Raw genomic sequence first — 57,671 nt, forward strand, 5'->3', positions numbered from 1 at the left:
CCACCGCGGCGAGTCGTCGCGACTGCGACTCGAGCTCGTCGACCGAAGCGAGGAAGGCAGCCGCGTCGCACCCGATCAGATCGGCCGCGAGCAGATCATCGATCGCCGACCGCAACCGCGCCACGGCCGTCTCGGCCGGAATCACGGTCGCTGCTTTCATGAATCGAACGTACGTGCAGGGTCTGACAGTTTCAGACGACGAGCGCCACGTCCCGGTGCGAGTCCGGTCCGACCCCGGGACGCTCGTCGTCCCAGGCCGCGGCGCTGATGCGCCAGCCGGCGTCCGTCCGCACGAACTGCATCGACTTCATGCCCGCCCCCGGGCACGGCGAACCGTTCAGCAGCCCGTCCTTCTCGTAGCGGCCGAACCAGTGCGCGATGTCGCCGAACACGTCGAAGCGACCGGCCACGGCGTGCTCGGAGAAGTCCGTCAGAGACCCGTTGGTCAGCACGTCCCGCCGCGGCGCGATGAAGGACTCGACGTCGTACACCGCCGGCGACGACCCGCAGGTCCGCACGACCACCGCCTGCGGCAGGAGCACCGCGCGCAGGGCGTCCAACCGCCCGTCGACCCCGGAACCCGAGGTGAACGCGGCGAAGAACGTGTGCACGAGAGCGTCGAGCTCGTCGAGATCGGGGTCGGTGTCGCCCGTCCGCCACTCGTCGGACAGCAACCCGTACACCAGCTGCGTCGCCCACTCGCCCTTGTGCCGGACGTTGTCGACCAGCCGTGCCTGGCGCGTGAACCCGAGTCGCTGCAGCAACCGGCAGGACGCGTCGTTGCCCTCGACGACGACCGCCGAGACCCGGTGCAGCTCGAGGGTGTCGAATGCGAGGCGCAGCATCGCCCGCACCGCCTCGGCGGCGTACCCGTGCCCCTGGTGCGAGCGGGAGAACGCGTACCCGACCTCACCCTGCCGGTCGGCGGGACTCGTCCACTTCAGCAGCACCTCACCGATGACCGTGGACGTCTCCCGCAGCTCGACGGCGAGCACCAACCACTCGCCCTCGGCCAGCCGGGCCTGCGCCAGCTTCGTCCGCAGCGCGACCTCGGTGGCCTGCCGGTCACGCACCGGCCACGGGATGTACCGGACCACCTCGGGGTCACCGTGGAATTGCGCGAGATCGCTCAGATCGTCCATCACGTGCGCCCGCAACAGCAGGCGCTCGGTGACGATCGGCAGGTCGAGAAGGGGGGCCATCGCGCCATCCTGCCCGATGGTCAGCGGGTCGGGGCGAGCGTCTTCACGGTGTGCAGACCCGCGGCGGACCCGCGCTTCTTAAGCGACATGACGAACGCGAGGACGGTGGCCACCGCGCGGTACAGGTCCGTCGGGATCTCGTCGCCGACCTTGCAGGAGGCGAACAGCGAGCGCGCGAGGGGCACGTCCGCGATCATGGGGATGCGGTGCTTGTCGGCCAGCTCGCGGATGCGCGCGGCGGTGTGGTCGCCGCCCTTCGCGACGACCCGGGGAGCACCGCGCGACGGCTCGTACTTCAGCGCGACCGCCACGTGGGTCGGGTTCACCAGCACGACGTCGGCGTCGGGGACGTCCGCCATCATGCGGTTGCGGCGCATCGCCATCTGTCGCGACTTGCGGGCGCTGCGGACGTGCGGGTCGCCCTCGTTGCTCTTGTACTCCTCCTTGACCTCCTCCTTCGTCATCTTCAACTGCTTGTCGTTGCGCTTGCGGACGACGACGAAGTCGGCGAGGGCCATGAGCAGGCCGGCCACGGCGGCGAACCGCAGCAGCCGCAGCCCGGCGTCGACGCAGATGTCGACGAGCTGCGCGAGCGGCAGGCTGCCCGAACCCATGATCGTCGGCACGAGGTCCTTGATCGACAACCAGAGAACCAGCCCGAGCGCCACGGACTTCAGCAGCGACTTGGTGAGGTTCCACGCCCCCTGCTTGCCGAACATGCGCTTGATGCCCGACAGCGGGTTCAACCGCTTCGCCTTCGGCTTGAGCAGCCCGGGTGCGAACCACAGCGAACCCTGCGCCGCGACGGACGCGCATCCCACGACGGCGGCGAGCAGCGCGAGCGGCAGCGCGTTCAGGAACGCGGACCTGAAGGCCTCGCCAACGGCGGCCATCGCCCGTCCGATGTCGGGCCGGCGGATCACGTCACCGAGCATCGTCAGGCACACCGACGCCGTGTTCATCAGCGACGAGACGACGTGCGGGATGACGAAGGAAGCGACGAGCAGTCCCAGCCACGCACCGAGTTCGGGGGTGTTGCCGACCTGCCCGTCGTGTCTCGCCTTCTTGCGCCGCTTGGGCGTCGCCTTCTCGGTGCGCTCGCCGCCCGACCCGCTGCCGCTCACGGGGCCGACCCCAGCGAGGCGCTGCCGGTGCTCATGAGGTCATCGCCGACACCAGCCGGGTCGACTTCGTCGCGAGCTCGGCGATGGTCTCGGGCATGAGCATGAACGCCATGCCCGCGAGCAGCAGCGTGAGGCCGATCTTGACGGGGAAGCTCATCGAGAAGGCGTTGAGCTGCGGGGCGATGCGGTTCAGCACGCCGAGCGCGAGGTCGGCGATGAACAGCACGACGATGAGCGGGCCCGCGATCTGCAGCGCCGACACGAACAGCTCGGTCATGCCGCCGGTGACCTGGGACGCCATCGCGTCGAGGTCGAAACCGGCGTCGAGCGGCACCGCGGTGAACGTCCGCAGGAAACCCCGGAAGATCGCGAGGTGCACGTCCGTGGCGAAGATCAGGGTCGTGCACAGCATCGCGTAGAACCGGCCGAGCACCGACGTCATGGTCGTGCTCAACGGGTCGTACGCGGTCGACAACGCGAAGCCGCCGAACAGATCGAGCAGGCTGCCGGCCGCCTCGACCGCCGCGAAGACCAACCGCGTCATGAAGCCGAGCGCCGCGCCCAACACGATCTGGATCACGAGCGCGCAGGCGATGGGGAACGCCTCCTGCTCCGGCAGGTGCCCGCGGACGGTCGGCAGTACCGCGACGGCCAGGGCCACGCTGAGCATGACCTTGACCGTCTTGGGTACGCCGGCCGTGGCGATCGGCGGCGCGACGAGCGACCACGCGAGGATGCGCGCCGCGGCGAGCACCAGCGCGAGCAGCCACGCGCCGTCGACGGACACCTGCATGACGCGTCAGACGTTCGAGAGCATCTGCGGGATGCCGTGGAACAGGTCGGTGGTGAACGTGACCATCGTCGTCAGCATCCAGTGACCGCTGATCAGCAGCGCGATACCGCAACCCACGGCCTTCGGGACGAAGGCGAGCGTGAACTCCTGGATCTGCGTCGCCGACTGGAACAGCGACACGGTGAAGCCGATGACCAACGAGGTGATGAGGACGGGCGCCGAGAGCTTGCCCGCGACCACGAAGACCTGCATGGCGAGGTGGATGACGTCGGAGTCGTTCACGAGGTGTCCTAACCGGTGCGGTAGCTCTGCACGAGCGAGGTGACGACGAGGCCCCACCCGTCGACGAGGACGAAGAGCAGGAGCTTGAAGGGCAGCGACACCGACACCGGCGGGAGCATCATCATGCCGAGCGACATGAGCGACGACGACACGACCAGGTCGATGATCACGAACGGGATGAAGACGACGAAGCCGATGATCATCGCCGAGCGCAGTTCCGAGAGGACGAACGCGGGGATGATGGTCGTGAGGTCGAGGTCCGCCTTGCTCGACGGGTTGGGCAGGTTGCCCGCCCGCAGCATGAGCGCGATCTCCTCGGGCCGGGTGTGCTCGAGCATGAACTGGCGCAGTGGCTTGGTGCCCTCCGCCCACGCGAGGTCGCGGCTCTTCGTGCCGTCCATGTAGGGCTTGATGCCGTTGTCCCACACCTTGGTGAGCACCGGCTGCATCACGAACAGGCTCAGGAACAGCGACAGCCCGGCGAGCACCTGGTTCGGCGGCACCGACTGCAGTCCCAGCGCGTTCCGCGTCAGCGACAGGACGACGAAGATCTTGGTGAAGCTGGTGACGAGCAGCAGCAGCGACGGCGCCACGCCCAGGACGGTGACGAGCAGCAGGATCGAGACCGACTGGCTCGGCTTCTTGCCGTCGACGTCGACGGTCACCGTGCCGTCGGACGAGCCCTTCGGCTTGGCCGGCGACGTCGGCGCCGCGGGCGCCTTCGGCGACGTGGGAGCGGCGGCGACCGGAGCGGCCGACGCGGTCGCGACGGTGGACGAGACGAGCGCCCCGCCGGTCACCAGGCCGATCGCCAGCGCGATCAGCACGGCGACACGGCGGAACGCGGTGCTCACCGCGACGTCAGGTCGCGCAACGACTCCACCGTCTGCCGCCAGGTCTGCGGCGAGAGGGCGGAACCGGCGAGCGGTCCGGTGGTGCGGGCGGCGACGGGCTCGGCAGGAGCGGGGGCGGCAGCCGGCACACGGGTGGCGGGCACCTGCAACCGCTCCGACGGCACGGCCTTGCGAGCCGGCGCCGCGGGCGCGCGGTGGGACGTGCGCTTGCGGGCGGACGGGGTCTCGCCCTTGGCGGCGAGCGACTCGGCCAGGTCGGTCTCGCCGAGCAGGGACACCTGCTGGTCGGCGACCCCGAGCACGAACGCCCGGTCGTTGACCCGGACGACGGCGACGGACGAGGAGCGGCCGAGGCTGGCGCGGTCGATGATCTCGACGACGCGGTCGCCCTTGCCCTTCATGCCCTTGCGGGCGCGACGGGCGATCACCCACATGACACCGAGGACGGCGGCCAGCGAGACCAGCAGGCGTCCGATCATGGCGGCGGTGTCCATGTCAGCGGCTCGGCTCGTCGGTGACGATCTGGGTGATGCGCAGCGCGTAGTTCTCGTCCATCACCACGATCTCGCCGTGGGCGATGAGCCGTCCGTTGACCAGCAGGTCGGCGGCCGCGCCGGCGGCCCGGTCGAGCTCGATGATCGCGCCGTCGTGCAGCGACAGCAGGTCGTTGACCGTCATGCGCGCGCGTCCGAGTTCGACGGTGGCGGACATCTCGACGCCGCGCAGCAGGTCGAGCCGCTCGCCGGCGCCCGCGGTGCGGACGGCGGGCGCCGCCGCCACCGGCGCGGCGGACGCGACGCCCACGGCGATCGCGGCGCGGATCGCCTGACCGTCGTCGAGTCCGACGATCGCCATCTCCTCGGACGCGTTGATGCGGCTCTCGGCCATGCGGGCGTCGATGGTGCGCGCCGGGCCGAGGACGACCGAACCGAGCGCGCCGGCGAGCGTTGCCATGGTGGGGGCGAGCGCGTCGGCGAGGTCGAGCTCGGCACCGTCCGCCTCGACCATCGAGCGGCCGAAGGCCTCCTCGACGAAGAAGGCGAGTTCGCCGGTCACCGTGCCGCCGAGCTCGCACATCACGGCGTAGCTCAACGCCAGGTCGACGGGCTGCGTCACGGGTTCGCCCACGTTGAGGACGGAGCCCGGGGCGACGGCCGACGCGGCGATGCCGGCGACGTCGGACGCGATCCGGCTCGCGGTGTTCGCGGTCTGGGTGATCACTTCGACTCCTTGCGGGGGGTGGCTGCGCCGATGGGGGAGGGGCCCTCGACGACGAGGGCGGCCAGGCGGGTTCCGGACCGCCCGGCGACGGCGCGGGCGTAGGCGACGCCGCCGGCGCGGACGGTGAGCGGGGTTCCGACACGCTGGTCGACGGCGACGACGTCGCCCACCGCGAGTCCGAGGATGCGGTCGGCAGTGAGGCGGACGGGCTCGAACTCGAGCGCGACGTCCAGGGTCACGTCACGGACGCGGGCCCCGAGCTTGGCGGCCATCTCGGCCTGCGCCACCGGGTCGGCCGCGGTCTCGACCGGCGCCTGCGCCTCGAGCACGGGCAGCATCTGCGCGAGCGGCAGGCTGATCAGCAGCGGGCTGGACACCGAGCCGATCTGCAGCGTGAAGTGGGCGACCAGCACCGCGTCCGCCGCGCCGGCGGCCTGCAGGAACTGCGGGTTGTACTCGACCGCGCCGATGCTCGTCTCGAGCGTCACCACCGGGTCGAGGCTGTAGCGCAGCACGCCCACGATCTGGTCGAGGATCGTCGACAGCAGCGGCAGCTCGATGTCGGTGAGCGGACGGGTCGGCTGGTCGCCACCCGGACCGCCGAGCATGTGGTCGATCGCGGCCAGCGCCACCTGCAGCGAGAAGTTGACGGTCATCGCCGCGTTCAGGGGCTGCGCCATGACCGGCACGGTGACCGACGGCGAGTCGAGCTTGGCGACGTAGTCGTCCCAGCTCTCCTGCGCGACCTCGCCGACCTGCACCTGGCAGACCTGGCGCAACCCGCTGGTCAGCAGCGTCGTCAGCCGCCGCGCCAGCGTGTCGAAGGCGAGCTGCAGCACGCGGACGTGCTCGCGGGACACCTTCGTGGGGCGCCGGAAGTCGTACGGTGTCGGCGCCGGGGGCGCCGTCCGCACGGGTTTGCGGGTCGCGAGTTCGATCACCGGGGTGGGGGCCGCGGGGACTGTCACGACACCTCTATCGGCGGCGCGATCGGGTTCCTTAGGGCGCGACGCGACAAACCGACCGCACGGGTGCGGGTCGGGACCTCCGGCCCGGGAGCCGGCTTCGGACGGGCCCCGCCGCGCGGGCGGGGCCGGCCCGGTCTACTGGGTGACGAACTGGGTCAGGTAGACGTCGAACACCTCGTCCTTGTACGCCTTCTTGATCTTCTTCTCGAGGTCGACCATGAGCTTCTTGCGCGCTTCGTTGGAGGCGACCGAGCGCACCGAGCGGTCGGAGAACTGGTCGATGACGAGCTCGGCGGCCTCGCTGGTCTTGAACTCCTCGGCGGTGCCCTTGCCCTTGACGAGCTGCACCGCGATGGCGACCTTCAGGTAGTGGCCGCCGGTGAGGTTGACCGTGGTCGGGTCCAGGGGGACGACCTCGCCGCCGCTGATCGGTTCGGGCTTGGCCGGCGGCGCGAGGAACGTGTACGCCCCGCCGCCGCCCACGGCCAGCAGCGCGACGATCGCGATGATGCCCTTCTTGGACTTCAGGAAGCTCTTCTTGGCGGGTTCGCTCTTGCCGCCCGCGGGGGCGGTCTCGGTGGCGGCGGTCACGGGGTGTCTCCTTGGGCGGGGGCCGGATCGACGGAGGTCCGGCCCGTGGGGTCGTTGGCGTGGGTGCTGAGGACGACGATCTCGACGCGCCGGTTGAGCGTCACCGAGCGCGGGTCGGTCGCCGGGTAGAGCGGACGGGTGTCGGCGTAGCCGACGGCGGTGAGGCGGTCCTGGGACACGCCGTCCTCGGCGAGGTAGCGGACCACGGCCGAGGCGCGGGCCGTCGACAGCTCCCAGCCGCTCGGGTACGGGAAGGTGCTCGCCTTCTGCTGGTTGGTGTGACCGTCCACCTCGATCGAGCGGGGCTGCTTGGCCAGCTCCGGCGCGACGATGCGCAGGATCTTGCGGGCGTCCGGACGGAGGTTCGCGCTGTTGGGCGCGAACACCAGGGCGTTGGTGACGACGGTGATGACGAGCCCGCGGCGGTCGATGGTGAAGCGGACGGCCTTCTCCAGGCCGGCCTTGGTGAGCGCCTTGCGCAGCGAGGACTGCGTCTTCTCGAAGTTCTCCTTCTCGCGCGCGGCGTCGGCCTTGCGGGCGATGGCCTGCAGGTCGGGGTCGGTCTTGCCGCCGGAGGCCTGCGCACCGACCGAGGGGGCGACCGGCATGCCCGGCATGACCATCTGCTGGCCGGAGCCCTCGGCGGAGTTGTCCAGCAGGCCGCTGCCGCCTTTGAGCGGCCCGGGCGAGCCGTCACCGAACACCGCGGCGAGCGACGTCTTGAGCGAGATGAACTTGGACGTGTTCACGACCGAGATCGAGAACAGCACGATGAACAGCACGAGCAGCAGCGTCAGCATGTCGGCGTAGGTGACCAGCCAGCGCTCGGAGCCCTCCTCGCCGCCGTGCTCGCCGTGGGCGCGCTTGCGGCGCACCCGTGCCGACCCGGCGGCGGCCCCGTGGGCGGCGGGCATCAGGCCGCGTCCTGCTTCGGGGGCTCGACGCCGAGCGTCATCATCGCGGTGAGCTTGCGCTCGATGACGCGCGGGTTGTTGCCGGCCTGGATGGCGAGGACGCCCTCGATCGCGACCTCCATCTGCTCGCACTCGGCCTCGCTGAGCCGCTTGAGGCGGTTGGCGAAGGGGAACCAGAACACGTTGGCGGTCATGACGCCCCAGAGCGTCGCGACGAACGCGGACGCGATCTTCTCGCCGAGGGTGGACGGGTCGCTGAGGTCGCCGAGCACGTGCACCAGACCGAGGACGGTGCCGATGATGCCGATCGTCGGGGCGAAGCCGCCCATGTCCTGGAAGATCTTCGCGGCCGCGCCGTCGGAGGCCCGCTTGGCGTCGACCTCGGCACCGAGGATCTCGGCGATCTCGTCGGCGTCCGTGCCGTCGACCGCCATCTCCAGGGCCTTGCGCAGGAAGGGGTCCTCGACCCCTGCGACCTCGGCCTCGAGGGCGAGCAGACCCTCGCGCCGCGCCCGGTCGGCGAGCGAGACGATGGTGGCGACGCTCGCGTCGGGCGCGGGTGTCTTGGCCGTCAGGGCCCGGATGATCGACTTCGGCATCGCCTTGGCGTCGGACATCAGCCCGCCGGCGATGGCGGCACCGGCCGTGCCGAAGAACACGAGGATCATCGGCGGGATCAGGATCATGTCACCGGGGCTGCCGCCCTCCATGATCGTCGAGCCGACGATCGCGACGAGGGCGAGGCCCATCCCGATGAGCGCTGCGGGGTCCATCACGCGTCTCCCGACTCGTCACGGAGCGGGACGACGGTGGCGTCGCCGTGGTTAGTGGTGCCGGCGTTGACGGCGTTGGTGACCAGCTGCGCGGCGGTGCGGCTGCGGGTGGGCCGGGTCGGGGGCGTCAGCTCGCGGGACGCGTTCACGATGTCCGCGCGGTAGCGCCGCACCAGGGTGACCAGCTCGTCCAGGCTCTCGCGGATCACGTACTTGGAGCCGTTGACCAGCGTCACGACGGTGTCGGGGGTGGCTTCGGCGCGCTCGATGAGATCCGGATTCAGCGCGAACGTGGGTCCGCTGAGTCTCGTCAACTGCAACATCGTGTCCGTCCTTGGAATGTCCCGAGGTCGCCGTCCGTGGCTTCCTCGTCCTCACTATCGGCAGGGAATGGTCGGTCTTGACCGGTTCGGCGGCGCCCGTCCCCGGGTTCGGGAGGGCGCCGCCGTCGGCGGTCAGCTCTTCATGTTGACGAGCGTCTGCAGCATCTCGTCGGAGGTGGTGATGACCTTCGAGTTCGCCTGGAAACCGCGCTGGGCGACGATCAGGCCGGTGAGCTCACGGGACAGGTCGACGTTCGACATCTCGACGGCGCCGGACGCGACCGAGCCGAGCCCGCCGGAGCCGGCGGTGCCGACGTTCGGCGTGCCCGACATGTTGGTGGCGACGTACTGGCTGTTGCCGATCTTCTGCAGGCCGTTCGGGTTGGTGAAGTTCGCGAGCGCGATCTGGCCGAGCTCGTCCGTCCCGTCGGTCTTGACGCCGAAGACCTTGCCGGTGGCGTCGATGTTGTACGACACGTAGTCACCCGAGTTGAGGGCCGACAGGTCCAGCGGGGCGCCGTCGGCGCCGCAGGCGATCGAGCCGTCGGCGGTGACCAGGTTGCCGTCCTTGAGCGTGAACGCGCCGTTGCGGCTGAACGTCTGCTGGCCGCTGGGCGACTGCATGACGAAGAAGCCGTCGCCGTTGATGATCAGGTTGCTGCCAACGCCGGTCGACTGCTGCGAGCCCTGCACGAAGTTCAGGTTCGTGCCGACGACCTGCACACCCAGGCCGACCTGGTTGGAGTTGGTGCCGCTCGAGGAGATGGTCTGGCTCAGGGTGTCCTCGAAGAGGGTGGTCGAGGACTTGAAGCCGACCGTGTTGACGTTCGCGATGTTGTTCGCGGTGACGTCGATCATCTGCTGGTGGGCGTTGAGGCCGCTGATGGCGGTGTAGAGGCTGCGGAGCACGGGGGTTTCTCCTTCGGGTGGGTGATGCGGGGGATCAGGGGGTGGTGGCGGTGGTGGTGGTGGGCTGGGTGACGCTGACGACCTTCGCGATGGGGACGGTCGTGGTGCCGACGAGCAACGTCGCCCCGCCGGGGGCGAGGTTGGCGCTACTGACCACGCCCGACGCCGTGGCGCCGTTCGCGTCGGTGTAGGTGATCTGCTTGCCGATCATCGACGTCGCCGACTGGACCTGCTGCGATTGCGCGAGTTCGCTCAATGTCGACGACATCGAGTTCATCGTCTGCACCTGGCTGAGCATCGCCGTCTGGTTCATGAAGGTGGACGTGTCGGTCGGGTTGGTGGGGTCCTGGTACTTCAGCTGCGCGACGAGCAGCTGAAGGAACGCCTGCGGGTCGAGCAGGCTGCCGCCGGGTGCGGTCGGCGTCTGCTGGGTGGGTGTCGTGCCGGGGACGTTGCCGGTGCCGGTGACACCGGTGACGGGACTGGTCATCGGGCGCTCCCGGTGAGGTAGGTGGAGAACTGGTCGTCGGGCCGGTGCTCGCGCCGCGGCTCCGGGTCGGGTCGTTCTTCGCGCTGCTGCCCGCGCGACTGCTGGTCCGCGGACGTGTCCGGCGCGGTCTGCTGCCGGCCGACGACCTCGACGGTGCCGAGGTGCGCCAGGTCGCGGTGCAGCGACGGCAGCGCCGCGGTGACGGCGTCGCGGGCCGCCGGGTCGGCGCAGGCGACGGTGACGTCGAGACGGCCGGCGTGGATCGCGACGCGCACGTGCACCGCGCCGAGCTCGGCCGGGTGCAGTTGCACCTCCAGCGAGCGGACGCCCTCCGGTCCGCGACCCAGGCGGGTGATCGCGGACGCCAGCTCGGGCTGCGGTTGCTCGGCGCGGGCCGCGGCGGACGCCGTCGTCGCGCCGGCGGCCGACATCGCCGGGACCGCGGGGGTGCTCGCGGCGACGGGGACGGTCGCGGCCGGTGTCGGCAGGTACACGACGTCCGTGTCGGCCGGCAGCGCGGACGCGGGCGTCGGTGCGGTGCCGGCGTCGAGGTCGTGCGGACGGCGATCCGCCGGGATGGCCCGGGACGTCGTGCCCGGCAGGAGCACCGTGCCGGACGCCGTGGCCGACGAGGTGTCGACCGTGGTGCCGGTCGGGGTGCCGGTCGTGGTGCCGGTCGTGGTGCCGGTCGCAAGGACGTGGACGGTCGCGGTACGGGGGTCCACGCTGCCTGCGCTCGCCGTGCCGGTGCCGGCGCCGGCGGGCGGGCCGGGAGTGGCGGGGGTGGTCGCGAGAGCCTCGGAGGCGCGCGCGCCCGGGGCCGGTGCGGCCGCGCCGGTGGTGGGGAGTGCAGGGGCGTCCGCGGTCACGGCGCGCGAGGTCGTGGGTGCGGCGGCACCGGGCGCTCCCGCAACTGCCGGACCCGACGACGGGGTGACCGTCGCGGCCGGTGCCGGCAGCGTGCCACCGGTGGCGGCCACCGTCCCGGTGACCTGGGCGGCTGCCCCTGTCGCCGGCGGGATGGGCTGTGTGGTGAGCGGGGCGACGGGCAGCGCCGTGGGGGACTCGGTGGCGAGCGCCGTGGTGGCGAGCGCGGTGTCGACGGCGGCGGGCGACGACCCGCCGGCGTCCGTGGTGCTGTCCGCTGCGTCCGCTCCGTCCGCGCCAGGGGCGTCCGGACGGGTCGCGGTGTCCGTGGCGACGACAGCCGTCACGGCGGGATCCGCGTCCCCGGTCGCGTCCGCGGCGGGCGAAGCCCCGCGACGGGGATCGGCGGCGGTGGGCCGCACCGTCGGCGCGGCGACCGACAACCGTGGGGCGGCCGCGGCGCCGGTGAGATCGGGGCGGACGGCGTCGAGCGGGGAGCTCCCGCGCGGCGACGCGACGGGTCCGGGTGCCGGCGTGACCGACGTCGCCAGGGGCGGCTGCGCGTCGCCCGGGGTGGCGCCGGAGAGCAGGTCGGCGAGCAGGCCCGGGAAGTCGTGGCCGGGTGCGAGGGCCGCGACCGCGTCCGGACGTGCGAGGGCGCTGCCGGGCACGGCGGGGCCCGGGTTCGGCAGGGAGAGCAGCGGGCCGGTCATCCTGTGCCCCCGAAGACGGACATGATGCGGCGCACGTAGTTCTGCGTCTCCTCGTAGGGCGGGATGCCGCCGTACTGCTGCACCGCACCGGCGCCGGCGTTGTAGGCGGCCAGCGCGAGCGGCACGGTGCCGAACTCGTTCAGGTTGCGCGACAGGATCTTGCCCGCGGCCTGGATGGCCTGGTTCGGGTCGAACGCGTTCACGCCCATGCCGGCCGCGGTCGAGGGCATCAGCTGCATGAGGCCCTGGGCACCCGCCGGGCTGACCGCGTTGGGATTTCCACCCGACTCCTGGTTGCAGACGGCGGCGAGCAGACCTGCGGGCAGCCCGTTGGCGCGCTCGGCGGCGGCGAACTGCGTCGCGTACGCCGCGACGGCGGGCGAGACCCCGGCGGGCAGGGTCGCGCCGGTGCCGGCGACCGGCGCGGTACCGGCGACGCCGGCGACACCCGCAGCGCCGTCCGTCCCGACGATGCGGCGGATGCTCGTCGGGGTGTCGTAGAGCGAGGTGACGCGCACGGTCTTGCCGGGTTCGGGCGACTCGACGATCTGGTTGTTGCCGGCGTAGATGGCGACGTGGTGCGCCGGGTCGCCGAAGAACACGAGGTCGCCGGGGCGGGCCTCGGCGAGCGACGCGACGGGAGTGCCGACGTCCTGCTGCTCGGCGGCGGTGCGGGGCAGGTCGATGCCCAGGTCCTTGAACGTGGTCTGCACGAGACCGCTGCAGTCCATGCCGCCCTCGCGCGTCTCGCCACCCCAGACGTACGGGACGCCGAGGTAGGTCTTCGCCTGCGCCACGACCGCGTCACCGGTCGCGGTGCCGCCCGCGGCCGGCTGCGTCGCGGTGGCGGACGCCGCCGCCGAGGCCGACGTCGCGGCGAGCGTGGAGGCGAACGCCGCCGCGCTCGTGCCGGGTGCTGTGGCGGCCGGCGACAGCGCGCGGATGCCGGTCTCGATGCTCTGGATGCGCGCGGTGATCGACATGATCGCGCCGATCTGCGCCGGGGCGGTCACGGCCGGCTCCCGTGCAGGCGCTGGTGGCGGGCGGTCGCGATCTCGTCGAGTTCGCGCTGCGCGGCCCCGGCCCGGGCGACCCGCTCCTGCGTCTCGGCGCGGTCGCGCAGCTCCTCCGCGACCTGGCGGGCGACGGCGGCCTCGGTGAGCTCGCGTTCGCGCTCGACGACCCACGCGTCGGCCTGCGCGGCCTCGCCGACGGCGACGGAGTGGGTGGCGGCGGCAGCCTGCGCGGCCGCCGCCGCGGCGACGAACGCGCCGGCGTCGGCCGCGGCCAGGCGACGGTTCAGGTCGGCGACGCGGTCGGCCTCGGCGCGGGCGCGGTCCTGCGCCCGTGCCTGCGCGCGGCGCGCGAACGCGAGCCGGCGGCTGGCGGTGTCCTCCTGCGACTGCCGGGCACGCACCAGGTGGCTCATCCACTGCGGGCTCACGACGCGTGACCTCCGACGGCGGCGGCGAGCGCGTCCCAGGCGCGGTCCGCCGGGGTGAGGTCGTGCAGGTCCTGCCGCAGCACCGCCTCGATGGCGGGCCACACCCCGAGGGCGCGGTCGGCGTCGGGATTCGTGCCGGCGACGTAGGCGCCGATCTCGACCAGTGGCTTGACGTCGCGGCGGGCCGCGATGAGACGCCGGGCCTCGCGCAGCAGCTCGCGCTGCGGGGCCGTGGTGACGGCACCGGCGACGCGCGACACCGACTGCAGCACGTCGACGGCCGGGAAGTGGCCGGCGTTGGCGAGGCCGCGGTCGAGCACCAGGTGCCCGTCCAGGATCGAGCGGACGGCGTCGGCGACCGGCTCGTTGTGGTCGTCACCGTCGACGAGCACGGTGTACAGCCCGGTGATCGTGCCGACCGTGCCGGCGCCGGCGCGCTCGAGCAGCCGCGGCAGCATCGCGAACACCGAGGGCGGGTAGCCGCGCGTGGTGGGCGGTTCGCCGGCCGAGAGGCCGATCTCGCGCTGCGCGAGAGCGAGCCGGGTGACGCTGTCCATGAGCAGCAGCACGTCCTCGCCGCCGTCGCGGAACCACTCGGCGATCCGGGTCGCGACGAAGGCGGCGCGCAGCCGCACCATCGGCGGCTGGTCCGAGGTCGCCACCACGACGACCGCGTTGCGCAGGCCCTCGGGACCGAGGTCGTCCTCGAGGAACTCGCGCACCTCGCGGCCGCGCTCACCGATGAGGGCCAGCACGGTGACCCCGGCGGACGTGCCGCGGGTGAGCATCGACAGCAGGCTCGACTTGCCGACGCCGCTGCCGGCGAAGATGCCGAGCCGCTGTCCCCGTCCGACGGGGGTGAGCGTGTCGATCGCGCGTACGCCCGTGGGCAGTGCGGTGTCGACGCGGGCGCGGTCCATCGCGCTGGGCGGCGTGCTCTCGAGCCCGACGGTGGCCATGCCCCGCGGCAGGCGCGAGCCGTCCAGGGGCCGGCCCAGCCCGTCGAGCACGCGGCCGAGCAGTTCGGACCCGACCTGCACCGTCATCGGACCGCCGGTCGCGACGACCTCGTCGCCCGCGGCGATGCCGGCGAGCGGGCCGAGGGGCAGGCACGTGGCGAGCCGGCCCTTCGCGGTGAGCTGAACGGCGACGACCTCGGCGGGGATCTCGCCGCCGGCGTCGGTGCGCACGGTGACGAGGTCGCCCACGCGGGCGGCGAGCCCGCCGACGGTGACCGAGAGACCGCGGATCTCCGACACCCGTCCGACGACGACCGGACGGGCCGCGGCGAGCGCCTCGGCGATACCGGCGTCGAGCCGTTGCAGTGCGGCGGTCATCGGCCGAGCACCTCCCGCACGCGGGCGAGGCCGGCGGCGATGCGCGCGTCCACGGTGGTGGCGTCGGCGGTCGCGATCGCGTCGCCGGGTGCGAGGGAGGGGTCGGCGACGAGGCGGACGCCCTCGGGCGGGGTGGTGCCGGCCGCGGTCAGCGCGGCCAGGTCGTCCGGGTACAGCGCGACGGTCACCTCGTCGTGCCCCTCGGGCACGAGCGCGAGCGCGCGGGCGACGGCGGAGCGGCCGCGCTGCGGGTCGTCGGCGACCGACCGTCCGACGATCTGTTCGGCGATGCGGAACGCGGTGTCGAGCACGAGGTGCTCGACGTCGGCGAGCGTGACGGCGGTGCGTCCGGCGAGCTCGCGCTGGGCCTGGTGCACGGCCTGCAGCGCGCGCTCGGCCTCGGCGCGGACGAGCGCGGCGGCCCGCTCGCAACGGGCCTGCTCGGCGGCGGCCTCGGCCTCGGCGCGCAGCCGGGCGACCCCGGCGCCGTGGGCGTAGCCGTCCGCGTAGCCGGCCGAGCGTGCGGCGCGGCGGGCGTCCGCCAGCACCGCCTCGGGCACGGCTGCGGTCGACGAGACGACGAACGACTCGGTGCGTGCCGGGCCCGTGGCCGGCGAGGTGGGGAAGGCGGCCTCGAACGCGGCGCGCGACAGCGCGGGCGCACCGGCGCGCAGTTCGAGGGCCTCCCAGCGCGGCAGCGCGACCTCGGGTGCGGCCTCGACCAGCTCAGGCGACGAAGGCATCCTCGTCCCCCCGTCCGACCGTGATCTCGCCCGACTCCTCGAGCTGCCGGATGACGCGGACGACCGCGGCCTGCGCCTCCTCGACGACGTGGACCCGTGTCGGGCCGAGCACGTCGAGCTCGTCGGACAGGTTCTGCGCCGAGCGCTCGGACATGTTCCGCATGACCTTGTCGCGCACCGGGTCGGAGACGCCCTTGAGCGCGGTGGCGAGCTCGTTGACCGGCACCTGGCGGACGACGAGCTGCACGGCGCGGTCCTCGAGGCCGACGATGTCCTCGAACATGAACATCTGGCCGCGGACGCGGTCGGCGAGGGCGCTGTCGAACTTCTCGAGGCCCTCGATGATGAGCTTCTCGGTGCTGCGGTCGGCGCGGTTGATGATGTCGACCAGCGGGCGCAGACCGCCGACCGTGGACAGGTCCGAGCGCACCCCCATCGACGACAGCCGGCGCTCGAGGCTGGACTCGACCTGGCGGATGAGCTCGGGCGAGGTGCGGTCCATGACGGCGATGCGGTGCGCGACGTCGGCCTGCAGGTCGCGGGTGAGCCCGGCGAGGATCGGCGCCGCGACACCGGCGGGCAGGTGCGCGAGCACGAGCGCGATCGTCTGCGGGTGCTCGTCGGCGAGGAACGACACGATCTGCCGGTGGTCGAGCTTCTGCAGGAACGCGAACGGGCTCGCCACGAAGTTGTGGGCGACGCGGTCGACGATCGCCATGGCGCGCTCGTGGCCGACCGACGCCGTGAGCATGTTCATCGCCGCGTCCATGCCGCCGTGGGACGGCCCGAGGCCGGCCTCGTCGAGCATGGCGGAGAACTCGTCGAGCACGGCGGCGGCCACGGCGGACGACACGTGACCGAGCCGGGCGATCTCGATCGAGAGGCCCTCGAGCTCGGCCTCGGTCAGCTCGGCCAGCACGCGCGCCGACTCGTCCTTGCCGAGCTGCAGCACGAGCACCGCGGCCTTCTGGCGCGGGGTCAGCAGCGCGGCCGGCGACGGCGTCTCCGGCAGCTCCATGTCGGGAGCGACGGGAAAGGCGAGGACGGTCATGTCAGTTCTCCCTTCCGGATCCGGTGGGGCTCAGCCATCCGGACAGCAGGTGGGCGACCTCGCTCGGACGGTTGTCGGCGGCGAGGACGAGTTGGCGGCGGCGTTCGGCGGCGTGCTCGGAGTCCGAGGCGCGGACGGCACGGTCGCGCTGCGGCTCGGGCTCGGGTTCTGGCATGAGCTCGTCGAGCAGCTCCGGGTCGTCGTCGACCGGAGCGGGCACGGGCTTGCGGGCCTTGCGGCGGCGACGCGAGGCGAGCCAGGTGCCGAGGACGATCGCCAGCAACAGCGCGGCGAAGGCGCCCTGCTTGATGAGCGACACCATCTCCTCGTGCGCCTTCTGCTGGGCGGCCGCCGCCGCGGCCGCCTTGGCCGCCTGCGTGGCCGCCGTCGCCGCGGCGGTGTTGAAGGGGAGCGTCTGCAGCGAGAACGAGTCGCCGCGCGCGGCGCTGTAGCCGACGCCGGACTTGACGAGGTTCGTGATCGCGGTGGGGTCGAGGCCCTTCGCGTTGCGGTCGAGCACGACGGCGATGTGCAGGTTCTTCAGACCGCCCGGCGCGGCCTCGGTGGTGTTCGAGATCGTGCCGAGGGCGTTGTTCACGGTCTTCGAGGTGTTGGTGTAGTTGCCCTTGCCGTTCCCCGTGCCGTTCGTGCCGTTGGTGTCGACGGCGGCGCCGCTGCCGAGCGTGCCGCCGGCGCCCGCGCCCGCGCCGGTGTACTTCTCCTTCGTCTCCGACTGCGACACCGGCGGGGTGTTCTTGTCGTAGACGTACTTGTTCGTGCGCGTCGTCGACTTGTCGTAGTCGAGCGTCGAGTTGACCATGACCTTCGCGTGGCCCGGGCCGAGCGAGGTGTCGATCATCGCCTGGATGCTGGCCGCGACCCGGTTGTTGTAGGCCAGCGTCTGCTGCGCCTGGGTGTCGGCGTTCACGGTGCCGCTCACGCCGGTGTCGGGTGCCGACAGCACGTTGCCGTTGGAGTCCGACACCGTAACGTCGCCGGCCTTCATGCCGGTGACGCTCGAGCTGACCAGGTTGACGACCGACTGCACCTGCGAGGTCGTGAGCGTCGTGCCGGGCGCGACGCCGAGCAGCACGGCCGCGGTCGGACGGGTGCTGTTGTCGCTGAAGACGTCGTCCTGCGGGATGGCGAGGTGCACCGACGCCGACTCGACGCCGTCGATCGACTGGATGGTGCGGGCCAGCTCGCCCTCGACCGCGCGCTGGTAGTTGACCTGCTGCTGGAACTGCGACGTCGTCACGCCCTGCTTGTCGAGCAGCGCGTACCCCGTCTGCCCCGAGTTCGGCAGCCCCGACGCGCTCACCGCGAGCCGCGCGCTGTCGACCTGGTCGGCGGGGACGCTGATGCCGGCGCCGCCGTCGGTGAGCTTGTAGGGGATGCCCTTGTCGTCCAGCTTGCCGACGATCGCGCTCGCGTCGCTCGCGGCGAGGTTCGAGTAGAGCGGGGAGTACGTGGGGTCCGACTTCCACGTCGCCAGCAGGTAACCGCCGATCGCGAGCGCCAGCACGGCGACGACCGTGACGGCCTTCTGTCCCGGGCTGAAGCCGCGGAAGTCGGCCCAGCGCTGCTTGCCGAACTCGACGACCTGTGTCTTGAGGTCCTGCTTCACGCCTGCATCCCCATGATCGTGTTGAAGGCGGTGACGGCCTTGCTCTGGATGGTCGAGGCGAGCTGCGTCATCAGCTGCGCCTGCGTGGCGGCGACGGTGTAGGTCGCCGGGTCGATCGACTGACCGGTCGCGGCCTGGATCGCGAGGTTGTCAGCGGTCGACTGCGCGTTGGACACGGCGTCGAGCCCCTTGCCAAGGGCGCCGGCGAAGTCGGCGCCCGAGGCGCCGGACGCCGCAGGAGTGGACGCGGCGGAGGTCGCCGGGGTCACCGACGACAGCGAGGGGACGGCAGGAACCGCACCGATGGGCATGGTCATCGTCAGACGCCCTTGCCGATCGCGATGGCCGCCTCGTAGACCTGCTTCGCGCGGTCGACGACGTTGGCGTTCGCCTGGAACGCGCGCTGGGCGGCGATCATGTCGCCGAGCTGCTCGCCGAGGTTGACGTTGGCGCGCCGCACCATCCCGTTGCCGTCGGCGATCGGGTTGTTGGGGTCGTAGACGACGTCGCCGTTGCCGGCCTCGGGGGCGACGTTCGCGACGGTGACGCCGTCGTGCCCGTCGAGCTCCTGGGCCTGCACGTAACGCTGCTGGAAGACCTGGCCGTTCGTCGGCGCCGTGTCGTTCACGTTCGCGATGTTGTTGGCGATGGTGTCGATCCACGTGTGGTACGTGGTCAGGCCGGTGCCGGCCGTGTCGATCGAGTTGAACATCCGCGTCAGCCCTTCAGTACCGACGAGATGTACGAGAACTTGGTGGTGATCGCGTTGGCGATCAGCTGCTCCTGCAGCGTCGTCTTCGTCGCGGTGACGATCTCGCGCTCGAGGCTGACGTTGTTGCCGTTCTGGCCGGTGGCGTCACCGGTGCCGACGACGGACGTCCGCGCGCTGCCCGGGTCGTTGTTGGCGACGGCGGTGGCGAGGCTGTTCTCGAAGTCGACCTGGGAGGCGAGGAAGCCGGGCGTCTCGACGTTCGCGATGTTGTTCGCCGTCGTCTGCTGGCGCTGCGACAGACCCGCGAGCGCGGTGCGCAGAGTGAGCGACGTGACGTCGTCGAGCACGACGGACCTCCGGGCGGAGAGGGCGCCGATCCGTCGGCGGGGGCGAGCGATCCGTGCTCACCCGTGTCAATCGGCCGTCGCGCGGCCGACTTGAGCGATCTTCGTGGTCCGTTTTCGGACGCAACCGCACCGATCGCGGGCGCTCCTCAGCCCGCGACGTCGAGGAAGTGCGGTCCGTCGCCCGCGACCGCCGGCTGCGCGAACACGACCGCCGCCCGCATCCGGTCGAGGGTCGCCTGCACCGCGATCTGCAGCTCGGCGGCCCGTTGCGCCAGGGCGCGCACGCGCGGGGCGAACTCCACGGGCACCGGCGGCATCTGCGACAGCGGCGGCAGCATGCCGTCGAGTGCGGGCGGCACCGGACGCAGCGTCCAGTACGGGTCGTCGGCGGACCCGTCACCGCCGCGCGACGTCTCACCGGAGGGGTGGAGCAACGCGGCGGTGCGGTCCTGGTCGAGCTCGATGGTGGTGAGCAGGTCGTTCCAGATCTGCCACGACGACGACGTCACCGGCGTCATGGTCCCGTCACGCGGTCCACGAGGCGGGGGTGGGCGAGGCGGCGGACAGGGCGACGGTCGCCCAGGCCGCGCGCAGGGAGCGCACGCTGTCGGCCACGGCGATCAGGGACTCGACCGGACCGTCGGCGGGAGCGGCGACGATCTCGCGCAGCATCCAGCCGTACAGGGCCGCGAGGTTCTCGGCGGGGCCGCCGGCGGTGAGGTCGAGGCTGCCGGCCAGCTCGGCGACGATCTGCGAGGCGTGCGAGAGGGACGCGGCGCGCTCGACGGGCTCGGTGGCCTCCGCGGTCGCGCGGGCCAGGTCGAGGCCGAGCCGGTCGTAGAGCATGACGACGCGCTGGGCAGGGCTCGCGGTGAGCACGCGGTCCTGCAGGAAGCGCTGTCTGATGGTGTCCAAGGTGCCCTCCGTGGCTACTACGAGCTCGCGTCCTGCGAGCCGTTCATGCTGTTGAACATCGACGTCAGGTAGGTCTGCTGCGACTGCAGCCGCGCGAGGGCGGTCTGCATGGTGGTGTACTTCGCCGTCAGGGCGTCCTTGATGTCGGCGAGCTTGGCCGTCCAGCCGTCGATCTCCTTCGACAGCCGGCTGCCGGTGCCCTGCAGGCCCGTGATGGTCTGCGAGATGCTGCCCGTCGTCGTGTCGATCGCCGCGGTCGACACGACGTCCGCCTGTGCGGCGAACGATCCCGCGATCGCGGCCTGCGTGGCGTCCGGGTCGGCCGCGTACGCCTTGGCGAACACGTCGGCGTCGAAGGCGATCGCGAAGGTCTTGTCGACGGTGATGCCGTACTGGGCCAGGCTGCCGCCCGAACCCGTCCCGCGGCTCACCAGCGAACCCAGCGACGTGAGCGTCGAGCGCACGTCACCGGCGCCCTGCAGCAGCCCGCCCTTGCCGGACCAGCCGCCGAGCTCGGTGCGGGCGGCGTTGGTCGCGGTCACGAGCGCCTTCACCGCGTCGGAGATCGCCGACGTGTTCTGCGTGACCGAGACCGAGACGTCGTTGGCCACCGCGCCGACGGAGAACGAGACGCCGGGGATGACGCCGGTGAAGGTGTTGCTGGAGCTGCTGACCGTGTACCCGGACGCGCCGCCGACACGCACCTGGGCGTCGGAGGCGGCGACGAGCTGCTGGGGGGCGGTGTCGAGTCCCATGACGCTGAACCCGTTGGCCGCGCCCGAGCGGGCGGACGAGAGTTGGAGAACCGGACCCTGGTCGGTCTGCACGACCGCGGCGCGCACACCGACGCCGGCGGAGTTGATGGCCGACGCGACCGACGACGCCGATCCGGACGTCAGGTCGATCTGGTGCGCGGTGCCGTCACCGGAGACGACGACGATGCCGGCGTCCGGGTCGGACACGACGGTGCCGTCGGCGGCGGGCTGCACCGTCGAGACCTGGGCCGCGGCGAGGCGGACGACGTCGAACGTGGTGCTGCCGACCGCCGATCCCGGTCCGGCGGTGGCCGACACGGAGGGGGACGAGGAGCTCGCGGTGCCCGCCTGCCACACCGCCGCCGAGGTGGCGCCGGTGAGAGCGCGGGCCGCGGTCTGCACGGCGGCCAGCCGGGTGTTGATCGACTGGTAGGCGGTGAGCTTGTCGTTGACGCTCGACAGCTGGTCCTTGAGCAGGTTCTGCGGGACCGACTGCGCCTGCATGAGCGACGAGATCAGGGACGGGACGTCGATCTTGCCGGCCGTACCGCCGAGCAGGCCGGTCACACTGATGCTGCCGGTCGCCATCGTCGCTCCCCTCTCTCGCTCGCGCCGTTGCCGGGAACCGGTTCCGGGCCGCGTGCCCCCCGTTCGAGGTCACGCGGCCCGGTGCCGGACGTGCGGTTCCTACTGCAGCAGCTTCAGGATGGCCTGCGGGGCCGAGTTCGCCTGGGCCAGCACGGACGTCGCCGCGTTGGTCAGGATCTGCTGCTGGGTCATCTGGGTCACCTGCGTCGCCAGGTCGGCGTCGGTCAGGTTCGAGCGGGACGCGCTGACGTTCGTGATCGCGGTCTGCAGGTTGGTCAGCGTGTAGGACAGCTGATTCTGCACGGCGCCGATGTCCGCCCGCGAGGACGAGACGGTCTTGATGGCGTCGTCGATCGCGGTCAGTGCGGCCGAGCTGTCGAAGCCGGACGCGGTGACGTCGATGGCGGTGTTGTCGACCCCGAGGGTGGAGGCCTTGAAGTCCGTCGAGAGCGTGAGCTTCACGGTCTCGCCGCCGTTGGCGCCGATCTGGAAGGTGCCGTCGTACGAGCCGTCGAGCAGCTTCTTGCCACCGAACGCGGTCTGGTTCGAGATCTTGTCGAGCTGGTCGCCCAGGGACTTGATCTCGGACTGGATGGCGCCGAGCGAGTCGGAGTCCTGCGTACCGGTGTTGGACGCCTGCACCACGAGGGTGCGCATGCGCTGCAGGATGTCCTGCGAGGTGCCGAGGGCGCCGTCCGCGATCTGCGCGACGTTGGTGGCGTCCTTGGCGTTGCTGACCGCCTGGGTCAGGCCGTTGATCTGGCTGGTCAGGCCCTGGCTGATGGCGAGACCGGACGCGTCGTCGGCCGCCTTGTTGATGCGCAGGCCGGACGAGAGCTGACCGAAGGAGCTCTCGAGCTTGCTCTGGTTCGCCGACAGGTTGTTGTAGGCGTTGAGCGCGGCCACGTTGGTGTTGATGCGAAGACTCATTGTCTGCCTCCCAAACAGAGTCCCTGGAGTGCCCGGGGTGGGCTGCCGATCCGTCCGTGGATCGGTCGTTCTTGGTATCGGCCGTCGTGCGCGGGACTTGAGCGGAAATCAGAGATTTCCGCGAGCCCCGTCCGTCACGCTTCGACCGGGGCGGCCAGCGGCCGGGTGGGCTCGCCGTGCACGTTGGTGGCGCCCAGACGCTGCGCGAGCGTCGAGCGGCCGGCGACGGCGGCGTAGTACGCGGCGGTCCCGGCGGTGCGGGCGCGGCGGACGGTGGAGAGGTCGGTGATCGGCCGGGCGGCGAAGACGGTGCCCGACTCTTCCGCGTCCTTGGCGGGCGTGTCGGACGCCTCGGCGGCCTTCATGCCGGCGCGCAGCATCTTGAGGGCCTCGGAGCGCAGCTGGGACACCCGCGACTCGGTGACACCGAGGTCGGCGGCGATGTCGACCATGCGCCGCTGCTCGACGAAGTGCCCGACGATCACGGTGCGCAGCCGCTCGGGCAGCTCGGCGACGGCGTCGTGCAGGTAGCCGAGCTGCTCGCGACGCAGCAGCGTCGTCTCGGGGGAGTCTGTCGCGGCGGGCACGACGTCGTCCGGATCGGCGACCGGCAGGGCCTGCAGGCTCAGGACGGACGCGCGGTGCACGTCGGAGTCGATGGCGTCGAGCTCGCGGGTCGAGACGCCCATCGTGGTGGCGATCTCGTCGCGGGTCGGCGTGCGGTTCAGGGCGCCGGCCAGGCTGTTGCGCACCTGCTCGAGCTCACGGGCCTTGCCGCGGACGGAGCGGCTGGCCCAGTCGCGGCTGCGCAGCTCGTCGGTGATGGCGCCGCGGATGCGGATGGCGGCGTAGCTGCCGAAGCCCACGCCGTGGCAGGTGTCGAAGCTCTTCGCGGCGGCCGCGAGGGCGTACATGCCGGCGGAGATGAGGTCGTCGCGCGAGATGTGGGAGGGGAGCCGGGTCAGCGTCTCCCGCACGATGTGCCCGACGAGCGGCAGGTGGGTCCGGACGAGCGTGTCGATGTCGGTGACGGTGCGGGCGGCGTCCGGGATGGTTCCGGCAGCGCTTTCGGTGACGGCGGCTTCGGCCAGGTTCGACACGCGGGACTCCTGAGGATCGGCCGGTGGGTTCCCCTCACCGGCGTCGTGCTGACGTTGTTCGACCCCCGTCGAGCGGATCTCACCTGCACCCCTGCCGATGTGAGATTCGCGTTAGGTGGATGTAAGCACAGCGTTTGATGAGCCGACAAGGGCGATGTAAGAACCAGGTGAATTATCGGGACGTTGGTCCCTCATGGCCGTGGTGCGTCAGCACTGGCCGGAATACGCACGCCGAAGGCGCTTACGGAACGCGTGAGGCATGACGTCGGGCGCGTGACGGGAGAAAAGCCGCACGTCGGCACTCAGGTCCGGCCCCGCCCTGCCGATACCAGGGACATGCCGAACAGCGACCTCCCCGGCGACCCCGGTCGACCCGGGCCCGTCACCCCGGGTGCGCTCGCAGCCGTGCTGTGGCGCGAGCGCGAGCTGCTCGAGCAGCTGCTCTACGCGCTCACCTGCCAGCAGCTGCTGCTCGCGTCCGGGGGGATCCGGTGGATCTCCGCCGCCGACGCACAGGTGCGCGCCGCGGTCGACGAGGTGACCGCCTGCGAACTGCAGCGCGCCGTCGTCACCCACGAGTACGCCTGGGCCGTCGGACTGCCGTCGGACGCCGCGCTGGAGGACCTCGCCCGTGCGGCGGAGGAGCCCTGGGACACCGTGCTGGGCGAGCACCGCGAGGCGCTGCGCGAGCTCGCGTCCGAGATCGGCGCCGTCACCGCCGAGAACCGCCGGCTGCTGCACACCGGCGCCGACATCGCCCGCGACACCCTCGAGCGGGCCCGCTCGGCCACCTCCGGCCACCGTCCCGACGGCGGTCTCGGACCGGGCGGACGCCCGGACCCGGGACCCATGCTGCTCGATCGGCAGGCGTGAGGGCCGTGAGCAACTGGTTCGCGGGGATCAACCAGGCATCGTCCGGGCTCGCCGCTGCGCGCTACGGACTGTCGGTGGTCGCCGAGAACATGGCCAACGTGTCCACGCCCGGCTACACCCGGCAGACGCCGCAGCTCGCCACTGCCGAACTCAAGCCCATCGCGAGCATCCACTCGGGCTCGGGGACCCCCGCCGGAGTGACGATCGCCGGCACCTCCCGCAGCACCGACCTCGTGCTCGACGCGCGGGTCCGCGGGGAGCACGCGAAGAGCAGCCTGGCCGACACCACGTCGGCGGCACTCGACGCGGTCGGCTCGATCCTCGGCGAGCCGAGCGAGACCGGCCTCGCCTCCCAGCTCGACACCTTCTGGAACGACTGGGGCACGCTCACCACCGACAACGGCGGCGCCGCCCGCAGCGTGCTGCTGCGCGACGCCGGCGCGGTGGCGGCGACCCTCAACACGATGGCCTCCGCACTCGACGACCTGGCCGCGAGCACGTCCCAGGCACTGGGCCGCGACGCCGGCACCGTGACGACGGCCGCGTCGCAACTGGCCGAGGTCAACGGCCAGATCGCCGTCGGCAACGCCACCGGCGCGAACGTGAACGCGCTGCTCGATCGCCGCGACTCGCTGCTCGACAGCCTCTCGTCGCTGTCCGGCGCCACCGCGACCATCCAGCCCGACGGCACCGCGTCCGTCACGCTCGGCGGCGCCCAGCTCGTCTCCGGCGTCACCGCCGCCACCGTGTCCGTCGACGCGGGCGCGAACGTCACCGTCGACGGCGTCGCCGTCACGGTGTCGTCCGGCAGCATGGCCGCGCGCTCGACGCTGCTCACCACCACCCTGCCGGCGTACCGCACGTCACTCGACGCGGTCGCCGACGCGCTGTCCGCCACGGTCAACGCCGCACAGACCTCCGGGTACGACGCGGACGGCAACCCGGGCGCGGCGATGTTCGGCGGCTCCGGCGCGGCCGGCATCCAGGTCGTGCTCACCGACCCGAAGGGCGTCGCGGCAGCGTCCGTCGCCGGCGGCAGTCGCGACACCGGCAACGCCCGGCTCGTGTCGCAGTACGGCACCCGTCCGGGTGGACCCGACTCGACGTTCAACGCCCTCGTCGGCACCGTCGGCTCGGCCGCGGCCGCCGCCGCGCGCCAGTCGGACACGCAGGGCGCCGTCACCAACTACGTCGACAAGCTCAAGGCCGCGACGTCCGGCGTCAGTCTCGACGAGGAGGCCGCGAACATGCTCGTCTACCAACAGGCGTTCAACGCGTCGTCGCGGGTGCTGACCGCGATCGACAGCATGCTCGACACGTTGATCAACCACACCGGGCTGGTGGGACGCGCATGAGGGTCACCACCATGAGCGCCACCACGGCCTCGATCGCGAACATCCAGGCGGCCGCGCAACGCCTGGCCGTCGTGCAGAACCAGCTGTCGTCCGGCAAGCGCATCACCACCGCGTCGGACGACCCGGAGGGCACCGTCACCGCGATGGCGCTGCGCTCGGAGCTCTCGCGCAGCGGGCAGTACACGTCCGCCGGCCGCGACGCGCTCGCCCGGCTCTCGACCGCCGACTCGGCCTACTCGCAGAGCGTGTCGGTGCTGCAGAGCGCGCGCACGCTCGTCGTCCAGGCGCTGAACAGCGGCACCACGGACGCCACTGCGAACTCCGCCCTCGCGCAGCAGTTCGACGGGCTGCGCTCGACCCTGCTGTCGCTGGCCAACACCACGTTCAACGGCCAGCCGGTGTTCGGCGGCACGACCGACGGCGACGTCGCGTACGACGCCTCGGGTGCCTACGTCGGCAACGCCGGCAGCGACCAGCGCCAGGTCGGGGCGCACACCGTCGTCGAGGTCGGGGCGGTCGGCACCGACGTGTTCGGGTCAGGAGCGACAGACGTGTTCCAGCAGTTGTCCGATCTCGCCGCCGCCCTGCGCGCCGGCACCCCGCTCTCGGGATCGGACCTCGACACCATCGACACCGCGGTCAAGCGGGTCAGCACCGCGCAGGCCGCGGCCGGCACCGTCTACCAGCAGGTGCAGACGGGTCTGTCCGCGCGGCTGTCCACCGACGCCGCCCTGAAGACCCGGCTGACCGACATCGTCAGCGTCGATCCCGCCGAGGCCGCCATCCAGACGGCCGCCGCCAACCTCGCCTACAACGCGGCGATCCAGACCACCGCCACCGTCAACCGCCAGTCGCTGCTCGACTTCCTGCGCTGACCTTCGAGAGGACAACCATCGTGACCAGCGTGCTCACCCCTTCGCAGCAGGCGTCCGAGCGGACCGGCGAACTTCCCGCCGACCCCGCCGAGGTCATCCGCCTCGTCGAACCGCTTCCCGGCTTCGACGGCGAACTCGACTTCGTGCTGAGCCGCATCGACGCGGACGGCGTCCTGTGGGCGATGCGGTCGGTGCGCGACCCGCAGCTGCGGTTCGTGCTGACCCCGTCCGCCTGCTTCTTCCCCGACTACGCCCCCGAGCTGGGAGCGGCCGTCGCGAGCGCGCTCGACGTCGACGAGGACGCCACTCTCGACTGCCTGCTCGTGCTGACCGTCCCGTCGGACCTGCGCGACGCGACCGCGAACCTGCGCGCCCCCATCGTCAGGCCCATCGGCGGCGGCACCGCGATGCAGGTCGTGCTCGACGACGAGAGCCTGTCGATGCACGAGCCGCTGCTGCCCGCGGCCTGACGCCACCGGCCGCTCCCTCCGCCCGAACCTCGCTGCGACCCGTACATTGGGCGGGTGCTGATCCTCACCCGGCGGGCCGGCGAGAACGTCGTCGTCGGCGACGACATCGTGATCTCGGTGATCGAGGTGCGCGGCGACGCCGTGCGGATCGGCATCCAGGCGCCCCGGTCGCTCGCGGTCCACCGCGAAGAGGTCTGGCTCGAACTGCAGAAGGCCAACTCCGAGGCCGCCTCGCCCAGCGACGAGGCCATCGGCGCCACGCTCGAACGCCTTCGCCGCCGCGGCCAGGACGACCCGCCCACGAAGTAGCGCCCGTCCGGCGGAACTGTCGGCGCCGTCGACCATGATGTGCCCGTGCCCGGGCTCGTGATCCACCGCAGCGAGCGCGCCGACCGGCTGGTCGACGCGCTCGCCGACGTGCTCGCCGAACCGGCGGGCGACCCGTTCGTCCCCGAGGTCGTCGCCGTGCCCAGCCGCGGGGTCGAGCGGTGGCTGGCGCAGCGGCTCAGCCACGTGCTCGGCGCCGGCCCGGAGGGCGACGGTGTCTGCGCGAACGTCCGCTTCCCGAACTCGTCCGAGGTGCTCGACCGGGCGGCGGCAGCGGCGCACGGGCCCTACGCCGACGCGGTCGAGAGCTGGTCTCCGCTGCGCGCCGTCTGGCCGCTGATGGCGATCGTCGACGAGGTGCGCCACGAGACGTGGGCGGCCCCGCTCGCGGCGCACCTGAGCGCGGGCGAGGGCCGCCGATTCGCGGTCGCCAGCACGCTCGCCCGCCACGTCGAGCGCTATGGGCGGTCCCGTCCGGCGATGCTGCGGGGCTGGCGCGACGGCGAGCCCGCCGACCTGCCGCCCGACCTGCTCTGGCAGGCCCGGCTGTGGCGGCTGCTGCGCGAGCAGCTGGGGCCGTCCCCCGCCGAGCTGCTCGACGCCGCCTGCGCGCGACTTCGGGACGATTCCGCCGCGGTCGAGCTGCCCGGGCGGGTATCGGTCTTCGGCCTGACGCGCCTCTCACCGTCCCGGGTGGGGGTGCTCACGGCCCTCGCGGCCCGGCGCGACGTGCATCTGTGGCTGCACCACCCGTCCCCGGCGCTGTGGCGTGCGGTCGCGGCGACGGGCGCGGTGCCCGGGCCGCGCCGCGACGACCCGACGGGCCCGGCCGTGCGGCACCCGCTGCTGCGCTCGCTGAGCCGCGACGTGCGCGAGCTGCAGGTGCTGGTGGCCGGCGCGGCCGGCGGCGACCTGCACCACCCGATGCCGCCGCCGCCGGCCACGCTGCTCGGCCGGCTGCAGCGCGGGCTCGCCGACGACGACGTGCCGACGACGCGCGTCCCGATCGCGGCGGACGATCGCAGCCTGACCGTGCACGCCTGCCACGGTCCGGCCCGACAGGTCGAGGTCGTGCGCGAGATCGTGCTGGGGTTGCTGCGCGACGACCCGACGCTCGAGCCGCGCGACATCGTGATCATGTGTCCCGACGTCGAGGTGTTCGCACCGCTCGTCGCGGCGAGCTTCGGCATGACCGACGAGCCGGGCGGCCACCCGGCCGCGCAGCTGCGGGTCCGGCTCGCCGACCGCGACCTGCAGCAGACCAACCCCATGCTCGCGCTGCTCGCGCAGCTGCTCGAGCTCGGCGCACACCGGGTGACGGCCTCGCAGCTGCTCGACCTCGCCGGGTCCGCGCCCGTCCGCGCGCGCTTCGGCTTCGGCGACGACGAGATCGAGGAACTGCGCGACCGCACCGCCGCGGCGAACGCCCGGTGGGGCCTCGATGCCCGGCACCGGGCGCCCTACGGTCTCGAGAACCTCGAGCAGGGCACGTGGCGCCGCGCCGTCGACCGCATGCTCGTGGGCGTCGCGCTCGAGGAGGACGACCGCTGGCTCGGTGACGTGCTGCCGCTCGACGACGTCGACAGCGGCGCCATCGACCTCGTCGGACGCTTCGCGGAGTTCGTCGACCGCGTCGACGCGGTGCTGCGCGAGGCCGAGCACCCGCACCCGGTGGGTGAGTGGGCGTCGCTGCTCGCCGAGGCGGTGCTCGGTCTGGGCGAGCCGGAGCGGGCCTGGCAGGGCGCGCAGCTGACCCGCGAGCTCGACGAGCTGGCCGAGGCCGCGGGCGACACCGACGTGTCGTTGAGTCGCGCCGAGGTGACCGCGCTGATCGAGCACCGGCTCAGCGGGCGTCCGACGCGGGCGAGCTTCCGCACCGGCACCCTCACCGTCTGCACGCTCGTGCCGATGCGCTCGGTGCCGCACCGGGTGGTGTGCCTGCTCGGCATGGACGACGGCGCCTTCCCGCGGCAGGGCGTCGTCGACGGCGACGACGTGCTCGCGCGCGACCCGGTGATCGGTGAGCGCGACGTGCGCAGCGAGGACCGCCAGCTCTTCCTCGACGCGATCTGCGCCGCCGAGCAGCACCTGGTGATCGCCTACACCGGCGCCGATCCGCGCACCGGGGTCGAGGTTCCGCCGTGCGTGCCGCTCGGCGAGTTGCTCGATGCCGTCGACGCCGCCGCGGCCGCTCCCGACGGCGGTGCGGCGCGTGACCACGTCGTCGTCCGGCACCCGCTGCAGCCGTTCGACGCGCGCAACTTCACCCCGGGCGCGCTCGGGGCGCCGGTGCCGTTCTCGTTCGACACCGCCGCGCTCGCGGGCGCACGTGCCGCGCTCGACGACCGGCGTCCGGTGCCGGCGCTGGTCACGGCCCCGCTGCCGGCCGTCCCCGCCGACGACACCGTCGAGCTCGACGACCTCGAGGGCTTCCTCGTCGCCCCGGTGAAGACGTTCCTGCAGCAGCGGCTGCTGGTGAGCACGTGGCAGGACGACGACGAACCGGCCGACGAGCTGCCCCTGGCCATGGACGGGCTGCCGTCGTGGGCCGTCGGCGACCGGTTGCTGCGCAACCGCCTGCGGGGCATGAGCGTCGAGGCGTGTCGCGAGGTCGAGCTGCGCCGGGGCGACCTGCCGCCCGGCCGCATCGGCGAGCGACTGCTGCAGACCGTCGGCGGCTCCGTCGAGGCGTTGCTGCTGCGGTGCGAGACGGTGCGCGCCACCCCGCCGCACTCCGTCGAGATCGCGGTGCCGCTCGACGACGGCCGGACGCTGACGGGCACCGTCGGCGGGGTGCACGGCACCACGCTGCTCGACGTCTCCTACTCGTCGCTCGGGCCGAAGCAGCGACTTCGCGCGTGGGTGCGCTATCTCGCGCTCGTGGCGCAGAGCGGTGACGCCACGATCGAGTCGCGGTGTGTGGGACGCGGCGGCGGCGGCGCCCGGCAGTGCGTGTTCCGCGGTCTCGACCGTCCCGAGGCGGTGGGCGTGCTCACCGACCTCGCCGGCCTGCGCGACGCGGGTCTGCGCACCCCGCTCCCGTTCGCCCCGAAGACCTCGTGGGCCTACGCCGACCGCATGCTGGCGAACAAGGGCGACGACGCCGCGTTGCGCTCGGCCGAGACGCAGTGGCGCGGCCGCGACTACCCCGGCGAGAACGCCGAGGCCGCCCACGCGCTGGTGCTCGGTGCGTCCGCCGGATTCGAGGCGTTCACGGCGGTGCCCGCGCCCGACGGGCTCGACTTCGCCGCGCTCGCGATGCGGGTCTGGCAGCGTCTCGCGTCCGCGGAGTCCTCGTGACCGGCCCGCGCGAGTTCGACCTGCTCGGCCCGCTGCCCACCGGCACGACGGTGCTCGAGGCCAGCGCGGGCACCGGCAAGACCTTCACCATCGCCGGCCTGGTCACCCGCTACGTGGCCGAGGGTGTGGTCCGGCTCGACGAACTGCTCGTCGTGACATTCGGTCGCGCGGCCACGCAGGAGCTGCGCGACCGGGTGCGGGCCCGGCTGGTGTCCGCCCGCGACGCGCTCGCCGACCCGGCGACGGCCGCGGCGGGCGACGACGCGCTGCTGCGCCACCTCGCCACCGCCGACCCGCGCGAGGTGGCGGCGCGGCGCGACCGGCTCGTCGACGCGCTGGGCGCCTTCGACTCCGCCACGGTCGCCACCACCCACGAGTTCTGCCGCCGGGTGCTGGCCGGGCTCGGCACCGCGGCCGACGTCGACGACGACGCCACCTTCGTCGACAACCTCGACGACCTCACCGAAGAGGTCGTGCACGACCTCTACCTGCGCATGTGGTCGCGTCCCAGCGCCGGGGAGCCCCCGCTCACCGTGGCCGGCGCCCTCGAGCTGGCGCACGCCGTCGTGCGCGACGGTCAGGCCGCGCTCGTCCCGCGCCGTGCCGCGCCCGACAGCGTCGCCGACCTGCGCCACCGCTTCGCCGGCGCGGTGCGTGACGAGGTCGAGCGCCGCAAGCGGGCGCGCCGGTTGCTCACCTTCGACGACCTGCTCACCCGGCTGCACCGCACCCTCACCGTCGACGCGACCGCCGGCACCGCCGCCGCGCGGCTGCGGGCGCGGTACCGGGTGGTGCTGGTCGACGAGTTCCAGGACACCGACCCGGTGCAGTGGGAGATCCTGCGCGCCGCCTTTCACGAGCACGCGGCCATGGTGCTGATCGGCGACCCCAAGCAGGCGATCTACGCGTTCCGCGGCGCCGACGTGCACGCCTACCTCGCGGCGGCCGCACTCGCCCGGCAGCACGCCACGCTCGCGCACAACTGGCGCAGCGACCCCGAGCTGCTCGGCGGGCTCGACGCGCTGTTCCGCGGGGCGGCGCTGGGCGACGACCGCATCCGGGTTCACCCGGTCACGGCGGGCCACCGGGGCCGCACCATCAGCGGTGCCGACGCCGGCCCGGCCCCCGTCGAGGTGCGCGCGGTGCGGTCCGAGCCGACCTGGATCACGCCGATGCGCGAGGCCGTCGTCACCGACCTGGTGGCGCGGGCGGTGCAGCTGCTGTCCGGCGACGCGCGCTTGCACCCGCGCGACGGCGGGGCGCCGCGTCCGGTACGACCCGGCGACATCGCGGTCGTCGTCGACACCAACGCGCAGCTCGACCTCGTGCACGACGCGTTGCAGGCGGCGGGCGTGCCGTCCGTCCGCCGCACCACCTCCAGCGTGTTCAAGACCGCCGCGGGCACCGACTGGATCGTCCTGCTCGAAGCGCTCGAACAACCCCAGCGGACGGGGCGGCTGCGCCGCCTCGCGCTGACCCCGTTCGTCGGGTGGACGGCGGCCGACCTCGACACCGGCGACGTCGACGGGCTCGGGGTGCGGCTGCGTCGCTGGCTGCGGGTGTACGAGCAGCGGGGCATCGCCGCCCTGCTCGACGCCGTCGGCCGTGACCAGGCGATGCCCGCCCGCCTGCTCGGCCAGCTCGACGGCGAGCGGCGGCTCACCGACATCCGGCACGTGGGCGAGGCGCTGCACTCGGCTGCCACGTCGGGGCAGCTGGGGTTGGCGGCGCTGCTCGACTGGCTGCGCCGGCGGGTGCGCGAATCGCACCGCGACACCACCGTCGAGCGCAGCCGGCGCCTCGATTCCGACGCCGCCGCGGTGCAGATCGTCACCGTGTGGGCGAGCAAGGGTCTCGAGTTCCCCGTCGTGTTCGTGCCCTTCGAGTGGGACCGGTTCCAGCGCGACGACGCGGTGCCGCTGTTCCACGACACGGAGGGCACGGAGGACACGGTCGACACGGAGGGCAGGGTCGGCACGGTCGGCACGGACGGCACGGGCGACGGCGCGGGCGACGGGCCCGAGCGCGCCCCGCGCCGGGTGCGCGACGTCGGTGGCGACGGGTCCGACAACCCGGGTTTCGCCGAGAGCAGCGGCCGCGCGCGCACCGAGCTGGCGGGCGAGCACCTGCGCCTGCTGTACGTCGCCATGACCCGCGCGCAGTCGCTCGTGATCGCGTGGTGGGCGCCGAGCCAGAAGAACTCCGAGTGCGCCCCGCTGCACCGGCTGCTGTTCACCGACGACCCGGCCGCGGGAGTGCCCGAGCGGGCCACGGTGCCGCCGATGGCCCGCGCCGCGCAGGTGCTCGTGTCGCGCGCCGTTCCGGGGCTGCTGCACGTGACGCCGGCGTCCGCCGCCGACGCCGCGCCACCGCGCTGGGAGTCCGACGCCACCGCGCCCGGGCACCTGGCCGCCGCCCGGCTCGAGCGGTCCGTCGACGCGACGTGGCGGCGTACGTCCTACAGCGCGCTCACCCGCGCGGCGCACGAGGTCGGGCCGGTGATCGGCAGCGAGCCCGAGGTCGTCGAGAAGGACGACGAGCCCGACACCCCGGCCGCCGTCGAGGCGGGTGACGACCCGCTGCGCGCGGTGCCGTCGCCGATGGCCGCGCTGCCCGGCGGCACCGGCTTCGGCACGCTCGTGCACGCCGTGCTCGAGCACGCCGACACCACGGCCGCCGACCTCGCCGAGGAGGTCCGTCCACTCGTCGTCGCGCAGATCGAACGCTCCGGCGGTCACGACCTCGCCGCCGACGAGCTGACCGAGGCGCTGCTGCCCTCGATCCGCACCCCGCTCGGCCCGCCGGCGGGCGACCGTTCGCTCGCCGAGCTGCCCCCGGCCGACCGGCTCAGCGAGCTCGACTTCGAACTGCCGCTGTGCGGCGGTGACACGCCGCGCGGCCGGGCCACGCTGCGCGACGTCGCCGGGTTGCTGCGCGAGCACCTGCCCCCCGGGGACCCGCTCGCCGGGTACCCGGACCTGCTCGACGACCCGTCCCTCGGCGACGGCGTGCTGCGCGGGTACCTCGGCGGGTCGATCGACGCCGTGCTGCGGGTGCGTGCCGCCCGTGCCGACCGTTTCGTCGTCGTCGACTACAAGACCAACCGGCTGGGCGACCTCGCCGAGCCGCTCACCGCGTGGCACTACCGCACCGGCGCGATGGCCGACGCGATGATGCACGCCCACTACCCGCTGCAGGCGCTGCTGTACGAGGTGGCGCTGCACCGCTTCCTGCGCTGGCGGGTGAGGGGTTACGACCCGGACGTGCACCTCGGCGGGGTGCTGTACCTGTTCCTGCGCGGCATGTGCGGGCCCGGCGTCGTCGACGCCGACGGCAGCATCCCCGGGGTGTTCGCGTGGCACCCGTCCGCGGCGTTGGTCACCGCCACGTCCGACCTGCTCGCCGGCGGGGTGACCCCGTGAGGCGCCTGCACACCGCCCGCGCGCACGGCCTGCTCGCCGCCTTCGACCGGGCCGGCGTGCTCGCCCCCGCCGACGTGCACGTCGCCCAACGCCTCGGCGCACTCACCGGCGAGCAGGACGAGCGCGTGCTGCTCGCCGTGGCGCTCACCGTGCGCGGCACGCGGCAGGGGTCCGTGGTTCTCGATCTCGCCGACGCCGCATCGACGATCACGGCCGAGGCCGACGAGGCCGGCGCCGACACGCCCGCGGTCACCGACGTCGGTGACACCGGGGCGACGGACGAACCGCTCGCCTGGCCCGATCCCGACGCCTGGGTGGCGGCCTGCCGGGCCAGCCCGCTGGTCCGCGGTGGCCCGGGGGCCACCGGGGTACCGCTGCGCCAGGTGGGCACGCGGTTGTGGCTCGACCGCTACTGGCGACAGGAGCTCGCGGTCGCCGACGACCTGCTGCGCCGCTGCGCCGACCGTCCCGACGACATCGACCCGGCCGCGCTGCGCGCCGACCTCGACTCGCTGTTCACCGACGCCGGCACCGCAGATCAACGCCGGGCTGTGGCGGTAGCCGCGCTGTCACGCATCAGCGTCATCGCGGGCGGGCCCGGTACCGGCAAGACCACCACGGTGGCGCAGCTGATCGCGGTGCTGCACCGCCGGCTCGGACCGTCGCTGCGGGTCGCGCTCGCTGCCCCCACCGGCAAGGCCGCCGCGCGTCTCGAGGAAGCCGTGCACGCCGCGGCCGGGCCCCTCGACGCCGCCGACCGCGCGGTGCTCGCCCGGCTCGGCGCGCGCACGCTGCACCGGCTGCTCGGCCGGCGTCCCGGTTCGTCGAGCCGGTTCAAGCACGACCGCGACCACCATCTGCCCTACGACGTGGTCGTCGTCGACGAGAGCTCGATGGTGCCGCTGACGATGATGGCGCGGCTGGTCGAGGCGCTCGCCCCGGCGACCCGGCTCGTGCTGGTGGGTGATCCCGACCAGCTGGCGTCCGTCGAGGCGGGGGCGGTGCTCGGCGACCTCGTCGATCCGGACGACGTCGGGCCGGTGACCGACACGTTCCGGCAGGTGCTCGCCCCCGCGCTCGACGACCTGCCGTCCGCCACCCGGCCGCAGCGCGCCGACGCCGAGCTGCGCTCGTCGGTCGCGATGCTCACGACCGTCCGCCGCACCGCGGGCGCGAGGGTCGAGCTGGCGCGGCTCGTGCGCTCCGGGGCCGCCGACGCCACGTTGGCATTCCTGCGCGCGCAGCCCGAGGGCGTCGTGTTCCACGAGGTCGACGACGAGCTCCCCGTGCCTCCGGACGTGCTCGCGGCGGTGCGGCGCTCGGTGGTCGCGCACGAGAGCGCGCTCGCGGCCGCGGCCGAGGCCGGCGACGCCGAGGGCGCGCTCGACGCCCTCGACGGCCACCGCCTGCTCTGCGCGCACCGGGCGGGGGCGCGCGGGGTCGAGCACTGGACCGCCCTGGCGCAGCGGTGGTTCGTGCCCGAACCCGCCGCGCCCGGTGCCGCGCAGCCCGGCGATCCCGCCGCCGACCCGGCCGCGTACGCCCTCGACGGCCACTACGCGGGCCGCCCCCTGCTCGTCACCGCCAACGACTACGACATCGACCTCTACAACGGCGACACCGGGGTCGTGGTGCGCCGCGAACCCGGCAGCCCCGTGCTCGAGGCGGCCTTCCGCAGCGCCGCCGGAGTGCGGCGGGTGCCGCTGGTGCGGCTCGGGGACGTCCGCCCGGTGCACGCCATGACCGTCCACAAGGCCCAGGGCAGCCAGTTCGGCACCGTCACGGTCGTGATGCCGCTCGCGGCGTCACCGCTGGCCACCCGGCAGACGTTCTACACAGCGATCACCCGCGCGATCGGGCCGTTGCACGTCGTCGGTTCCGCCGAGTCGGTGCTCGCCTGCGTGGCCCGTCCGATCGCGCGCGCGACCGGCCTGCGCGACCGGCTGCTCGCGCCCCTCGAACCGGAGCCGGCCGGGCCGTGACAGCCTGGGGTGATGCAGCCCGCGCCGCCCCGTCCGCCGGGACGGGTCGCGATCATCGGCGACCTCGCCGGCCAGCTCGACGAACTGTGCGGTGAGCTCGAGCGGCTCGGCGCCGTCGACGACCGCCTGCCCGACGACCTGACCGTCGTGCAGGTGGGCGACCTCGTGCACCGCGGCCCGGCGTCCGAGGGGGTCGTCGCGCTCGTCGACCGCTACCTGCGCGACCAACCGGCACAGTGGCGACAGCTCGCCGGCAACCACGAGGCGCAGTACCTCGCCGAACCCGCGTTCGACTGGCCCGAGCACCTCGACCACACCGCCGCCGACACCCTCGCCGGCTGGTGGGCGTCCGGCGCGATGCGTCCCGCGGTGGCGCTCGAGGCGGCCGGCGAGCGCCTGCTCGTCACGCACGCCGGGCTGACGTCCGACTACTGGCGCGACGTGCTCGACGCCCAACCCGACGTGACGCTGGTGGCCGCCGCGCTGAACTCGTTCGCCGGCACCCACGACGCCGTGCTGTTCGCCGCCGGCCACATGCTCGGCGGCGGGGCGCCGCGACCCGAGCGCGCAGGGCCGCTGTGGGCGGCGGCCGCCACCGAGCTGCTGCCGTCGTGGCTGCACACGCCGCTGCCGTTCAGCCAGGTGCACGGCCACTCGAGCCCCGTCGACTGGCGGCGCAAGCAGCTGCGTGCCGATGCGGACGTCGCCCGGGTGCTCGGCGTCGACCTCGAGGCCGCACACACCGAGGTCTCACTGCCCGGCGGACGGATCGTCGGCGTCGACCCCGGGCACGGCGCCAAGCCGCACCGCCCGTGGCGGGCGTTCGTGCTCGAGGACGCTCGCGTGCTGGGTTAGGCCTTCGACTCGATCTCGTCCTGGTTGACCGCCGGCGTGCCCCCGCCCTTGTTGCGGGCGGTGGGGCCGTCGTCGTTCCAGGCCGCCTCGAGATGTCCGTCGGTGTTGGCGATGACGTTCTTGCGGACGACCAGCCAGCCGATCATGAGCAGGAAGGCGATGATCGGGATGCCGAGCACGACGACGAGGAAGTCGGTCTTGCTCCAGAAGTCCGGCGACTCCTGCCAGCCCGAGATGGCCAGGGCGATGATGACGTAGCCCAGGAAGATCAGGCCCAGCCAGCTGGTGTACGGCGAACCCGGCATCTGGAACGGGCTCTTCTTGATGACGCCGCGGTTGACCAGCCGCCGCAACCTGATCTGGCAGGCGAAGATCGTCGCCCACGTGAAGGCGACACAGATCGACGACGCCTCGAGCGCGGTGGTGAAGGCGTCGGGATCGACGGCGTTGAGCACGGCGCCGAAGACGTAGACGACGGACGTCATGACGATGCCCGCCCACGGCACGCCGTGGCTGCTCATCTTCAGCGTGAAGTCGGGAGCCTGCTTCGACACGCCGAGGCTGCGCAGCACGCGGCCGGTCGAGTAGAGACCGGAGTTGAGCGACGACATCGCGGCGATGATCAGCACGGCGAGGATGACGTCGCCGACCCAGCCGAGGCCCATGCGGTCGAACACGGTGACGAACGGGCTGCTCGCCGGGTCGTCGGGGTTCTTCGGGGCGTAGTCGCTCGTCGGCAGCATCGAGATGAGGAGCAGGATCGAGCCGACGTAGAAGACGCCGATGCGGAAGACGACCGCGTTGACGGCCTTGGGCACCTCGGTGCGCGAGTCCTTCATCTCGCCCGCGGCGACACCGACCATCTCGATGGCGGCGAAGGCGAAGATGACGCTGGACATCACCAGGAGCGGCCCGTACCAGTTGAACTGGCCGTCGGACGGCCAGAAGCCGCCCGGGTTGTTCCAGAGGTTGGAGAAGCCGGCCTTGTGCGCGCCGAGGTGGATGCCGCCGATGACGTAGACCAGGCCGACGACGAGGAACATCACGATGGCCGCGACCTTGATGATCGACGCCCAGAACTCGAACTCGCCGAACGCCTTGGCCGACAGCAGATTGATGATCAGCACGACGGCGAGCGCCACGAGCACGGTGACGGGGCGCGGCACGCCGTCGAACTTCGACTGCACGTAGAGCGCCACGGCCGACAACTCGGTGATGCCGGTGAGCGCCCAGTTGAGCCAGTACATCCAGCCCGTCACGTACGCGCCGCGTTCGCCGAAGAACTCGCGCATGTACGACACGAACGCGCCCGAGGTCGCCCGGTGCAGCACCAGCTCGCCGAGGGCCCGCATGAGCAGGTAGGCGACGACGCCGACGATCGCGTAGCTGATCACCAGCGCGGGCCCGGTGGAGGCCAGCTTGGACGCCGAGCCCAGGAACAGACCGGTGCCGATGGCGCCGCCGATGGCGATCATCTGCACCTGGCGGCGGCCGAGCGACTGCTTGTAGCCGACCTGCTCGGCGTCGAGGCTGCCGCCGCCCTCGGCGTCGGCGCTGTCAGTCCCGGTCTGCGTCATGAGGCCGTTCCCCCTTCGTCGTGTGAGGTCACCCGCGCTTCGTGGGTACACGGTTCCCCGAACGGATCATTCCTACGCGGTTCCCAGGCGATCCCGGTCGGGCACCATGACATCCGTGCCTGACGACAGCGACGATCTGGCGGCGTTCCTGGGTGCGCACCCGCCGTTCGACGACCTCGACGCCGAGCAGCTCGGCCGTCTCGCGCGGGCCGCGCACACCCGCCGCTTCGCCGACGGGACGCAGATCCTGGACGCGTTCGCGACCGAGAGCGACGAGATGTACGTGGTGCTCGAGGGTCGCGTCGACCTCTGGAACAGCCGCGGCAGTGCCGACCCGGACGAGCGGTTGGGCCCGGGCGGCGTCTTCGGGTACTCGGCCCTGCTCACGCAGCGACCGGTGGGCCCGCGGGCCGTCGCGCGCGGCTCGGCGACGGTGGCGATCCTGCCCGGCGACATCGTGACCCCGGCCCTGCAGTCGTCGGGCGGCGCCCGGTTCCTGGCCGACAGCCTGTCGCGCCGTCCGCCGGACGTCGACCCGAGCTACGGCGTCGTCGACGAGCTGATCACCCGCACCCCGCTGCTCGTCGCGCCGGACACGTCCGTCGCGGACGTGGCCCAGCGGATGACCGAGGCGGACACCTACTACGCCGCGATCGAGCTCGGCGACGGACGGTTCGGCATCGTCACCGACCGCGTCCTGCGCACCGAGGTCATCGTGCCGCGGCGGCCGCTGACGACACCGGTGTCCGAGGTCATGCAGCCGGCACTGACCACGGCGAGCGGCGAGTCGGCGGCCGGCGCGCTGATCACCCTGCTCGACGAGGACGCCGAGTTCCTGCTCATCGTCGATCGCGCGGGACGGCTGCGCGGGGCGGCGGCGCCCGCCGACTTCGCGGTGTCGTCGACCACCGCCGGCGTCGCGCTGCGCGAGCAGATCTCGCGCGCCGGCGACGCCGATGAGCTCGCCGACCGGGCGGCCGGTGTGCCGGGCATGGTCGCCGACCTGCTCACCCGCGGGCTCGCGACCAGCAAGGTGACGGCCGTGTACACGGCGACCGTCGACGCGATCGTCCGCCGCGCTCTGGTGCTCGTGTTCGCGCAGCACGACGACCTCGACATCGACGCGTTCACCTGGCTGGAGCTCGGCGGCAACGGCCGCCGCGAGGCGGTGCTCAGCTCGGACGTCGACTCGGCGGTGACCTTCTCCGGCGACCTCGACCCCGCGCAGTACGGGCGCTACCGGTCGGCGTTCGCCGAGGTCGAGAAGCTGCTGGTGCGGGCGGGACTGCACGTCGACGAGCACGGCGCCACGGCCAGCCGCGCGGCTTTTTCGCGCACGAACGCGCAATGGCGTTCGGCCGCGAAGGACTGGTTGGACGACCCGGTGCCGAACCAGGGCGCGATCATGACCTCGCTGCTGGTCGACGGACGTCCGGTGCACGGCGACCCCGGCCTGCCCGAGGTCCTGCGCGTGTTCGGCGACCTGCGCTCGCACCCGGGCACCATGAAGCTGCTGCTCGAGGAGTCGTTGTCGAAGAAGGCGCGGCTGCGCTCGGTGCGCGACGTGCTCGCCCGCCGGGGCGGCACCTTCGACGTCAAGACCCACGCGCTGCTGCCCATCGTGAACATCGCGCGGTGGGCCGCGCTCACCGTCGGCTCGTCCGAGGTGCAGACGACCGAGCGGCTGCGGGCGGCGTCCGGGTCGCCGATGCTCGCCGACGGCGCCGCCGACACGCTGATCGAGGTCTTCGAGGTGCTGCAGCAGGTGCGGCTGCGGCACCAGCTCGCACAGCGCGAGCGCGGGCACCGGCCGTCAGACGTCGTCACCATGCACCGGCTGTCACCCATCGACCGCAGCGTCATCGGGCAGGCCGTCCGCGAGGTGTCGACGGTGCAGCGACGCATGGCCAACCTGGCGCAGTACACGTCCAGCGAGGAGTGGTGACTCAGGACAGCGTCGGCGTCCCGGAGAGCGCGCGGACGCTCGGCGGCAGCTCGCCGTCCGTGGCGGGCACCGCCTCGCCGTAGCGCTTCTCGAAGGGCACGACGCCGGCCCAGACGCCCGCCGACGCGGGCAGGTCCTCGAGGCTCGGGCCGCCCTCGCGCACCTTCACCGTCGCGTCGTCGAGCGGCATCGTGACCACCGCGGTCGCCCTCATCTCCTTCGGCGACGGACGCCGCGCCTCGGCCCACCGGCCGGGCGCAAGAGCCTCGGTGAGGGCCTCGAACGCGGCCATCAGCGCGTCGTCGCCGACCACCGGCTCGAAGCGGCCGTAGATCACGGCGCCGCGGTAGTTGACCGAGTGGTCGAAGACCGACTTCGCCAGCACGAGGCCGTCGACGACCGCGACCGAGACGCAGGCCGGGACGCCGGCAGCCAGCGCCTTCATCGTCCGGCTGGCGGACGAACCGTGCACGGCGAGCCGGTCGCCGATGCGGGCGGCGAGCATGGGCACGACCTGCGGTTCACCGTCGAGCACCCAGGCGACGTGCGCGAGGTGCTGGGCGTCGAGCACGGCGTGGAGCGACTCGCGGTCGTAGCGGCCGCGTTCGGGTTCGCGGCGGATGCGGCGGGTGGCGGCAGGGGTCACGTCCGACAGTCTGCCGCCACCGGAGCACTCACTTCTGGAGGGTCATCGCGTAGATCTCGGCCCCCGCGTTCGGCAGCGTGATCGACTGGACGGTGCGCGTCGCGTCGAGCGGCAGCGTCGAGACCCAGAGGTTGACCGGCGGGCCGTCCTTGCCGGTGCCGGTCTTGATGCGGTGGTCCATGGCGAGGCCCAGCGCGGTGCCGTCGGCCGGGGACGACGCCGCCCAGTCGCCGAGCACGAACGGCACCGACGCGGTCGTGCCGTCCGAGTAGGTGACCGTCGCGGACGAGCGGGTGTCGCCGCCGTGGGACGCGCCCAGCACCTTCACCGAGCCGTACGACCCAGGCGGCAGGGCCAGCTGGCGCCCGTCGGCCGACACGAAGTTCTTCGCCGTGCCGTCGGGGTCGGGCAGCAGCCACGGAACGCCCGCGAGGGTGTGCGCGCCGGCGTCGGGCAGCAGGTCGCCGTCGTAGCTCCAGCCACCGCCGTCGAAGTTGCCCGAGTCGGGTGCGGCGACCGTCGCGGTGCCGTCGAGGTCGGGCTGCAGGGCGAGCGCGCAGGCCCCGTCCGCGTCGGTGCAGCGGACGTCCTGCACCGACACGACGGCCTTGCGCGTCACGGTGCCGACGCCGTAGGCCCGCATCGTCATGGTGACCGGGTACTCGCCCGCCTCGGTGCCGGCGGGCAGCTTCAGCGTGATCGCCTTGTCGAGCTGGGCGGGCAGCCCGTCCGAGGTCAGCAGCGTGGTGGTGTGAGCGGGTTGGGCCTTCCAACCCTTCGGGACGGCGACCGACGTGGTCACGAGGTGATCACCGGGCCACTGGCCGACCATCGCGGCCGTGATCGTCACCGAGCGCGCCCCCACAGGGGCGGCCGCCCCGGCGACACGCGCGCCGAAAGACACCCGGGCGTCGTCGGCACTGCGGTCGATCGACGGCGGTGCGTCCTTCGCCCTCGTGCCCCAGGCGGACGGCGTCGCGCCGACGGTGAAGTCGAGCGCACCACCGCGGGCGATCGCCGAGAACGGGATCCACGTCCCGGTCGTGCCCTTGCCGTTCACGTCCACGGAGCGCACGTAGCGATTCGTGTCGCTCGCACCGGGCGCGGTCACCCGCAGGGTGCCGCCCTGGCGACCGGCGTACGACCCGATCTTCACCGTCGCCGAGGTGAACTGCGGGCTCGACAGCACGAACGTGTTCTGTCCGCTCATCGTCGGGTAGATGCCGAGCGAGCTCATCACGTACCAGGACGACATCTGGCCGAGGTCGTCGTTGCCGGTCATGCCGTCCGGGCCGGTGGTGAACAGCGTGTAGGCGGCGCGCACCGCGGTGGCGGTGTGCGACGGCTGCCCGGTCCACGCGTACAGGTACGGCGCGAGCAGGTCGGGCTCGTTGTTCGGGTTGTACGTCGACTTGGCGTAGTAGTCGTACGGCGCCGAGATCCAGTCCTCGCGGGCGGCCTTCGCCGGGGCGGCGAGCAGCTTGTCGTAGGCGAAGAACGCGTCCAGCGCCTTCGCCGTCCGGGCGCGGCCACCGTGCAGGTCGACCAGCCCGTGGACGTCCTGCGGCACGAGCCACGCGTACTGGTAGGCGCCGCCCTCGTGGAACTGCATGTCGGCCGACACCGGGTCGTACGGCTGCACGAAGGTGCCGTCGGCGTTGCGGGGGTGGAACACCTTCAGCTTCGAGTCCCAGAGATTGCGGTACCAGCGGCCGCGCTCGGCGAAGAGCTCGGCGTCCTGCGCGTGCCCGAGCGCCTTCGCCATCTGCGACAGGGCGGCATCGGCGGCGGAGTACTCGAGCGTGGCGGACGCCGGGTTGTTGCAGTCGCTGTCGCCGCCGGCGTACGGACAGTCGGTGTGCTGGTCGAGGCCGGACGGGATGTAACCGAGCTTCTTCCAGTAGGCGACGCCGGCGCGCCCGTTGTACTGCGAGTCCTGCGGCGGCAGCTGCGTGGCGTACCTGCGCAGCATCGCGTACGCCTCGTTCTCGTGGCCCTTCAGGAACCCCTTCGACCACAGCTCGACGAGGGTCGGGGTGACCGGGTCACCCGTCATGATGTTGGTCTCGCTGCTCTCGAGGGCCCACCGCGGCAGCCAGCCGCCCTCGCGTCCGATGGCCAGCAGCGACAGCGCGTCGTCGCGGGCGACGTCGGGGCGCAGCAGTTCGAGCAACTGGTTCTGCGTGCGGTAGGTATCCCAGAGCGAGAAGTTGGCGCGCGGCGTGAAGCCCCGTGCGGTGTGCGTCTTGCCGTCGAAGCCGAAGTACTTCCCGTCGACGTCGCCGCTGAGGTTCGGGTGCAGGAGAGCGTGGTAGAGCGCCGTGTAGTACGCGACCTGCCGCTCGTGGGTGCCGCCGGTGATCCTCGCCCGGGAGAGTTCGGATTCCCAACGGTCGGTGAGGGCCGTACGCGTGGCGTCGAAGTCGAAGGACGAGCCGGTCTCGGCGGTGAGGTTCTTCCGCGCACCGGCGACGCCGGTGTAGCTGAGCCCCACCTTGAGCGTGACCTGCTTCGTGTCGCCGAACGACACCCACTCGCCGTGGTTGCCGTCGCCGGGCAGTGCGCCGTGGGTGGTGAACGGCGTCGAGAAGCTGACCGCGAAGTACACCGTGTGCACGTCGTGCCCGGCGCAGAAGCCGCCGTCGGTGACGCTGCCGGTGATCGTCCGGTCGTCGACGACGTCGATCGTCGACGACTTCACCGCCATGTTCGCCTGCCCGGTGTTGAGCAGCACGTTGTGCTGCCCACCGGCCGGGAACGTGTAGCGCTGCCAGCCCGTCCGGTCGGTGGCCGTCAGCTCGGCGTCGATGCCGTAGCGCGACAGCCCGACCCGGTAGTACCCCGGCGTCGCCTTCTCGTCGTCGTGCGAGAACGCGGACGAGTAGTCGTCGATGCCGCCGCTGGTCACCGTGCCGGTGGTGGGCATGATCGGCAGCTCGCCGACCACGCCGCAGCCGACGCCGCTGAGGTGTGTCTGGCTGAAGCCGTGGATCTTCGTGCCCTTGTAGTCGTAGCCGCCCTGGCCGCCGGTGTCGGGACTGACCTGCACCATGCCGAACGGCGCGCTCGCGCCGGGGAACGTGTTGCCGAAGTTCTCCGTCCCCACGAAGGGGTTGACGAGGTCGGTGAGGTCGCCGGCGGGCGCCTGCGCGCCGGCCACGGGGGCGGTGGCCAGCGTTCCTGCGATCAGCGCCGCGCCCAGTGCGGCGGTGACGAGACGTCTCATGGCTGTGCCTCTCGATCGGGTGGGGGGCGCTCGCCGGACCCGCGGGGGATCAGGCGGACGGGCAGGCGGTCGTCGAAGGACGGGTCGGACGTGCCGTGCAACCGGGCGAGCAGGCGCTCGGCGCCGAGCTCGCCCATGGCCTCGGGGGAGTGGGCGACGACGGTGACGCCGAGCAGGTCGGCGAGCTCGAAGTCGTCGAAGCCGACGAGCGCGGGCGGACGGTCGGTGCCGCGCAGCGTGCGCAGCGCCCCGACCGTGATCCGGTTGTTCGTCGTGAACAGGGCGGTGGGTGGGGCCGGCAGCGCGAGCAGGTCGCGCACCGCGCGTTCGGCGGCGTCGCTGTCGTGCGAATCGGCGCGTACGTGCTCGCGCCACCCGTCGAAGCCCGCGGCGGTCATGGCCGCCTCGAAGCCCGCGACGCGCTCGCGGTGGGTGGCGAGTCGGCTGAGGTCGCCGACGAGCCCGATGCGGCGGTGCCCCTGCGCGAGCAGGTGTTCGGTCGCGGCGGTGGCGCCGCCGGCGTTGTCGAGCGCGACGGTGTCGGCGTCGATGCCGTGCGCCGGACGGTCGAGGAACGCCACCGGCACCCCGAGGCGCCGGTCGCTCTCGAGATGGGTGTGGTCGGTGAGGCAGGTCGTGACCAGCAGGCCGCACACGCGCCGTTCGAGCAGCTCGGCGGTCAGGCGGCGTTCGAGCGCCGGGTCCTCGTCACTGGAGGCGGTGATGACCTGCAGGCCCTCGCGCCGCAGCCGCCGTTCGACGCCGCGGGTGAGCCGGGCGTAGAACGGGTTCGCGACGTCGCTGATGATCAGCCCGACGCTCGTCGAGCGCGCGCCCTGCCGCAGCTCGCGGGCGATGACGTTCGGCCGGAAGCCCAGTTCGTCCGCCGCGGCCAGGACCCTGGCGCCCGTCGCGGCGGCCACGTGCGGCTCGCCGTTCACGACGCGGGAGGCGGTCTTGAGGCTGACACCCGCGAGCCGGGCCACGTCCTCGAGGGTGGGGCGAGCCGCTCGGACGGCAGGCGGCGAAACGGACGGAACCGGCACAGCGGGGAGCATGCTCGCTTCTTGACAACGCTGTCAATCGGGAGCAATGTGCCCGAACGTCGCGTAACGTCGCGCGGCGGTCTCCTGGGAGTAGCCCCGTGCAGCTGCGTTTCCGTACCCCCGCCCGCGGGTTCCTCGCCGCATTCACCGGCGCGGCCGTGGCCGTCTCCGGCGCCGCGGCGATCACCGCCCCCGCGGCCGCCGCGCCCGCGGCCGGCAGCTGGTCGACGTCCTTCGAGGCGGGCGACCCGGCCGCGCTCACCAGCACCGTCGAGAAGCGCGGCGGACGGGAGTGGCGCGACGGCGTGCGGGCCTCGTCGAACCACCTGCCCGGCAGCGTGGTCGACAGCGACACCCCGATCACGGCGTCGGCCGAGAACCCGCCCGGCGAGATCGCGAAGAACCTGGCCGACGGCGACCCCGCCACCAAGTGGCTCGCGTTCGCGACCACGGCGACGCTGACCTACCACCTGCCTGCGGCGACCGCCGTCGGCACGTACGCGCTGACGTCCGGCGGCGACGCCCCCGACCGCGACCCGAAGGCGTGGACGCTGCAGGGCTCCACCGACGGCAGCACCTTCACCACGCTCGACACCCGCACCGGCCAGACCTGGACCGGCCGCGGCGTGCGCAACACCTACACGGTCACCGACCCGAAGCCGTACGCCTACTACCGGCTGGCGATCAGCGCCCCGCAGTCGGGCACGCTGCTGCAGCTGGCCGACCTCGATCTCGCCGCCGCCGGTGCGACCGCGGACGACGAGCCGATGGTGACCGCCACGGGCAACGGCCCGACATCCGGCTTCAACCTCAAGGAGAACGCCGGCTTCACCGGCCGGCACGCCTACCGCTACGCGGGAGAACAGACGAAGACCGGGCGCGTCTACGAGACCAACGTGATCCAGAAGGACCTGTCGGTACGGGTGGGTCCGAAAACCCGACTGAGTTACCGCATCCTGCCGCAGGACACCGCGTCGAGCGAGGCCTACCCGTCGACGTACGCCGCCCTGGACCTGCACTTCACCGACGGCACGTACCTCTCGCAGCTGCAGCCCCGCGACCAGCACGACGTCCTGCTCACCCCGCGCGGCCAGGGCAACGGCAAGATCCTCTACGTCGACCAGTGGAACCAGATCAGCAGCGACATCGGCCGCATCGCGCGCGGAAAGACGATCGACCGCGTCCTGCTCGCCTACGACACCCCGAACGGCGCGCCCGAGCGGGCCTTCGCCGGCTGGATCGACGACATCGACCTCGACCCGTCCCCGGCCGGCGTCGACACCAGCCCGCTGGCGAACGCGGTCGACACCCGCCGCGGCACCAACGCGTCCGGCTCGTTCTCGCGCGGCAACAACCTGCCCATCAGCGCGGTGCCGAACGGCTTCACGTTCATGACCCCGGTGACCGACGCGACGTCGAACAGCTGGGAGTACTACTACGCGCAGGCCAACGACGACGACAACCTGCCCGAACTGCAGGGCTTCTCGGTCTCGCACGAGCCCAGCCCCTGGATGGGTGACCGCAACCAGCTGTCCGTCATGCCGTCCACGAGCGACACCCCGACCGGCAGCCCGACCGGACGTGCACTGGCCTTCCGTCACGACGACGAGACCGCTCGTCCGGACTACTACGGGGTGACGTTCCAGAACAAGCTGCGGACGGAGATCGCGCCGGCCGACCACGGCGCCGTGCTGCGGTTCACCTTCCCCGGCGACTCCGGCTCGCTCGTCTTCGACACCGTCGACCGCAACGGCTCGTTCGTGATCGACCCGGCCACCGGCACCGTCCACGGCTGGGTCGACAACGGCAGCGGGCTCTCGGTCGGCCGCAGCCGCATGTTCTTCACCGGCACGTTCTCGACGAAGCCGACCGCGACCGGTGCGGCGCCCGACGGCAACGCCGACTCGCAGTACGCGCGCTTCGCGTCGAAGACGGTCGAGCTGCGGCTCGCCACCTCGTTCATCGGTCTGACCCAGGCGCAGCGCAGCGAGAAGCTCGAACTCACCGGGCGGTCGTTCGACCAGCTGCACCGGAGCGCGACCGATGCCTGGCAGAAGCGGCTCGGCGTCGTCGAGGTCAAGGGCGCGAGTGACGACCAGCTGCGCACGCTCTACGGCAGCCTGTACCGCCTCAACCTGTATCCGAACTCGCAGTTCGAGAACACCGGTAGCGCCGCGAAGCCGGTCTACAGGTACGCCAGCCCGGTGCTGCCGAGCACGGCCACGGCGAGCGACACCGTCACGGGGGCCGCCGTCCGCAAGGGCAAGGTGTACGTCAACAACGGCTTCTGGGACACGTACCGCACGGTGTGGCCCGCCTACTCGCTGCTGTACCCCGAGGTCGCGAGCGAGCTCGTCGACGGGTTCGTGCAGCAGTACCGCGACGGCGGCTGGATCGCGCGCTGGTCGTCGCCGGGCTACGCCGACCTGATGACCGGAACCAGCAGCGACGTGGCCTTCGCCGGCGCGTACCTGCGCGGCGTGAAGCTGAAGGACGCGCTCGCGACCTACGAGGCGGGCCTGAAGAACGCCACCACGCTGCCCGCGTCGAGCGGGGTCGGGCGCAAGGGCCTGGCCACCAGCCTCTTCCGCAAGTACACCGACACCGGCACGGGCGAGTCCGTGTCGTGGGACCTCGAGGGCCATGTCAACGACGAGGGTCTCGCGCAGATGGCGGCGCAGCTCGCGAAGGACCCGACCCTGCCGAAGGCGAAGCGGCAGCAGCTGCGTGACGAGGCGGCGTACCTCGCCGACCGCGCCGGCCAGTACGTGAACCTGTTCGACCCGTCCGTCGGGTTCTTCCAGGGACGCCGGGCCGACGGCTCGTTCGCACAGGCGAAGGCCGACTACGACCCCGAGGCCTGGGGCGGCGTCTACACCGAGACCGACGGGTGGAACTTCGCGTTCCACGCCCCGCAGGACGGCCAGGGTCTCGCGGACCTCTACGGCGGACGCCCGGCGCTGGCGAAGAAGCTCGACCAGTTCTTCCGCACGCCGGAACTCGCGAACAAGCCGGGCGGCTACGGCGGCGTCATCCACGAGATGCGCGAGGCGCGGGCCGTCCGCATTGGTCAGTACGGCATGAGCAACCAGGTGTCGCACCACATCCCGTACATGTACGACTACGTGCAGCAGCCGTACAAGACGCAGAAGCTGGTGCGCGAGGTGCTGCAGCGGCTCTACGTCGGCAGCGAGATCGGCCAGGGCTACCCCGGCGACGAGGACAACGGCGAGATGTCGTCCTGGTACGTGCTGTCGGCGCTGGGCATCTACCCGCTGCAGTCCGGTTCGCCGAACTGGGCCGTCGGCAGCCCGCTGTTCGACAAGGCGGTCGTGCACCGCACGTCCGGCGACCTCACCATCACCGCTCGCGACAACAGCAGCGCGAACGTCTACGTGCAGTCGTTGAAGGTGAACGGCAGCACCCACCGCTCGACCTCGATCTCGACGGACGAGCTGTCCGGTGACGCCGGCCTCGACTTCCGCATGGGTCCGTCGCCGTCCGCGTGGGGTACGGGCAGGAACGACGTGCCGCCGTCACCGACCAAGGGCGACAAGGCACCGACTCCGGACCAGGACGCCACCAGCGAGGGTGTCGGCACGCTCACGGCGGCCAACGGCCAGGACGTGGCGGCACTGACCGACGACGACTCGACGACGCAGACGACCTTCCGCGACGGCGTGCCCACGCTGACGTGGCGGACGAACGGCTCGTCGGCCAAGGTGCGCATGTACACGCTGACGTCCGGCTCGGCCAAGGGCGACCCGTCGTCCTGGACGTTCGAGGGGTCGAACACGGGACGCCGCTGGACGACCGTCGATTCGCGCGAGAACGAGCAATTCAAGTGGCGCGGCGAGACGCGGCCGTTCACCGTGAAGAACCCGCAGGCGTACCGCATGTACCGCCTGCTGTTCACCGGTGGCGGCAAGGCGTCACTCGCCGAGGTCGAACTGCTGGTGAAGCCGAACCGCGCCGGCGCGAAGACCCTCGTCGTCACCCCGACGAGCAAGTCGATCGGCACGCGTACCGGCTCGCAGATTACGCCGACGCTCGGTAGCTTCGTGGCCGCGAAGGGCGCGTCCGCGAGCGACTACACCGCCACTCTCGACTGGGGCGACGGCACGACGTCCGCGGGCACGCTGCGTCCGGGCCAGCTCAACTCGTACTCGGTCGCCGGCAGCCACACGTACGCGAAGCCGGGCTACTACCGCGTCGCGGTGACCGTCACCGACGGCGAGCAGACGGCGACGAACTACGCGGGCGTCACCGTCGCGAAGGCGGCCACCGGCGGCATCACCGCCGGCTTCGACGGCACCTGCATCGCCGACGACGGCGTGGCCGTCGACTGCGACGGCGGCGGGTACTCCTACTCGCGGCAGGCGCTCGCCGCGGCCGGTGCGCCGCAGGGCACGTCGGTCGACGTCACGGGGACCGACCTGCACTTCACGCTGCCGGCCGTCGCCGCGGGCACACCCGACAACGCGAAGGGCAGCGGGCAGACGCTGCCGGTGTCGCTGCCGAAGGACGCCACGAAGATCGCGTTCGTCGGCGCCGGTACGCAGGGCGACCAGAAGGCCACCGCCACGCTGACCTACAGCGACGGCAGCACCCAGTCGGTGCCGATGAACTTCCCCGACTGGACGCTCGGCGGCGGCGGGGTCCCGGTGCCCGCAGGCTTCACGTCCGTGGCCGCGACGCAGTACCGCCTCGACGAGGGCGGACGCGACGGCGCCAAGCCCTACCTGTTCGCGGCACCGGCCATCACGCTCGCCGCGGGCAAGACCCTGACCGGCGTGGTCATGCCGAAGCAGACCGGCAGCGAGAAGGACAACGGCCGGGTGCACGTCTTCGCGATCGCCGACAACGGCACGCCGGCCCCGGCGCTCGCGCTGAAGCCCGGCAAGGACGTCACGGCCACCACCGGTACCGCGGCCACGCCGACCCTCGGCACTGCCACCGGCGGCACCGGCGACCGCACGGCCCGGGTGCAGTGGGGCGACGCGTCGCAGACCGCCGACGCGACCGTCGCGGCGGACGGGACGATCACCGGCACGCACACGTGGACGGCTCCGGGCGCGTACACCGTGCACGTCACCGTCTCGGACGGGCAGGGCAGCGTCACCGACTCGTTCACGGTGACGGTCGCCGACAAGGCGGCGCAGACGGTGTCCGCCGGCCGCAGCGCGCGACAGGGGAGTGCGCTGCCGATCGACGGCGCGGGGTTCCGTCCGGGCGAGACCGTGACGGTGCAGCTCGCGACGCCGACACCGGTCACCCGCACCGTCACCGCCGACGGGTCGGGCCGCATCGACACCACGATCGCGGTACCGACGTCGGCCACCGGCGACGTGTACGCCGTGACGGCCACCGGCTCGGCCACCCGCCTACCTGCGACCGACACGACCACGGTGCTCGACCGGGTCGCGCTCGCCGCCGACGCGCCGCAGGTGCGCTCGACGCTGGTGCTGTCGTCCCGGTCGGCCACGCCGGGCGAGCGGATCACCGCGAGCGGGGCGGGTTACCGTCCGGACGAGGTCGTGACCGTGTCGGGCACCCGACCCGACGGGTCGTCCGTCGTGCTCGGCCGCGGCCGAGCCAACCCCGACGGCGTCTTCACCGCCACGCTCGTGATGCCGTCCGGGCGGGTCGTGTCGGTCGGGACGGACAACGCGCTGGTGCAGTCGCTGCCGTCGGCGCGCACGCCGTTCCGCACGACGAGCACGCCGCACGGCAGCTGACACCGGCCTGGTTGCCGGCGGCGGGAGGACCGCCGGCAACTAGGCTCGCTCCGTGATCACCGACCTGTTCCGCCTCGACGACCGGGTCGCGATCGTCACCGGCGCGTCGTCCGGGTTGGGGGTCGCGTTCGCGCAGGCGCTCGCCGAGGCCGGCGCCGACGTCGTGCTCGCCGCCCGCCGCGCCGACAAGCTGGCCGACACGCAGAAGCTGGTCGAGGCCGCGGGCCGCCGCGCGTTGGCCGTTCCCACCGATGTCGCCGACCCCGGCTCGTGCCAGGCGCTGGTCGACGCGGCCATGGCGGAGTTCGGGCGGGTCGACGTGCTCGTGAACAACGCCGGCATCGGCACCGCCGTCCCGGCGACGAAGGAGACGCCCGAGCAGTTCCGCGCCGTCGTCGACGTGAACCTCAACGGTTGCTACTGGCTGGCCCAGGCATGCGGACGGGTCATGGCACCCGGCAGCAGCATCGTCAACATCAGCAGCGTCCTCGGCCTCACCACCGCGGGACTGCCGCAGGCCGCCTACTCCGCGAGCAAGGCGGGCCTGCTTGGCCTCACCCGTGACCTCGCGCAGCAGTGGACGGGGCGCAAGGGCATCCGCGTCAACGCGATCGCACCGGGATTCTTCGAGAGCGAGATGACCGACCAGTACACCGAGGGCTACCTCGAGTCGGTGCTGCAGCGCGTGGTCGCCGGGCGCATGGGCGACCCGGCCGAACTCGCCGCCGCCGTCGTCTTCCTGGCCTCGCCCGCGGGCGGGTACGTCACCGGGCAGACCCTCGCCGTCGACGGCGGCGTCACCATCACGTGACCGCTACCTGACCGTCGTCAGGCGTTCCAGCCGTGCCACCGCTCGATCGTCAGGTGGCAGTAGACACGCGGCGAGTCCCGGTTCGGGTACGGCGTGCCGTTGTAGTGCCGCGACAGCCGGTCGATCTGGGCCAGGCCCTCGTCGTCGAGGATCTCGCCGACCCGGCCCTGGACGCTGATCGCGGTGTACCAGTTCTCCTCGGCCAGCGCGGTCAGCGAGACGCGTGGGTCACGGCGCAGGTGGTTCAGCCGGGCCCGGCCGGCGTCCAGGCCGAGCAGGATCGTCCCGTCGTCCTCGAGCAGGTACCAGGTGGCCACGGTGACCGGGCGGCCGTCCTTGCCGAGCGTGGCCATCACGGCCGGGTTCGGCTTGGCCAGCTGCTCGCGGAGGTCGTCGGGCAGCGGTCCTGTGCTCATGCGATGTCCACTCCGAACTCCCGTGCGATGCCGGCCAACCCGGCGTCGTAGCCCTGGCCCACGGCGCGGAACTTCCACTCGCCGCGGTTGCGGTACAGCTCTCCGAAGATCATCGCCGTCTCGGTCGATGCGTCCTCGGTCAGGTCGTAGCGGGTGATCTCCTGCTCGTCGGCGCGGTTGACCACCCGGATGAACGCGCGTCGCACCTGCCCGAAGTTCTGGTGGCGTCCCTCGGCGTCGTAGATCGACACGGCGACGACGATGCGCTCGATGCCGGCGGGAACCGCGTCGAGCTGCACCGTCATCTGCTCGTCGTCGTCGAAACCCGAGCCGCCGACGAGGTTGTCGCCGAGGTGCTCGACGGACCCGTCCGGTGAGGTCAGGTTGTTGTAGAAGACGAAGTGCTCGTCGGACGGCACCTTGTCGTCGGGGCCGAGCAGCAGCGCGGACGCATCGAGGTCGAAGTCCGCCCCGGTCGACGACCGGGTCTGCCAGCCCAGCCCGATGGTCACGGCGGCGAGGCCCGGCGCCTCCTTGCTCAGCGAGACGTTCGCGCCTTTGGCGAGGGTGACGCTCATCCGGCGTCCTCGCTGCGCTCGGGGCGCCGGACGAGACTCCGGGGCGCGCTGTGCCGTTGATCCGCTCGGCAGGCCTCGCTCATGTCCCCGACCCTACTGATCGTGGACGGGAGGGCGGAGCCCGGCGAGGTGACCCCTTTCGCGAAATCTGTAATACACGCAGCTGCGCGTGTATTACAGATTTCGTAAGGGTGGTGCCGCGCGTCCCGTCAGGCCGTCCGCGCCTGCTCCGGCGGGGTCATGGCCCAGCGGATGCCGCTGACCAGCACCTTGCCCGCACCGCGGACGACGGTCGCCTCGGCGACCGGCAGGTACGGCAGGCGCAGCGGACGGCGCGTCCACGCCGGCAGCGAGCCCACGGCGGCGGCCGACAGCACGCCGTACGGGGCGCGGACGACCACGGGCAGCGGCGGGCGCAGCAGCAGGAACCGGGCGGCGGCGCGGGCCTCGGGCGTGCCCTCGAGCTCCGGACGGTAGGCCTGCAGCTGCTGCGCGAGTTCCTCCTCGGTGGTGGGCGGGTCGATCACGCCCAGCTTGCGGGCGACCACGGCGGCGTCGGCGACGTAGGCGTCCCGGCCGTTCCGGTCGAGCGTCCCCGAGCCGTAGGTCTGATACGTGCGCAGGAAACTGTCGGCCTCGGCGAGGTGGACCCACTTCAGCAGGTGCGGGTCGTCCGCCCGGTAGGGGCGGCCGTCGCGGGCGGTGCCGTGCACCCGCCGATGGATGCCCCGCACCTTCGCGATCGCGCGCTCGGCGTCCTCGACGGTGCCGTAGGTCGTGACGGCCAGGAAGTAGCTCGTGCGTTGCAGGCGGCCCCACGGGTCGCCCCGGTAGTCGGAGTGCTCTGCGACCCCCGCCATCGCGAGCGGGTGCAGGCTCTGCAGCAGCAGCGCCCGCAGCCCGCCGACGAACATCGACGAGTCGGCGTGGACGGTGCGGATGGGCGCGTCGGGGGCGAACCACCGCTCGCCCTCGGCGAAGTGGATGCGCTCGCGGTGCTGCGGCCCCTCGCTGCCGGCCACCCGCTCGAACACGAGGCGTCCCAATCGGGAGCGGAGATCGACGGCCATACCGTCCAGTGTGCCCAGGCGCTGGCAGTATCAGCGGGGTGACGAGCATCGACAATGAGGTCTCAGGCGCCTGGTTGAGCAACGAGGAGATGGACTCGGCGCGGATGCGCCTGCCGATCCTGTACGTCGACGCCGTGCCCGTGCGGGTCGACGAGGCCGGCGAGGTCACCGAGGTGGGACTGCTGCTGCGGGCCGATGCCGACGGCAACATGAGTCGCGCCCTCGTGTCCGGCCGGGTCTACTACGGCGAGCGGGTGCGGCAGGCTCTGCTGCGCCACCTCGAGAAGGACCTCGGCCCGCTGGCCCTGCCCCGGGTGCCCCCGTCGCCGCAGCCCTTCACGGTCGCCGAGTACTTCCCCGTCCCCGGCATCACGCCGTTCCACGACCCCCGGCAACACGCGGTGTCCCTGGCCTTCGTCATCCCCGTCGAGGGTGACTGCGAGCCCCGCCAGGACGCTCTCGAGATCACGTGGTTCAAGCCGCCGGACGCCAAGGACACCCGGGTGCTCTCGGAGATGGTCGGCGGCCAGAGCACGCTGCTGCTGCACGCCCTCGCGCACGTCGGGGTATGACCGTCACCCTCACGCTCGCCGACCGGCCGAGACGGCTGGCGCGGGTGCGCCTCGAGCAGGACGTCGGCCTCACCGACGTCGAGTTCGCCCGCGTGCCCGGCGCCTGGCAGCTGGAGTTCGAGCAGCCGGACGTCCTGCGCATGGAGTACCTGTTCGAGGTCACCGACCACAACGGCCGGTCCTGGACGACGACCGACCCGGTGCACGACCGGCGCGCCCCGGGCGCGTTCGGCGAGAAGTCGGTGCTCGAGTTCGACGGCTACGAGGCCCCTGCCTGGCTCGGGGCCGACGGCGTGCCCGGGTCGTTCACCGAGGCCGGCGCCGACGTCCTCGGCACGCCGGTGCGGGTCTGGACCCCGACCGGCCTCGACGGCCCCGCGCCCCTGCTGGTGGTGCACGACGGCCCCGAGTTCGACGGCATGGCCCGGTTCACCGCCTGGCTGGCGGCGATGATCGCGGACGGATCGGTGCCGCCGTCCCGGGCGGTGCTCCTGGATCCGGGCGACCGCAACGACTGGTACGCGGCCAACGACGGGTATGCCGACGCCGTGGCCGCTGCCCTGCCGAAGGTGTCCGCGACCGTCCGGGTCGGGGTGGGCGCGAGCCTGGGCGGGCTCGCGATGCTGCACCTGCACCGCCGGCACCCCACGCTGCTGGGCGGGCTGTTCCTGCAGTCGTCCAGCTTCTTCACCCCTGAGCTCGACGGGCAGGAGTCGGGCTTCAGCGGCTACGAGGCCGTCACCTCGTTCGTCGCGTCCGTGCACGATGCGGACGGCGACCTCGCGCCTGTGCCCACCGTGCTCACCTGCGGCACGGTCGAGGAGAACCTGGCCAACAACCGCACCATGACGACGACGCTGCGGCGGCTGGGATACCCGGCCGAGTTGCACGCCGTGCGCGACGCGCACAACTTCGTGGCCTGGCGCGACGCCCTGCACCCTCACCTGACCGAGCTGGTGCGCCGTGCGTCGTGACCACGTGCACCTCGACGGTGCCGACCTGATCGCGTACGGGCACTGGGGACGTCCGGTGCTGCTGTTCCCCGCCGAGGCCGGACGGGCCTGGGACCTCGAGGACAACGGGCTCATCGGGGCCGTCGCCGATCTCGTCGACGCCGGACGGGTCAAGCTGTACGCGGTCGACAGCGCGGACGCCTGGACGTGGTCGGCGCGCGACGTGTCGATCGAAGAACGCGCGCAGCGCCACGGGGTCTACGAGAACTGGCTGCTGAACACCGTCGTGCCGTGGATCGCGGCCGACTGCGGCGGCGCCGGCGAGATCATCACCGTCGGCGCGAGCCTCGGCGCCTATCACGCCGCCAACATTGCGCTGAAGCACGCAAACGTCTTCCCGCTCGCCATCTGCATGTCGGGCAACTACGACCCGACCACCTGGCACGCGTGGGGTGAGCCGGGCGACGCGACCTATTTCAACAACCCGTTCGCCTACGTGCCCAATCTGGGCGGTGACCATCTGTCGTGGTTGCGCGAACGGCTGAGCCTGCTGCTCGTCGTGGGCCGGGGCGCCTGGGAGGTCTCACCCACGCAGGCGCTGCCCAGCACCCGCGCGTTCGCGGACGTCCTGGGGCGTCAGGAAATCCGCCACGAGCTCGACGTGTGGGGCCACGACGTGCCCCACGACTGGCCGTCGTGGCAACGCCAGCTGGCGCACCACCTACCGAGGTTCTGCTGATTCACCCGTCGAAGGGATCTGGCTCGTGACGAACCACCTGATCGGACTGCTGCTGGGCACCGAGGAGGACTGGCCCACCGCCTTCGAGTCGATCGTGCGCCGCATGGGTCCCGTGACGGACGGCCTCGGCGGTGAGCACACCTACAGCACCGAGCGGGTCACCATCGAGCCGTTCGACCTGCGCGACAAGCCGCGCCACGATCTCGTCATCGACCGGCTCGCCTACTGGTACTACGTGCCGCGCGAGTGGCTCAAGAAGGTCGCCCTCATGGACGACATGTACCTGCTCAACAGCCCGTTCACGTTCCAGTCGATGGAGAAGCACGCCGCCTACTGCGCGATGATGCGGCTCGGCCTCAAGGTGCCCGACACCGTCCTCGTCCCGTACAAGAATCCGCCCGAGCACGCGAAGTACGCCTACACCGCGGCCCGGTACAACCAGCCCTTCGACCTCGACGCGATCGCCGAGCGCATCGGCTACCCCATGTTCATGAAGCCCTACGACGGTGGGGCGTGGGTGGGCGTCAGCCAGCTGAAGGGGCCCGAGGACCTGCACCGCGCCTACGACGAGTCCGGGCAGCGGCTGATGCACCTGCAGAAGGCCGTCGACGGCTTCGACGTCTTCGCCCGCAGCCTGTCGATCGGTGCAGAGACGATGGTGATGAACTTCGATCCCGACCAGCCGATGCACGCGCGCTACTCGGTGTCGCACGACTTCCTCGACGCGCAGACCGGCGACGAGGCCGTGACCATCGGGCGGCTCGTGAACGCGTTCTTCCGCTGGGAGTTCAACTCCTGCGAGACACTCGTCCGCGGCAGCGAGGTCTGCCCGATCGACTACGCCAACGCGTGCCCCGACGTCGCCCTCACCTCGTTGCACTACTACTTCCCCTGGGCGATGAAGGCGCTCGTCAAGTGGTCGGTCTTCTGCACCGCCACCGGACGCAAGCCCCGCTACGACCTCGACACCCGCCGCTACTTCGACGTCGCCGACCGCGACGACCTGTCGTACGCCGAGAAGCTCACCGAGTACCGCGCGCTCGCCGACGCCTACTTCGACGTCGAGCGCTACCACGACTTCTGCGCCTCACGCCTCGGCCACCTCGACGAGGTCGTGCTCGAGTGGGTCGAGGGGGCCGACTTCGACAACCTTCTCGTCGACGTCGTGCGTTCCACCTTCCCGCCGCACGAGCACGACCACTTCGTCGCCCACTACCGCGGCCTGCTCGCCGCCTGGGCCGCGGACGAGCGGAAGCGGCTCGGCTGACGCGTACCCGCCGCGACGCTGCATCCAGCCTCGGCCCCATGGCAGCGTCGCGATG

Annotated in this window: 52 protein-coding genes; 16 read left to right on the forward strand and 36 right to left on the reverse strand. The window is 72.4% G+C overall.

Features of this window, described 5'->3' with window-relative positions:
- Nucleotides 1-191: 191 nt before the first annotated feature.
- From ACYVP9_RS14225 to ACYVP9_RS14365, 29 genes are all read right to left on the reverse strand, one after another.
- The gene (locus tag ACYVP9_RS14225; RefSeq protein WP_460605548.1) at nt 192-1,202 is read right to left on the reverse strand and encodes a GNAT family N-acetyltransferase; all 1,011 of its coding nucleotides are present in this window, start codon (nt 1,200-1,202) and stop codon (nt 192-194) included.
- 20 nt (nt 1,203-1,222) lie between these two features.
- Nucleotides 1,223-2,326 carry an EscU/YscU/HrcU family type III secretion system export apparatus switch protein gene (locus ACYVP9_RS14230; RefSeq protein WP_460605549.1) on the reverse strand — a complete coding sequence of 368 codons (1,104 nt, stop codon included), beginning with the start codon at nt 2,324-2,326 and terminating at the stop codon, nt 1,223-1,225.
- A 31-nt stretch (nt 2,327-2,357) separates the two neighbouring features.
- Nucleotides 2,358-3,119 (reverse strand): flagellar biosynthetic protein FliR, encoded by a 762-nt coding sequence (locus ACYVP9_RS14235; RefSeq protein ID WP_460605550.1) that lies wholly within the window; start codon nt 3,117-3,119, stop codon nt 2,358-2,360.
- Nucleotides 3,120-3,125: 6 nt separating this feature from the next.
- A complete protein-coding gene (locus ACYVP9_RS14240; protein WP_460605551.1) occupies nt 3,126-3,401 on the reverse strand; it encodes a flagellar biosynthetic protein FliQ in 276 nt (91 codons plus the stop codon).
- An 8-nt stretch (nt 3,402-3,409) separates the two neighbouring features.
- Nucleotides 3,410-4,255, reverse strand: a complete 846-nt coding sequence (fliP, locus tag ACYVP9_RS14245; RefSeq protein ID WP_460605552.1) for a flagellar type III secretion system pore protein FliP — start codon at nt 4,253-4,255, stop codon at nt 3,410-3,412.
- Nucleotides 4,252-4,749 carry a FliO/MopB family protein gene (gene fliO, locus ACYVP9_RS14250; RefSeq protein ID WP_460605553.1) on the reverse strand — a complete coding sequence of 166 codons (498 nt, stop codon included), beginning with the start codon at nt 4,747-4,749 and terminating at the stop codon, nt 4,252-4,254. The genes fliP and fliO overlap by 4 nt, the downstream gene beginning before the upstream one ends.
- A gap of 1 nt (nt 4,750) precedes the next feature.
- Nucleotides 4,751-5,476, reverse strand: coding sequence for a flagellar motor switch protein FliN (fliN, locus tag ACYVP9_RS14255; RefSeq protein WP_460605554.1), 726 nt, complete (start codon nt 5,474-5,476; stop codon nt 4,751-4,753).
- On the reverse strand, nt 5,473-6,444 hold the full coding sequence (locus ACYVP9_RS14260) for a flagellar motor switch protein FliM (protein WP_460605555.1): 972 nt from the start codon (nt 6,442-6,444) through the stop codon (nt 5,473-5,475). Before ACYVP9_RS14260 ends, fliN begins: the two co-directional genes overlap by 4 nt.
- Nucleotides 6,445-6,579: 135 nt before the next feature.
- The gene (locus ACYVP9_RS14265) at nt 6,580-7,035 is read right to left on the reverse strand and encodes a flagellar basal body-associated FliL family protein (protein ID WP_460605556.1); all 456 of its coding nucleotides are present in this window, start codon (nt 7,033-7,035) and stop codon (nt 6,580-6,582) included.
- The gene (locus ACYVP9_RS14270; protein ID WP_460605557.1) at nt 7,032-7,949 is read right to left on the reverse strand and encodes an OmpA/MotB family protein; all 918 of its coding nucleotides are present in this window, start codon (nt 7,947-7,949) and stop codon (nt 7,032-7,034) included. The genes ACYVP9_RS14265 and ACYVP9_RS14270 overlap by 4 nt, the downstream gene beginning before the upstream one ends.
- Nucleotides 7,949-8,722, reverse strand: coding sequence for a motility protein A (locus tag ACYVP9_RS14275; protein ID WP_460605558.1), 774 nt, complete (start codon nt 8,720-8,722; stop codon nt 7,949-7,951). The genes ACYVP9_RS14270 and ACYVP9_RS14275 overlap by 1 nt, the downstream gene beginning before the upstream one ends.
- Entirely contained in the window at nt 8,722-9,045 is a 324-nt protein-coding gene (locus tag ACYVP9_RS14280) for a flagellar FlbD family protein (RefSeq protein WP_460605559.1), read from the reverse strand. The genes ACYVP9_RS14275 and ACYVP9_RS14280 overlap by 1 nt, the downstream gene beginning before the upstream one ends.
- 132 nt (nt 9,046-9,177) lie before the next feature.
- Entirely contained in the window at nt 9,178-9,954 is a 777-nt protein-coding gene (locus ACYVP9_RS14285) for a flagellar hook-basal body protein (RefSeq protein ID WP_460605561.1), read from the reverse strand.
- A 34-nt stretch (nt 9,955-9,988) separates the two neighbouring features.
- Nucleotides 9,989-10,444, reverse strand: coding sequence for a flagellar hook assembly protein FlgD (locus ACYVP9_RS14290; protein WP_460605562.1), 456 nt, complete (start codon nt 10,442-10,444; stop codon nt 9,989-9,991).
- Nucleotides 10,441-12,024, reverse strand: a complete 1,584-nt coding sequence (locus ACYVP9_RS14295; protein WP_460605563.1) for a flagellar hook-length control protein FliK — start codon at nt 12,022-12,024, stop codon at nt 10,441-10,443. Before ACYVP9_RS14295 ends, ACYVP9_RS14290 begins: the two co-directional genes overlap by 4 nt.
- Nucleotides 12,021-13,037 (reverse strand): transglycosylase SLT domain-containing protein, encoded by a 1,017-nt coding sequence (locus ACYVP9_RS14300; RefSeq protein ID WP_460605564.1) that lies wholly within the window; start codon nt 13,035-13,037, stop codon nt 12,021-12,023. The genes ACYVP9_RS14295 and ACYVP9_RS14300 overlap by 4 nt, the downstream gene beginning before the upstream one ends.
- Complete coding sequence (locus ACYVP9_RS14305) at nt 13,034-13,468, reverse strand: hypothetical protein (RefSeq protein ID WP_460605565.1); 435 nt, start codon at nt 13,466-13,468, stop codon at nt 13,034-13,036. Before ACYVP9_RS14305 ends, ACYVP9_RS14300 begins: the two co-directional genes overlap by 4 nt.
- Nucleotides 13,465-14,805, reverse strand: coding sequence for a FliI/YscN family ATPase (locus ACYVP9_RS14310; protein WP_460605566.1), 1,341 nt, complete (start codon nt 14,803-14,805; stop codon nt 13,465-13,467). Before ACYVP9_RS14310 ends, ACYVP9_RS14305 begins: the two co-directional genes overlap by 4 nt.
- Nucleotides 14,802-15,548 (reverse strand): FliH/SctL family protein, encoded by a 747-nt coding sequence (locus ACYVP9_RS14315; RefSeq protein WP_460605568.1) that lies wholly within the window; start codon nt 15,546-15,548, stop codon nt 14,802-14,804. Before ACYVP9_RS14315 ends, ACYVP9_RS14310 begins: the two co-directional genes overlap by 4 nt.
- The gene (fliG, locus tag ACYVP9_RS14320; RefSeq protein ID WP_460605569.1) at nt 15,532-16,599 is read right to left on the reverse strand and encodes a flagellar motor switch protein FliG; all 1,068 of its coding nucleotides are present in this window, start codon (nt 16,597-16,599) and stop codon (nt 15,532-15,534) included. Before fliG ends, ACYVP9_RS14315 begins: the two co-directional genes overlap by 17 nt.
- A 1-nt stretch (nt 16,600) precedes the next feature.
- Entirely contained in the window at nt 16,601-18,226 is a 1,626-nt protein-coding gene (fliF, locus tag ACYVP9_RS14325) for a flagellar M-ring protein FliF (RefSeq protein ID WP_460605570.1), read from the reverse strand.
- Nucleotides 18,223-18,543, reverse strand: a complete 321-nt coding sequence (locus ACYVP9_RS14330; RefSeq protein ID WP_460605571.1) for a flagellar hook-basal body complex protein FliE — start codon at nt 18,541-18,543, stop codon at nt 18,223-18,225. Before ACYVP9_RS14330 ends, fliF begins: the two co-directional genes overlap by 4 nt.
- Nucleotides 18,544-18,545: 2 nt before the next feature.
- Nucleotides 18,546-18,938, reverse strand: coding sequence for a flagellar basal body rod protein FlgC (locus ACYVP9_RS14335; RefSeq protein WP_460605572.1), 393 nt, complete (start codon nt 18,936-18,938; stop codon nt 18,546-18,548).
- A 5-nt stretch (nt 18,939-18,943) separates the two neighbouring features.
- A complete protein-coding gene (locus tag ACYVP9_RS14340; RefSeq protein WP_460605573.1) occupies nt 18,944-19,285 on the reverse strand; it encodes a flagellar basal body rod protein FlgB in 342 nt (113 codons plus the stop codon).
- A gap of 146 nt (nt 19,286-19,431) precedes the next feature.
- A complete protein-coding gene (locus ACYVP9_RS14345; protein ID WP_460605574.1) occupies nt 19,432-19,794 on the reverse strand; it encodes a hypothetical protein in 363 nt (120 codons plus the stop codon).
- 16 nt (nt 19,795-19,810) lie between these two features.
- Nucleotides 19,811-20,200, reverse strand: a complete 390-nt coding sequence (locus tag ACYVP9_RS14350) for a flagellar export chaperone FliS (RefSeq protein ID WP_460605575.1) — start codon at nt 20,198-20,200, stop codon at nt 19,811-19,813.
- A 17-nt stretch (nt 20,201-20,217) separates the two neighbouring features.
- Nucleotides 20,218-21,543 carry a flagellar filament capping protein FliD gene (gene fliD / locus ACYVP9_RS14355; protein WP_460605577.1) on the reverse strand — a complete coding sequence of 442 codons (1,326 nt, stop codon included), beginning with the start codon at nt 21,541-21,543 and terminating at the stop codon, nt 20,218-20,220.
- Nucleotides 21,544-21,642: 99 nt separating this feature from the next.
- Complete coding sequence (locus tag ACYVP9_RS14360) at nt 21,643-22,473, reverse strand: flagellin N-terminal helical domain-containing protein (protein ID WP_460605578.1); 831 nt, start codon at nt 22,471-22,473, stop codon at nt 21,643-21,645.
- 134 nt (nt 22,474-22,607) lie between these two features.
- Nucleotides 22,608-23,573, reverse strand: a complete 966-nt coding sequence (locus ACYVP9_RS14365) for a sigma-70 family RNA polymerase sigma factor (protein WP_460605579.1) — start codon at nt 23,571-23,573, stop codon at nt 22,608-22,610.
- Between the two features lie 336 nt (nt 23,574-23,909).
- Here ACYVP9_RS14365 and ACYVP9_RS14370 point away from each other — a divergent pair, with 336 nt between their 5' ends.
- The 9 genes from ACYVP9_RS14370 to ACYVP9_RS14410 are packed head-to-tail and all read left to right on the forward strand — an operon-like array spanning nt 23,910 to nt 37,032.
- A complete protein-coding gene (locus tag ACYVP9_RS14370) occupies nt 23,910-24,446 on the forward strand; it encodes a flagellar protein FlgN (protein WP_460605580.1) in 537 nt (178 codons plus the stop codon).
- Between the two features lie 5 nt (nt 24,447-24,451).
- Nucleotides 24,452-25,801: a flagellar hook-associated protein FlgK gene (flgK, locus tag ACYVP9_RS14375; protein ID WP_460605582.1), complete on the forward strand. Its 1,350-nt coding sequence runs from the start codon at nt 24,452-24,454 to the stop codon at nt 25,799-25,801.
- A gap of 11 nt (nt 25,802-25,812) precedes the next feature.
- Nucleotides 25,813-26,676: a flagellar hook-associated protein FlgL gene (gene flgL / locus ACYVP9_RS14380; protein ID WP_460605583.1), complete on the forward strand. Its 864-nt coding sequence runs from the start codon at nt 25,813-25,815 to the stop codon at nt 26,674-26,676.
- 20 nt (nt 26,677-26,696) lie between these two features.
- The gene (fliW, locus tag ACYVP9_RS14385) at nt 26,697-27,146 is read left to right on the forward strand and encodes a flagellar assembly protein FliW (RefSeq protein ID WP_460605584.1); all 450 of its coding nucleotides are present in this window, start codon (nt 26,697-26,699) and stop codon (nt 27,144-27,146) included.
- Between the two features lie 54 nt (nt 27,147-27,200).
- Nucleotides 27,201-27,455 carry a carbon storage regulator gene (gene csrA / locus ACYVP9_RS14390; protein WP_460605585.1) on the forward strand — a complete coding sequence of 85 codons (255 nt, stop codon included), beginning with the start codon at nt 27,201-27,203 and terminating at the stop codon, nt 27,453-27,455.
- A 45-nt stretch (nt 27,456-27,500) separates the two neighbouring features.
- Nucleotides 27,501-30,773 carry an exodeoxyribonuclease V subunit gamma gene (gene recC / locus ACYVP9_RS14395; protein ID WP_460605586.1) on the forward strand — a complete coding sequence of 1,091 codons (3,273 nt, stop codon included), beginning with the start codon at nt 27,501-27,503 and terminating at the stop codon, nt 30,771-30,773.
- Nucleotides 30,770-34,195, forward strand: coding sequence for an exodeoxyribonuclease V subunit beta (locus ACYVP9_RS14400; protein ID WP_460605587.1), 3,426 nt, complete (start codon nt 30,770-30,772; stop codon nt 34,193-34,195). Before recC ends, ACYVP9_RS14400 begins: the two co-directional genes overlap by 4 nt.
- On the forward strand, nt 34,192-36,177 hold the full coding sequence (gene recD, locus ACYVP9_RS14405; RefSeq protein WP_460605588.1) for an exodeoxyribonuclease V subunit alpha: 1,986 nt from the start codon (nt 34,192-34,194) through the stop codon (nt 36,175-36,177). Before ACYVP9_RS14400 ends, recD begins: the two co-directional genes overlap by 4 nt.
- A 12-nt stretch (nt 36,178-36,189) precedes the next feature.
- Entirely contained in the window at nt 36,190-37,032 is an 843-nt protein-coding gene (locus tag ACYVP9_RS14410; RefSeq protein ID WP_460605590.1) for a metallophosphoesterase family protein, read from the forward strand.
- Here ACYVP9_RS14410 and ACYVP9_RS14415 read toward each other — a convergent pair.
- Entirely contained in the window at nt 37,029-38,609 is a 1,581-nt protein-coding gene (locus ACYVP9_RS14415) for an amino acid permease (RefSeq protein WP_460605591.1), read from the reverse strand. The two genes, ACYVP9_RS14410 and ACYVP9_RS14415, sit on opposite strands and share 4 nt — an antisense overlap.
- A 115-nt stretch (nt 38,610-38,724) precedes the next feature.
- Here ACYVP9_RS14415 and ACYVP9_RS14420 point away from each other — a divergent pair, with 115 nt between their 5' ends.
- On the forward strand, nt 38,725-40,554 hold the full coding sequence (locus tag ACYVP9_RS14420; RefSeq protein ID WP_460605592.1) for a putative nucleotidyltransferase substrate binding domain-containing protein: 1,830 nt from the start codon (nt 38,725-38,727) through the stop codon (nt 40,552-40,554).
- Nucleotide 40,555: 1 nt separating this feature from the next.
- On the opposite strand, the gene ACYVP9_RS14425 is transcribed toward ACYVP9_RS14420, so the two are convergent.
- From ACYVP9_RS14425 to ACYVP9_RS14435, 3 genes are read right to left on the reverse strand one after another with little or no spacing between them, the layout of a single operon-like run.
- On the reverse strand, nt 40,556-41,200 hold the full coding sequence (locus ACYVP9_RS14425; RefSeq protein ID WP_460605593.1) for a pyridoxamine 5'-phosphate oxidase family protein: 645 nt from the start codon (nt 41,198-41,200) through the stop codon (nt 40,556-40,558).
- Between the two features lie 28 nt (nt 41,201-41,228).
- Nucleotides 41,229-44,426, reverse strand: a complete 3,198-nt coding sequence (locus ACYVP9_RS14430; protein WP_460605594.1) for a GH92 family glycosyl hydrolase — start codon at nt 44,424-44,426, stop codon at nt 41,229-41,231.
- Complete coding sequence (locus ACYVP9_RS14435) at nt 44,423-45,412, reverse strand: LacI family DNA-binding transcriptional regulator (protein WP_460605595.1); 990 nt, start codon at nt 45,410-45,412, stop codon at nt 44,423-44,425. The genes ACYVP9_RS14430 and ACYVP9_RS14435 overlap by 4 nt, the downstream gene beginning before the upstream one ends.
- A 158-nt stretch (nt 45,413-45,570) precedes the next feature.
- On the opposite strand from ACYVP9_RS14435, the gene ACYVP9_RS14440 reads away from it, so the two are divergent.
- Both ACYVP9_RS14440 and ACYVP9_RS14445 read left to right on the forward strand, forming a co-directional pair.
- Nucleotides 45,571-51,210: a GH92 family glycosyl hydrolase gene (locus tag ACYVP9_RS14440; RefSeq protein ID WP_460605596.1), complete on the forward strand. Its 5,640-nt coding sequence runs from the start codon at nt 45,571-45,573 to the stop codon at nt 51,208-51,210.
- Nucleotides 51,211-51,262: 52 nt separating this feature from the next.
- Nucleotides 51,263-52,021, forward strand: a complete 759-nt coding sequence (locus ACYVP9_RS14445; RefSeq protein WP_460605597.1) for an SDR family NAD(P)-dependent oxidoreductase — start codon at nt 51,263-51,265, stop codon at nt 52,019-52,021.
- Between the two features lie 17 nt (nt 52,022-52,038).
- Here ACYVP9_RS14445 and ACYVP9_RS14450 read toward each other — a convergent pair whose 3' ends face one another.
- The 3 genes from ACYVP9_RS14450 to ACYVP9_RS14460 form a co-directional block, all read right to left on the reverse strand.
- On the reverse strand, nt 52,039-52,437 hold the full coding sequence (locus tag ACYVP9_RS14450) for a PPOX class F420-dependent oxidoreductase (RefSeq protein ID WP_460605598.1): 399 nt from the start codon (nt 52,435-52,437) through the stop codon (nt 52,039-52,041).
- Nucleotides 52,434-53,015 carry a TerD family protein gene (locus tag ACYVP9_RS14455; protein ID WP_460605599.1) on the reverse strand — a complete coding sequence of 194 codons (582 nt, stop codon included), beginning with the start codon at nt 53,013-53,015 and terminating at the stop codon, nt 52,434-52,436. The genes ACYVP9_RS14450 and ACYVP9_RS14455 overlap by 4 nt, the downstream gene beginning before the upstream one ends.
- A gap of 209 nt (nt 53,016-53,224) precedes the next feature.
- Nucleotides 53,225-54,085 carry an oxygenase MpaB family protein gene (locus ACYVP9_RS14460; RefSeq protein ID WP_460605601.1) on the reverse strand — a complete coding sequence of 287 codons (861 nt, stop codon included), beginning with the start codon at nt 54,083-54,085 and terminating at the stop codon, nt 53,225-53,227.
- 89 nt (nt 54,086-54,174) lie between these two features.
- Here ACYVP9_RS14460 and ACYVP9_RS14465 point away from each other — a divergent pair, with 89 nt between their 5' ends.
- From ACYVP9_RS14465 to ACYVP9_RS14480, 4 genes are read left to right on the forward strand one after another with little or no spacing between them, the layout of a single operon-like run.
- Nucleotides 54,175-54,657, forward strand: coding sequence for an NUDIX hydrolase family protein (locus tag ACYVP9_RS14465; RefSeq protein ID WP_460605914.1), 483 nt, complete (start codon nt 54,175-54,177; stop codon nt 54,655-54,657).
- Nucleotides 54,654-55,631 carry an alpha/beta hydrolase gene (locus ACYVP9_RS14470; protein WP_460605602.1) on the forward strand — a complete coding sequence of 326 codons (978 nt, stop codon included), beginning with the start codon at nt 54,654-54,656 and terminating at the stop codon, nt 55,629-55,631. Before ACYVP9_RS14465 ends, ACYVP9_RS14470 begins: the two co-directional genes overlap by 4 nt.
- Nucleotides 55,621-56,349 carry an esterase family protein gene (locus ACYVP9_RS14475; RefSeq protein WP_460605603.1) on the forward strand — a complete coding sequence of 243 codons (729 nt, stop codon included), beginning with the start codon at nt 55,621-55,623 and terminating at the stop codon, nt 56,347-56,349. The genes ACYVP9_RS14470 and ACYVP9_RS14475 overlap by 11 nt, the downstream gene beginning before the upstream one ends.
- A 25-nt stretch (nt 56,350-56,374) precedes the next feature.
- Nucleotides 56,375-57,616, forward strand: a complete 1,242-nt coding sequence (locus ACYVP9_RS14480) for an ATP-grasp domain-containing protein (protein ID WP_460605604.1) — start codon at nt 56,375-56,377, stop codon at nt 57,614-57,616.
- The last annotated feature ends 55 nt before the right edge of the window (nt 57,617-57,671 follow it).

It is taken from the genome of Jatrophihabitans fulvus (genome assembly GCF_054781375.1).

What these genes read in the sequence shown, in the direction of transcription:
- ACYVP9_RS14295 (WP_460605563.1), bottom strand. Translation starts at nt 12,024, where the DNA reads ATGACCGGCCCGCTGCTCTCCCTGCCGAACCCGGGCCCCGCCGTGCCC.
- ACYVP9_RS14280 (WP_460605559.1), bottom strand. Translation starts at nt 9,045, where the DNA reads ATGTTGCAGTTGACGAGACTCAGCGGACCCACGTTCGCGCTGAATCCG.
- ACYVP9_RS14370 (WP_460605580.1), top strand. Translation starts at nt 23,910, where the DNA reads ATGCCGAACAGCGACCTCCCCGGCGACCCCGGTCGACCCGGGCCCGTC.
- ACYVP9_RS14310 (WP_460605566.1), bottom strand. Translation starts at nt 14,805, where the DNA reads ATGACCGCCGCACTGCAACGGCTCGACGCCGGTATCGCCGAGGCGCTC.
- ACYVP9_RS14225 (WP_460605548.1), bottom strand. Translation starts at nt 1,202, where the DNA reads ATGGCCCCCCTTCTCGACCTGCCGATCGTCACCGAGCGCCTGCTGTTG.
- ACYVP9_RS14330 (WP_460605571.1), bottom strand. Translation starts at nt 18,543, where the DNA reads ATGACCATGCCCATCGGTGCGGTTCCTGCCGTCCCCTCGCTGTCGTCG.
- ACYVP9_RS14410 (WP_460605590.1), top strand. Translation starts at nt 36,190, where the DNA reads ATGCAGCCCGCGCCGCCCCGTCCGCCGGGACGGGTCGCGATCATCGGC.
- ACYVP9_RS14360 (WP_460605578.1), bottom strand. Translation starts at nt 22,473, where the DNA reads ATGAGTCTTCGCATCAACACCAACGTGGCCGCGCTCAACGCCTACAAC.
- ACYVP9_RS14450 (WP_460605598.1), bottom strand. Translation starts at nt 52,437, where the DNA reads ATGAGCACAGGACCGCTGCCCGACGACCTCCGCGAGCAGCTGGCCAAG.
- fliO (WP_460605553.1), bottom strand. Translation starts at nt 4,749, where the DNA reads ATGGACACCGCCGCCATGATCGGACGCCTGCTGGTCTCGCTGGCCGCC.
- ACYVP9_RS14460 (WP_460605601.1), bottom strand. Translation starts at nt 54,085, where the DNA reads ATGGCCGTCGATCTCCGCTCCCGATTGGGACGCCTCGTGTTCGAGCGG.
- ACYVP9_RS14430 (WP_460605594.1), bottom strand. Translation starts at nt 44,426, where the DNA reads ATGAGACGTCTCGTCACCGCCGCACTGGGCGCGGCGCTGATCGCAGGA.
- ACYVP9_RS14415 (WP_460605591.1), bottom strand. Translation starts at nt 38,609, where the DNA reads ATGACGCAGACCGGGACTGACAGCGCCGACGCCGAGGGCGGCGGCAGC.
- ACYVP9_RS14470 (WP_460605602.1), top strand. Translation starts at nt 54,654, where the DNA reads ATGACCGTCACCCTCACGCTCGCCGACCGGCCGAGACGGCTGGCGCGG.
- flgL (WP_460605583.1), top strand. Translation starts at nt 25,813, where the DNA reads ATGAGCGCCACCACGGCCTCGATCGCGAACATCCAGGCGGCCGCGCAA.
- ACYVP9_RS14455 (WP_460605599.1), bottom strand. Translation starts at nt 53,015, where the DNA reads ATGAGCGTCACCCTCGCCAAAGGCGCGAACGTCTCGCTGAGCAAGGAG.
- ACYVP9_RS14235 (WP_460605550.1), bottom strand. Translation starts at nt 3,119, where the DNA reads ATGCAGGTGTCCGTCGACGGCGCGTGGCTGCTCGCGCTGGTGCTCGCC.
- ACYVP9_RS14275 (WP_460605558.1), bottom strand. Translation starts at nt 8,722, where the DNA reads ATGGACCCCGCAGCGCTCATCGGGATGGGCCTCGCCCTCGTCGCGATC.
- ACYVP9_RS14315 (WP_460605568.1), bottom strand. Translation starts at nt 15,548, where the DNA reads ATGCCTTCGTCGCCTGAGCTGGTCGAGGCCGCACCCGAGGTCGCGCTG.
- ACYVP9_RS14290 (WP_460605562.1), bottom strand. Translation starts at nt 10,444, where the DNA reads ATGACCAGTCCCGTCACCGGTGTCACCGGCACCGGCAACGTCCCCGGC.
- fliG (WP_460605569.1), bottom strand. Translation starts at nt 16,599, where the DNA reads ATGACCGTCCTCGCCTTTCCCGTCGCTCCCGACATGGAGCTGCCGGAG.
- fliD (WP_460605577.1), bottom strand. Translation starts at nt 21,543, where the DNA reads ATGGCGACCGGCAGCATCAGTGTGACCGGCCTGCTCGGCGGTACGGCC.
- ACYVP9_RS14335 (WP_460605572.1), bottom strand. Translation starts at nt 18,938, where the DNA reads ATGTTCAACTCGATCGACACGGCCGGCACCGGCCTGACCACGTACCAC.
- ACYVP9_RS14465 (WP_460605914.1), top strand. Translation starts at nt 54,175, where the DNA reads ATGGACTCGGCGCGGATGCGCCTGCCGATCCTGTACGTCGACGCCGTG.
- ACYVP9_RS14270 (WP_460605557.1), bottom strand. Translation starts at nt 7,949, where the DNA reads ATGCCCGCCGCCCACGGGGCCGCCGCCGGGTCGGCACGGGTGCGCCGC.